The 56,088-nt window shown below is 29.5% G+C and carries 50 protein-coding genes and 1 other RNA gene (1 of these 51 only partly in view); 22 read left to right on the forward strand and 29 right to left on the reverse strand.

The genetic code is table 11. The features are described from left to right. From bshC to JEY78_RS07735, 3 genes are all read right to left on the reverse strand, one after another. Positions 1-1,061, reverse strand: the 5' portion of a protein-coding gene (gene bshC / locus JEY78_RS07725; RefSeq protein ID WP_291849085.1) for a bacillithiol biosynthesis cysteine-adding enzyme BshC. 538 nt of this gene lie to the left of the window's left edge; 1,061 of the gene's 1,599 nt are visible here — the first part of the coding sequence; its start codon is at positions 1,059-1,061; its stop codon lies off the left edge, out of view. Positions 1,062-1,067: 6 nt separating this feature from the next. After that, positions 1,068-1,709, reverse strand: a complete 642-nt coding sequence (locus tag JEY78_RS07730; RefSeq protein ID WP_291849088.1) for a class I SAM-dependent methyltransferase — start codon at positions 1,707-1,709, stop codon at positions 1,068-1,070. A gap of 75 nt (positions 1,710-1,784) precedes the next feature. Beyond that, positions 1,785-2,489: a diphthine--ammonia ligase gene (locus tag JEY78_RS07735; protein WP_291849091.1), complete on the reverse strand. Its 705-nt coding sequence runs from the start codon at positions 2,487-2,489 to the stop codon at positions 1,785-1,787. A 98-nt stretch (positions 2,490-2,587) separates the two neighbouring features. Here JEY78_RS07735 and JEY78_RS07740 point away from each other — a divergent pair, with 98 nt between their 5' ends. After that, on the forward strand, positions 2,588-5,047 hold the full coding sequence (locus JEY78_RS07740) for a M14 metallopeptidase family protein (protein WP_291849094.1): 2,460 nt from the start codon (positions 2,588-2,590) through the stop codon (positions 5,045-5,047). 45 nt (positions 5,048-5,092) lie between these two features. Here the strand turns inward: JEY78_RS07740 and rimO are convergent, their stop codons facing one another. Beyond that, positions 5,093-6,403 (reverse strand): 30S ribosomal protein S12 methylthiotransferase RimO, encoded by a 1,311-nt coding sequence (gene rimO / locus JEY78_RS07745; RefSeq protein WP_291849097.1) that lies wholly within the window; start codon positions 6,401-6,403, stop codon positions 5,093-5,095. Between the two features lie 97 nt (positions 6,404-6,500). Between rimO and JEY78_RS07750 the strand changes: the two genes are divergently transcribed. Then, on the forward strand, positions 6,501-7,562 hold the full coding sequence (locus tag JEY78_RS07750; RefSeq protein WP_291849100.1) for a serine hydrolase: 1,062 nt from the start codon (positions 6,501-6,503) through the stop codon (positions 7,560-7,562). A 4-nt stretch (positions 7,563-7,566) separates the two neighbouring features. On the opposite strand, the gene JEY78_RS07755 is transcribed toward JEY78_RS07750, so the two are convergent. The 6 genes from JEY78_RS07755 to JEY78_RS07780 form a co-directional block, all read right to left on the reverse strand. Then, a complete protein-coding gene (locus tag JEY78_RS07755) occupies positions 7,567-9,216 on the reverse strand; it encodes an amidase family protein (protein ID WP_291849103.1) in 1,650 nt (549 codons plus the stop codon). 81 nt (positions 9,217-9,297) lie between these two features. Then, positions 9,298-10,251 (reverse strand): signal recognition particle-docking protein FtsY, encoded by a 954-nt coding sequence (ftsY, locus tag JEY78_RS07760; protein WP_291849107.1) that lies wholly within the window; start codon positions 10,249-10,251, stop codon positions 9,298-9,300. Positions 10,252-10,336: 85 nt separating this feature from the next. Then, positions 10,337-10,489, reverse strand: coding sequence for a DUF4295 domain-containing protein (locus JEY78_RS07765; protein ID WP_291849110.1), 153 nt, complete (start codon positions 10,487-10,489; stop codon positions 10,337-10,339). Between the two features lie 9 nt (positions 10,490-10,498). Further along, on the reverse strand, positions 10,499-10,684 hold the full coding sequence (gene rpmG, locus JEY78_RS07770) for a 50S ribosomal protein L33 (RefSeq protein WP_090221834.1): 186 nt from the start codon (positions 10,682-10,684) through the stop codon (positions 10,499-10,501). A gap of 10 nt (positions 10,685-10,694) precedes the next feature. Continuing rightward, on the reverse strand, positions 10,695-10,934 hold the full coding sequence (rpmB, locus tag JEY78_RS07775; RefSeq protein ID WP_291849117.1) for a 50S ribosomal protein L28: 240 nt from the start codon (positions 10,932-10,934) through the stop codon (positions 10,695-10,697). A gap of 80 nt (positions 10,935-11,014) precedes the next feature. Further along, on the reverse strand, positions 11,015-12,259 hold the full coding sequence (locus tag JEY78_RS07780; protein WP_291849120.1) for a competence/damage-inducible protein A: 1,245 nt from the start codon (positions 12,257-12,259) through the stop codon (positions 11,015-11,017). A gap of 99 nt (positions 12,260-12,358) precedes the next feature. Here JEY78_RS07780 and JEY78_RS07785 point away from each other — a divergent pair, with 99 nt between their 5' ends. After that, positions 12,359-12,772, forward strand: a complete 414-nt coding sequence (locus JEY78_RS07785; protein WP_291849123.1) for a hypothetical protein — start codon at positions 12,359-12,361, stop codon at positions 12,770-12,772. Positions 12,773-12,808: 36 nt separating this feature from the next. Here JEY78_RS07785 and JEY78_RS07790 read toward each other — a convergent pair whose 3' ends face one another. Continuing rightward, a complete protein-coding gene (locus JEY78_RS07790; protein ID WP_291849126.1) occupies positions 12,809-13,420 on the reverse strand; it encodes a fumarylacetoacetate hydrolase family protein in 612 nt (203 codons plus the stop codon). 18 nt (positions 13,421-13,438) lie between these two features. Then, entirely contained in the window at positions 13,439-14,278 is an 840-nt protein-coding gene (locus JEY78_RS07795; RefSeq protein ID WP_291849128.1) for a 1,4-dihydroxy-2-naphthoyl-CoA synthase, read from the reverse strand. Between the two features lie 237 nt (positions 14,279-14,515). Between JEY78_RS07795 and JEY78_RS07800 the strand changes: the two genes are divergently transcribed. Next, positions 14,516-15,718 carry an alpha/beta hydrolase-fold protein gene (locus tag JEY78_RS07800; RefSeq protein WP_291849131.1) on the forward strand — a complete coding sequence of 401 codons (1,203 nt, stop codon included), beginning with the start codon at positions 14,516-14,518 and terminating at the stop codon, positions 15,716-15,718. A 21-nt stretch (positions 15,719-15,739) separates the two neighbouring features. Further along, on the forward strand, positions 15,740-16,897 hold the full coding sequence (locus JEY78_RS07805; protein ID WP_291849134.1) for a C1 family peptidase: 1,158 nt from the start codon (positions 15,740-15,742) through the stop codon (positions 16,895-16,897). Between the two features lie 141 nt (positions 16,898-17,038). Here the strand turns inward: JEY78_RS07805 and JEY78_RS07810 are convergent, their stop codons facing one another. Further along, the gene (locus JEY78_RS07810; RefSeq protein WP_291849137.1) at positions 17,039-17,461 is read right to left on the reverse strand and encodes a DNA-binding protein; all 423 of its coding nucleotides are present in this window, start codon (positions 17,459-17,461) and stop codon (positions 17,039-17,041) included. Between the two features lie 3 nt (positions 17,462-17,464). Further along, positions 17,465-19,132: a 2-succinyl-5-enolpyruvyl-6-hydroxy-3-cyclohexene-1-carboxylic-acid synthase gene (gene menD, locus JEY78_RS07815; RefSeq protein ID WP_291849140.1), complete on the reverse strand. Its 1,668-nt coding sequence runs from the start codon at positions 19,130-19,132 to the stop codon at positions 17,465-17,467. Positions 19,133-19,279: 147 nt separating this feature from the next. Between menD and JEY78_RS07820 the strand changes: the two genes are divergently transcribed. Then, positions 19,280-20,407 carry a helix-turn-helix domain-containing protein gene (locus JEY78_RS07820; protein ID WP_291849143.1) on the forward strand — a complete coding sequence of 376 codons (1,128 nt, stop codon included), beginning with the start codon at positions 19,280-19,282 and terminating at the stop codon, positions 20,405-20,407. A gap of 196 nt (positions 20,408-20,603) precedes the next feature. Here the strand turns inward: JEY78_RS07820 and JEY78_RS07825 are convergent, their stop codons facing one another. Further along, entirely contained in the window at positions 20,604-21,611 is a 1,008-nt protein-coding gene (locus JEY78_RS07825; protein WP_291849146.1) for a chorismate-binding protein, read from the reverse strand. 94 nt (positions 21,612-21,705) lie between these two features. Beyond that, positions 21,706-22,122 (reverse strand): PaaI family thioesterase, encoded by a 417-nt coding sequence (locus tag JEY78_RS07830; RefSeq protein WP_291849149.1) that lies wholly within the window; start codon positions 22,120-22,122, stop codon positions 21,706-21,708. Between the two features lie 76 nt (positions 22,123-22,198). Between JEY78_RS07830 and JEY78_RS07835 the strand changes: the two genes are divergently transcribed. Both JEY78_RS07835 and JEY78_RS07840 read left to right on the forward strand, forming a co-directional pair. Next, the gene (locus tag JEY78_RS07835; RefSeq protein WP_291849152.1) at positions 22,199-22,699 is read left to right on the forward strand and encodes a hypothetical protein; all 501 of its coding nucleotides are present in this window, start codon (positions 22,199-22,201) and stop codon (positions 22,697-22,699) included. Positions 22,700-22,713: 14 nt separating this feature from the next. Further along, the gene (locus JEY78_RS07840) at positions 22,714-23,181 is read left to right on the forward strand and encodes a GNAT family N-acetyltransferase (protein ID WP_291849155.1); all 468 of its coding nucleotides are present in this window, start codon (positions 22,714-22,716) and stop codon (positions 23,179-23,181) included. A 30-nt stretch (positions 23,182-23,211) separates the two neighbouring features. Here the strand turns inward: JEY78_RS07840 and JEY78_RS07845 are convergent, their stop codons facing one another. Next, entirely contained in the window at positions 23,212-24,276 is a 1,065-nt protein-coding gene (locus tag JEY78_RS07845; RefSeq protein WP_291849158.1) for a hypothetical protein, read from the reverse strand. An 88-nt stretch (positions 24,277-24,364) separates the two neighbouring features. Between JEY78_RS07845 and JEY78_RS07850 the strand changes: the two genes are divergently transcribed. The 5 genes from JEY78_RS07850 to uvrB all read left to right on the forward strand — a co-directional run bounded on the left by JEY78_RS07850 (position 24,365) and on the right by uvrB (position 37,063). Then, complete coding sequence (locus JEY78_RS07850; protein ID WP_291849161.1) at positions 24,365-25,267, forward strand: ABC transporter ATP-binding protein; 903 nt, start codon at positions 24,365-24,367, stop codon at positions 25,265-25,267. Then, positions 25,267-26,094 carry an ABC transporter permease gene (locus JEY78_RS07855; RefSeq protein WP_291849164.1) on the forward strand — a complete coding sequence of 276 codons (828 nt, stop codon included), beginning with the start codon at positions 25,267-25,269 and terminating at the stop codon, positions 26,092-26,094. The genes JEY78_RS07850 and JEY78_RS07855 overlap by 1 nt, the downstream gene beginning before the upstream one ends. Positions 26,095-26,159: 65 nt before the next feature. Then, on the forward strand, positions 26,160-29,522 hold the full coding sequence (locus tag JEY78_RS07860; protein WP_291849167.1) for a T9SS type B sorting domain-containing protein: 3,363 nt from the start codon (positions 26,160-26,162) through the stop codon (positions 29,520-29,522). 66 nt (positions 29,523-29,588) lie between these two features. Next, the gene (locus JEY78_RS07865) at positions 29,589-34,928 is read left to right on the forward strand and encodes a T9SS type B sorting domain-containing protein (RefSeq protein WP_291849169.1); all 5,340 of its coding nucleotides are present in this window, start codon (positions 29,589-29,591) and stop codon (positions 34,926-34,928) included. Between the two features lie 146 nt (positions 34,929-35,074). Next, on the forward strand, positions 35,075-37,063 hold the full coding sequence (gene uvrB / locus JEY78_RS07870) for an excinuclease ABC subunit UvrB (protein ID WP_291849172.1): 1,989 nt from the start codon (positions 35,075-35,077) through the stop codon (positions 37,061-37,063). 85 nt (positions 37,064-37,148) lie between these two features. Here uvrB and fsa read toward each other — a convergent pair whose 3' ends face one another. The 3 genes from fsa to ffs form a co-directional block, all read right to left on the reverse strand. After that, a complete protein-coding gene (gene fsa, locus JEY78_RS07875; RefSeq protein WP_291849175.1) occupies positions 37,149-37,802 on the reverse strand; it encodes a fructose-6-phosphate aldolase in 654 nt (217 codons plus the stop codon). Between the two features lie 58 nt (positions 37,803-37,860). Continuing rightward, positions 37,861-38,664 (reverse strand): SDR family oxidoreductase, encoded by an 804-nt coding sequence (locus JEY78_RS07880; protein WP_291849178.1) that lies wholly within the window; start codon positions 38,662-38,664, stop codon positions 37,861-37,863. A 65-nt stretch (positions 38,665-38,729) separates the two neighbouring features. Then, positions 38,730-38,828: signal recognition particle sRNA small type (ffs, locus tag JEY78_RS07885), an RNA gene on the reverse strand. Positions 38,829-39,005: 177 nt separating this feature from the next. Between ffs and JEY78_RS07890 the strand changes: the two genes are divergently transcribed. The 4 genes from JEY78_RS07890 (at position 39,006) to JEY78_RS07905 (ending at position 44,134) form a co-directional block, all read left to right on the forward strand. Further along, positions 39,006-39,533, forward strand: a complete 528-nt coding sequence (locus JEY78_RS07890; protein ID WP_291849181.1) for a DUF4199 domain-containing protein — start codon at positions 39,006-39,008, stop codon at positions 39,531-39,533. A gap of 11 nt (positions 39,534-39,544) precedes the next feature. After that, positions 39,545-40,492: a glycosyltransferase family 2 protein gene (locus JEY78_RS07895; RefSeq protein ID WP_291849184.1), complete on the forward strand. Its 948-nt coding sequence runs from the start codon at positions 39,545-39,547 to the stop codon at positions 40,490-40,492. An 80-nt stretch (positions 40,493-40,572) separates the two neighbouring features. Beyond that, on the forward strand, positions 40,573-42,285 hold the full coding sequence (locus tag JEY78_RS07900) for a phospho-sugar mutase (RefSeq protein ID WP_291849187.1): 1,713 nt from the start codon (positions 40,573-40,575) through the stop codon (positions 42,283-42,285). A 25-nt stretch (positions 42,286-42,310) separates the two neighbouring features. After that, the gene (locus tag JEY78_RS07905) at positions 42,311-44,134 is read left to right on the forward strand and encodes an ABC transporter ATP-binding protein (RefSeq protein ID WP_291849190.1); all 1,824 of its coding nucleotides are present in this window, start codon (positions 42,311-42,313) and stop codon (positions 44,132-44,134) included. 63 nt (positions 44,135-44,197) lie between these two features. Here the strand turns inward: JEY78_RS07905 and JEY78_RS07910 are convergent, their stop codons facing one another. From JEY78_RS07910 to JEY78_RS07930, 5 genes are all read right to left on the reverse strand, one after another. Beyond that, the gene (locus JEY78_RS07910) at positions 44,198-45,619 is read right to left on the reverse strand and encodes an HD domain-containing protein (protein ID WP_291849193.1); all 1,422 of its coding nucleotides are present in this window, start codon (positions 45,617-45,619) and stop codon (positions 44,198-44,200) included. 160 nt (positions 45,620-45,779) lie between these two features. Next, complete coding sequence (locus JEY78_RS07915) at positions 45,780-46,343, reverse strand: L-threonylcarbamoyladenylate synthase (RefSeq protein ID WP_291849195.1); 564 nt, start codon at positions 46,341-46,343, stop codon at positions 45,780-45,782. A 3-nt stretch (positions 46,344-46,346) separates the two neighbouring features. Beyond that, a complete protein-coding gene (locus tag JEY78_RS07920; RefSeq protein WP_291849198.1) occupies positions 46,347-47,204 on the reverse strand; it encodes a glycosyltransferase in 858 nt (285 codons plus the stop codon). An 84-nt stretch (positions 47,205-47,288) separates the two neighbouring features. Further along, positions 47,289-48,326, reverse strand: coding sequence for a UDP-N-acetylglucosamine 2-epimerase (locus tag JEY78_RS07925; protein ID WP_291849201.1), 1,038 nt, complete (start codon positions 48,324-48,326; stop codon positions 47,289-47,291). A 38-nt stretch (positions 48,327-48,364) separates the two neighbouring features. After that, positions 48,365-49,180, reverse strand: coding sequence for a 2,3,4,5-tetrahydropyridine-2,6-dicarboxylate N-succinyltransferase (locus JEY78_RS07930; RefSeq protein WP_291849204.1), 816 nt, complete (start codon positions 49,178-49,180; stop codon positions 48,365-48,367). Between the two features lie 98 nt (positions 49,181-49,278). On the opposite strand from JEY78_RS07930, the gene ruvX reads away from it, so the two are divergent. After that, complete coding sequence (ruvX, locus tag JEY78_RS07935) at positions 49,279-49,689, forward strand: Holliday junction resolvase RuvX (RefSeq protein ID WP_291849243.1); 411 nt, start codon at positions 49,279-49,281, stop codon at positions 49,687-49,689. A 9-nt stretch (positions 49,690-49,698) separates the two neighbouring features. On the opposite strand, the gene JEY78_RS07940 is transcribed toward ruvX, so the two are convergent. The 3 genes from JEY78_RS07940 to JEY78_RS07950 are packed head-to-tail and all read right to left on the reverse strand — an operon-like array spanning position 49,699 to position 52,824. Further along, positions 49,699-50,601: a sialate O-acetylesterase gene (locus JEY78_RS07940; protein ID WP_291849207.1), complete on the reverse strand. Its 903-nt coding sequence runs from the start codon at positions 50,599-50,601 to the stop codon at positions 49,699-49,701. A 60-nt stretch (positions 50,602-50,661) separates the two neighbouring features. Beyond that, positions 50,662-51,780 carry a DUF6544 family protein gene (locus JEY78_RS07945; protein WP_291849210.1) on the reverse strand — a complete coding sequence of 373 codons (1,119 nt, stop codon included), beginning with the start codon at positions 51,778-51,780 and terminating at the stop codon, positions 50,662-50,664. Positions 51,781-51,792: 12 nt separating this feature from the next. Continuing rightward, a complete protein-coding gene (locus tag JEY78_RS07950) occupies positions 51,793-52,824 on the reverse strand; it encodes a hypothetical protein (RefSeq protein ID WP_291849213.1) in 1,032 nt (343 codons plus the stop codon). Between the two features lie 490 nt (positions 52,825-53,314). Between JEY78_RS07950 and def the strand changes: the two genes are divergently transcribed. Genes def through JEY78_RS07970 form a run of 4 tightly spaced genes read left to right on the forward strand, consistent with a single transcriptional unit; the run spans position 53,315 to position 55,900 of the window. Continuing rightward, positions 53,315-53,902, forward strand: coding sequence for a peptide deformylase (gene def / locus JEY78_RS07955; protein ID WP_291849215.1), 588 nt, complete (start codon positions 53,315-53,317; stop codon positions 53,900-53,902). 4 nt (positions 53,903-53,906) lie between these two features. Continuing rightward, entirely contained in the window at positions 53,907-54,326 is a 420-nt protein-coding gene (locus JEY78_RS07960) for a DUF5606 domain-containing protein (protein ID WP_291849217.1), read from the forward strand. A 1-nt stretch (position 54,327) separates the two neighbouring features. Continuing rightward, on the forward strand, positions 54,328-55,107 hold the full coding sequence (gene mazG / locus JEY78_RS07965; protein ID WP_291849219.1) for a nucleoside triphosphate pyrophosphohydrolase: 780 nt from the start codon (positions 54,328-54,330) through the stop codon (positions 55,105-55,107). A gap of 58 nt (positions 55,108-55,165) precedes the next feature. Continuing rightward, positions 55,166-55,900: a (S)-benzoin forming benzil reductase gene (locus JEY78_RS07970; protein ID WP_291849221.1), complete on the forward strand. Its 735-nt coding sequence runs from the start codon at positions 55,166-55,168 to the stop codon at positions 55,898-55,900. Here JEY78_RS07970 and JEY78_RS07975 read toward each other — a convergent pair. After that, positions 55,891-56,088 (reverse strand): hypothetical protein (locus JEY78_RS07975; protein ID WP_291849223.1); only part of this gene is annotated, 198 nt, incomplete at its 5' end. The two genes, JEY78_RS07970 and JEY78_RS07975, sit on opposite strands and share 10 nt — an antisense overlap.

A 56,088-nucleotide genomic window follows, 5' to 3' on the forward strand; every position in this document is an offset into this window, starting at 1 on the left:
AACCAATACGCTAACTCTCCTCCTCCACCTATATAACATAAATTTGGCAAAATAGTTTCCTGATACACTGGTCTCATGATAACATTTGGACTAAATTTTTCAGGATTATTTTCCAATTCCATTACAATTTCATCTTTAGTAAAAGTGATATCTGTGCTATTAATTTTAAAGCTATTATCTTCAAAAATAATGCGTTCACGCAAGTTATTTGTTAAATAAAATAGATTTATTTCTCTTGGATTTACTTGAATTTTATAATTTTCACCAAGTTTTGCACTTGTTGCAGTAACTTTATTAAATGAAGTTGCATTCAACAATTCATCTTTTACAATAGGTGTAAATTGTTTTTTCAAACTTTTGTCGTCACCATCAATAATTACCAACCCAAATTCACCAAAAAGTTTATTTACCAAATAGCGTGTAGCATCAGTTAAATTTTCATGATTTAGATAAGCTTCTTCAAATAAACTTTTTAAATAATTAGCATTTCTTGTGGAACCTAAATGTTTTGAAAATTCACTAAAAACTTCATCAAATCCATTTGTTTTTAAACGCCCTACTGCTCCACTACTTTCTCTGTTCCAAACAACTTTTTTGCCTTTAAAATTAAAATAGTTAATCTCATCAAAATCGTGATCTTCCGTTGCCATCCAATACACAGGTACAAAATTATTTTCTGGAAATTCTTTCGTTAATTGTTTGGTTAAATTTATGGTTGAAACTATTTTATACAAAAAATACAACGGTCCTGTAAAAATATTTAACTGATGACCTGTAGTAATTGTATAGGAATTCTGTTGATTTAACGCATTTATATTTGAATTCGTTAATTCGCTAATTGAAAATTTTGAATATTGATTTTTAAGCGCCTTTACTAAAGTACTTCGGCTCAAATCTGAATCAACATTAGAGTTTTCTCTTAATTTAAGTTGATTTTTAAACCCTTCTAGGTCTGGATAATTCCCATAAAAACTTGATAACTCAGACTTTTTATCTAAATAATCATTCATCAATTTTGAAAAATAACCTGTTTTTTGAAATGGAATTGAATGTACTTTCATTAATTTTTATGCTGTTCGTTTAAATAATGAATATACATATTCTCTTGTATTTCCTGACGGTTGAGTGTATGTATAATTAAATGATTTTAATAACTGAAAATTGTTACCTAACTTATTTTGAAACATTTCTACATTGTAATTTACCACATTTAATCCACAGCACTTTTTAGCCCCTTCTAAATTAAATTGGGCCAAAATTACAAAACCATCAACTTTAACCGCTTTATTTATTAGGTTGAAATATGCTTTTTGTTGATTTTCTTCTGTAAAAAAATGAAGCACTGCCCTATCATGCCACAAATCAATATTTTTCAAATTCAATAATTCTGTTGGCTTTGTTAAATCATCAACAATAAATTGAACCTTTGCATCTTTATTTGCAGTTAAACTATTTTTTAAATCTGTTAGTGCAGAAGCTGCAATATCATTTACAATTATATTAGTATATCCATTTTCTAACAATCTATTAATTAACGTTGTAGCTCCTGCTCCTGCATTAAAAATTAATGCATCATTTGGTAAATTGCATTCATTAATTAATTCTAAAGATTGCATTGGATTTTCTTCATACCAACCTAAATTTTCAGTAGGTGTTTTTAAATATGCATTGTTCCAATGCGCTTCAAAATTGTAAGAATCATCATTCATTTTTGAGTTGTTTTTTTTATAAATGTAGTCAATTTAGGCTGTTTGTCGAAATCTGGTAAAATATCTAACAAATATTTAACGAATATTTTTCGGTATTAAATCGATGTACCAAAAACTGGTATCCCAATTTGTATTTTCATCTTTAGAATACTCTTTTTTAGTCTTTTCACCAATTACAAATTCAATTGGATACTTAAAAATTGGACCGTCATATACAAAAGTATGAAATTCTCCATTTTCACCACAAACATCCACATTTTCAGGTAAATCATTTATAAAATCTTCATCTAGTTCTCTTCCTACAAATGTTTCATCTAAATAATTTAAATTTACACTTACCGTAATTGCTTTAAAGCCCAATTTAATAAATTCAGTCATCAATGCTTTAGAATCTCTTTTCCAAAGTGGAAAAACTCCTTTTAAATTCACTTCTGCTAATTTTTGTTCTCTATAATTTTTTAAATCTTCTAAAAAAATATCACCAAACACCGAATATTCATATCCTTCAGAAACTAATTGATTCATACTTTTTTTCATAATTTCACCGTATAAATCCATAGAAACTTCTTCTGGAAAATAAATTTTTTCTAAAGGTAAACCAATACTTTTTGCTTGCTGATTTAGTAATTCTTCCTGAACGCCGTGCATAGAAACTCTTTCAAAACTTTTGTTTACAGAAGTTACCAATTTTTGAATTGAATAATTTTTATCGTTTAAAATAGTGAACAATGCTAATGCAGAATCTTTTCCTGTGCTCCAATTAAAGAATGCTTTTTTCAAAATATATTTTTTTTGCAAAAATAGGCTATAATAACTTTTTGAAATTAATTTCTATGATTTTATTTAAGTACTTTTGACTTTCAAAATTTTATTTTTCTATGAAAAAACTACTTATTTCAATTATTTTTCTTTTAACAATAGGAATTTCAGCAACTAAAGCACAACAAATTGTTTCTCCATCAGAATTTTTAGGCTATGAATTAGGATCTCGTTTTACTAACCACCTTAAAATTGTTGATTATTTCTCTTATATAAGTGCTAATTCTAGCAATGTAATTGTTGAAAAATATGGGATGACAAATGAAAACAGGCCGTTGTTTATCTCTTATATTTCTTCTGAAGAAAACATAAAAAACTTAGAACAAATTAGACAAGATAATTTAAGTAGAACCAAAATTTCAAATGGAAATATACCAACTAAAATATCAATAGTTTGGCTCAGTTATAATGTTCATGGAAACGAAGCTTCCAGCACAGAAGCCTCAATGGCAACGCTATATAAACTAATTACAGAAAATAAAGATTGGTTGCAAAATACTGTAGTAATTATTGATCCTTGCTTAAATCCTGATGGAAGAGATCGCTATGTTAATTGGTTTAATCAAGTTAAAAATACGCCCTACACTGCAAATCCTGATGCTATTGAACATAACGAGCCTTGGCCTGGCGGAAGACCAAACCATTATTTATTTGATTTAAATAGAGATTGGGCTTGGGCAACACAAGTAGAAACACAACAACGAATAAAAATTTATAATAAATGGATGCCACAAATTCATGTAGATTTTCACGAACAATTTGTGAATAATCCTTATTATTTTGCACCAGCTGCAGAACCTTCACATGAAATAATTACCAATTGGCAAAGAGAATTTCAAAGTGAAATTGGGAAAAATCACGCAAAATATTTTGATAAAAATGGGTGGCGTTATTTTACCAAAGAAGCGTTTGATTTATTGTACCCTAGTTATGGCGATAGTTATCCAATGTTTATGGGTGCTATTGGAATGACCTACGAACAAGCAGGACACGGAAAAGCTGGTTTAGGAATACTTATAGAAAATAATTCAGAACTAACTTTAAAAGATAGAATTGAACACCATACTACAACTGGTTTATCTACTATCGAAATGGCCGCTAAAAATACTTCTAAATTGATTGCTGAATTTGAAAAGTTTTTTGATAATTCAAAAATGGAAGTTAAAAATTACATTTTAAAAGGTGATTTTTCTAAGATCTCAAGTTTAACCAAATTATTAGACCAACACGAAATTAATTATTTTTCGGCGAAAGAAAATACTGTAAAAGCATATGATTATTATTCTAAAAACACTAAAAATATACAAATTACCAAAAACGATTTAATTGTTCCTACAAACCAACCAAAAGGTAAAATGATGAAGGTTTTATTTGAACCAGAAACTAAACTAATGGATTCATTAACCTATGATATTACCGCTTGGAGCTTACCTTTTGCTTATGGATTACAAGGTTTTTCTACCAATAGTGAATTAACAACTTCAAAATTTTTAAGTGAAGAAAATAAAAAAACAAATACTGTTGAAAATGCCTATGCCTATATACATAAATGGAATGCCATTTCTGATGCCGCTTTTTTAGGAACATTAATAACTCATAAAATAAATGTCCGTTATAGTAATGCTGATTTTTCAATTGAAGGAAATAATTACACCAAAGGAAGTTTAGTTATTCTAAAAAATGACAATGAACATCTTGATAATTTTAATAAGCTAATTAACACAATTTCAACAAATTTAAATGAAACTATAACAGCAGTTTCCTCAGGTTTTGTTGAATCTGGTTTTGATTTTGGCTCTTCAAATTACACATTTATAAAACCAAAAAATGTGGTGTTATTATCTGGTGAAACCATTTCTCCTTATAGTTTTGGAGAAGTTTGGCACTTTTTTGAAACACAGTTAAAATATCCGGTTACTGTTTTAAATAGTTCCTCTATTGGTAGCGTTAATTTATTAAAATATAACGTGCTTATTTTACCTGAAGGTTATGCTGCAAAAAATGAAGAACTAGAAAGCATCACTGAATTTACTAAAAATGGTGGAAACGTAATTGCTATTGGTAGTGCTCTTAACAATTTTTCAGACAAAAAAGACTTTTTATTAAAAATGAAAAAGGACACAATTACTGATAAAAAAACACCAAATTTAGTTCCGTTTAAACAGCAAGAAAGAAACTACTTAAACAACATTATTACGGGTAGTATTTTCAAAAGTATAATTGATACTACTCACCCATTAGCCTTTGGCTACGATTCTTTTTATTATAGTTTAAAATTAAGTGGAACCTCCTATAAATTATTTAATGAAGGTATAAATGTTGGCTATTTCCCGGAAAATGCAACTAACATTTCTGGTTTTGCGGGTTCTAAAGCGCTAAAAGATATTTCTAATTCTTTATTATTTGGAATTGAAAATAAAGGAAAAGGACAACTTATTTATATGGTTGACAATCCATTATTTAGATCGTTTTGGGAAAATGGAAAACTATTTTTTGCAAATGCAGTATTTTTAAACTAAACAAAAAAAGCGAGCTAATGCTCGCTTTTTTTGTTTCTATATTTCTTAAACCGGCTCGCCGTATAAGTCAAATTCCGTAGCTTCTGTAATTTTTATATTGGCAAATTTACCAACTTGCACATAATGTTTTGTGGCATCAATTAAAACTTCATTATCAACATCAGGTGAATCAAATTCGGTTCTTCCAACAAACATATTTCCATCTTTTCTATCGATAATTACTTTAAATGTTTTTCCAATTTTCTCCTGATTTAAATCCCAAGAAATTTGACTTTGTAATTCCATAATATCATTTACACGTTGTTGTTTTATCTCTTCCGGAACATCATCTTCTAAATTTGCTGCGTGTGTATTTTCTTCATGTGAATACGCAAAAGCACCCAAACGTTCAAATCGCATTTCTTGTACCCAATCTTTTAATTCTTGAAAATTCTCTTCAGTCTCACCAGGATAACCAACAATTAAAGTGGTTCTAATAGCCATATTTGGAACCGACTTTCTGAATTCTGCAATTAAATTAGTTGTTTTTTCATGTGACGTTCCTCTTCGCATAGACTTCAAAATGTCATCATTTATATGCTGTAAAGGAATATCTAAATAATTACACACTTTTGGTTCATTATGAATTACTTCCAACACATCTAAAGGAAAACCTGTTGGAAATGCATAATGTAAACGAATCCATTCAATTCCATCAATTTTAACCAATTCTTTTAACAAATCTGCCAATGCACGTTTTTTATAAATATCTAAACCGTAATAGGTTAAATCTTGCGCAATTAAAATAAGTTCTTTAATTCCTTTTTTTGCCAATTTAGTAGCTTCAATCACCAAATTTTCTATTGGTGTTGAAACATTTCCACCACGCATTAAAGGAATGGCACAAAAAGAACAAGGTCTGTCACAACCTTCAGCAATTTTTAAATATGCATAATGGGTTGGTGTTGTTGTTAAACGCTCTCCTATTAATTCGTGCTTGTAATCTGCATCTAAAACTTTTAATAAATTAGGCAAATCGTGCGTTCCAAAATACTCATCAACATTTGGAATTTCTTTTTGCAAATCCGGCTTGTAACGCTCACTTAAACAACCACTTACATAAACCCTATCTACTTCTCCTAATTCCTTTTTATTTACATAATGTAAAATAGTATTGATAGATTCTTCCTTAGCATCTCCAATAAAACCACACGTATTTATTACAACAATGTTTCCGTCATCATTTTCATCTTCGTGAACCACATTTTTGTTATTAGCTTTTAATTGTCCCATTAAAACTTCACTATCGTAAACGTTTTTAGAACATCCTAATGTTACTACGTTAATTTTATTTTCTTTCTTAGATTTTGTACGCACAAATTTTGTATTTTGAATTATATTTTTGCAAAAGTAATCAAACCTTTTTAAATAAGTTTAGTCTAATTATAAACACCAATATTTTAACTATTTATCTATGAAGAAAAACATGACAATTTTAATCCTAATTATTGTTTTTTTATCCTGTTCTACAAGTGATGAATCGTCAGAAGCAAACCAATCACTTTATTTTCCGCCAATTTCAGGAAGCACTTGGGAAACAATTTCACCTTCTGAATTAAATTGGAATGAAGCTGAAATTGAACCATTACTCAACTATTTGGAAGATAAAAACACAAAATCGTTTATAATTTTATACAATGGACGGATTGTTATTGAAAAATATTTTGGTGATCATTCCGTATCAAAACCGTGGTATTGGGCAAGTGCAGGAAAAACGTTAACCTCAATTATGACAGGTATTGCAGAAGAAAAAGGTCTGTTAAATATTAATAATAAAGTTTCAAACTATTTAGGAACTGGATGGACAAGTGCGCCAATTGCAAAAGAAAATTTAATCACTTGCAAACATTTATTAACTATGACATCTGGTTTAGATGATAACTTAGGTGATAATGTTGACACAACAAATTTACAGTACTTGGCAGATGCTGGAGAAAGATGGGCTTACCATAATGTGTATGTAAAATTACAAGCTATTATTGAAGTAACTTCACAACAAACATTCTCCACTTTTTTTAATACAAACTTGAGAGATAACATTGGAATGACAGGAACTTGGTTGCAAACTGGTGATTTTAGTGTTTATTATAGTACTGCAAGAAGTATGGCCAGATTTGGATTATTAGCTTTGAATAATGGAACTTGGAACAATACAAAAATTGTAAACGAAAACTTTTTTTTAAATTCTGTGAATACATCACAAAATATAAATCTGGCATACGGATATTTATGGTGGTTAAACGGAAAATCAAGTTACCATTTACCACAGTCTCAATTTGAATTTCAAGGAAAATTAATTCCAAACGCACCAAATGATATGTACGCAGCTTTAGGAAAAAATGACCAAAAAATATACGTGGCACCAAGTAAAAAGCTGGTAATTATTAGAATGGGTGATAGTGCTGATGAGACAAATTTTGCCCTTTCTAATTTTGATAATGACCTTTGGGCTAAAATTAATTTAGTTATAAATTAACCAACTATTTATAATTTTTAGGTTGTTTTCTAACTTTTGAAAGTTGCTCAAACGCATAACCCATTTGCAATAATTTTTGCTCTTGAAAAGGTTTGGCAATAAATGTTAAACTTATTGGTTCACCTGATTTTTCATACCCCATTGGAACAGCTAAACAAGGATATTTGGCTACAGCGGCAAAACCTGCATGATAATTATTAATAGACAACACCGCATCTAAATTTAAAGAATCCATTGGTTCATTAAAAAATTGTTTGCCAGTTGCATTTAAATTACTTTTTATAACTTCAAGTTCAGCGATTGTTGTAGAATCTTGCACAATTCCTTCAAATAATTGTTGCCCATAAGGAGCTCTTTGTAATGAATCTTTTAAATTAATTTGAATAATATCTTCAATAGATTTTATTTTTAAATTTTTATCGGCACATGCACTTAAATATTTTGGCAAGTCATATTTCATATCAATATTTAACAAGGTTAAAAAACCATCTAATTGCAATTTAAGTGGTTCAAAATCAACTATTACGGCTCCAGCCTTTTGTAATAAATCAACATTTTTTTTGTAAATAGAATCAGACATAAGATCTTTTATCACTCCTAGCCTTCTCCCTTTAATAGTGGCTGATTTTAAATCTTTTATATAATCTACTGTAACATCAACATTTAACGTTGTAACATCTTCATTATCAACACCTGTCATGGCTGCTAAAAAAATAGCATTATCAATCACACTTTTTGTCATTGGTCCAGGCGTATCCAATGTACTAGATATAGGTACAATTCCTGTTCTGCTTAACAAACCAATAGTAGGTTTTAAACCAACAACAGAGTTTTTGCTTGAAGGTGATAATATTGAACCAGATGTTTCTGTTCCAACTGCAGCTACTGCATAATTTGCAGCAACACTTACACCACTTCCAGAACTAGATCCACCAGTTTCAAACAATTTTCTTCCATATGGATTTAATGTTTGTCCACCAACAGCACTATACCCAAGCGGACAACCGTCACAAAAATAATAGGCCCATTCACTTAAGTTTGCTTTACCCAAAATTAAAGCGCCGTTATCCTTTAACTTTTTTACAATAAAAGCATCATCCGTAGTACTATTTTCTTTTAATGCAAAAGCACCAGCGGTAGTAGGCATTCCAATAGTATTTATGTTATCTTTCAATAAAATTGGCAAACCGTATAATGTGTATTTTATGTCCTTAGGTTTGTTTTTATCTTTAGTTCGTGCTTCAGCAACAATGTTCGGATTTAATGAGATAATACTATGCAATACTAAATCATTTGAACTTTCAAACTTTCTAATTCTGTATAAATAGAAAAGTACAATTTTTTCGTAGGATAAAATACCATTCGAAACTGATTCCTGAATGGACGGTATATCTTTTTCAATAATATAAGGAAGTAAATTCTGATATTCTTTTTCAGAAAAATAAGCCAAATCATTTTCAAAAGGTTTAAAAACAGCATTCATATCTAAATATTTAGACTGAATCAATTTAAATTTCATTCTTTCTATTTCATGATTTTGTTGTTTAGCAATTTCAGAGGACTCATCAACTTTGTTAAAAATAACAGGTAGTTCTCTTTGTTTACATGAAATTGATAAAAATAAGATCGCCACAATTAAAAATATATGTTTCATTTTAAATAATTTAACATTAAAGATAAAAAAAAGACCTTTAATGTTTTACAAAAAAGGTCTTTTTAAAATTTTAATTTATTATTAGTTGAAAAAAGAATCTACAAATTCAATTTTATTAAATACTTGTAAATCATCAATTTTTTCACCAACTCCAATATATTTTACTGGAATTTGAAACTGGTCTGAAATACCAATAACAACACCACCTTTTGCGGTTCCATCTAATTTTGTAACTGCTAATGAAGTAACCTCTGTTGCTTTTGTAAACTGTTTAGCTTGTTCAAAAGCATTTTGACCAGTTGATCCATCTAATACCAATAAAACTTCATGTGGAGCATCTTCAACAACCTTTTGCATTACACGTTTAATTTTTGTTAACTCATTCATTAAATTAACTTTATTGTGTAGTCTTCCAGCGGTGTCAATTATAACAACATCAGAATTTTGCGCAACTGCTGATTTTAAAGTATCAAAAGCCACAGAAGCAGGATCACTTCCCATTTCTTGACGAACAATAGGAACTCCTACTCTATCTGCCCAAACTTGTAATTGATCAATTGCAGCTGCTCTAAAAGTATCAGCAGCTCCTAAAACTACTTTTTTACCATTTTTATTAAACTGAGCTGCTAATTTTCCAATAGTGGTAGTTTTTCCTACACCATTTACACCAACAACCATAATAATATACGGTTTTTTATTAGCTGGAATTACAAAATCTGTCTCATTCCCAACATTTGTTTCTGCTAATAATCCAGCAATTTCTTCCCGAAGAATTTTATTTAGCTCGTCTGTTCCTAAATATTTATCTTTAGCAACACGAGCTTCAATTCTTTCAATAATTTTTAAGGTTGTATTTACGCCAACATCCGATGAAATTAAAATTTCCTCTAAATTATCTAATACATCATCATCAACTTTTGTTTTACCAGCAACCGCTTTTGATAATTTAGAAAAAAAAGAAGTTTTACTTTTTTCTAAACCTTTATCTAAAGATTCTTTTTTCTCTTTAGAAAATATTTTTTTGAATAAACTCATTCTTTACAATTTATGGTATAAATATAAAAAAGAAAAGCTACTCTCTATTATGAAAGTAGCCTTAATATTTTAAAATGAACAATTTTTATTTTTTGCTCAAAAATTCATTTACGTTTGCAGGATCTAAGATTGTCTCAACAAATGAATACGCCCCTGTTTTAGGAGATTTCACCATTTTAATAGCTTTAGTTAATCTTTTTGCTCCAGTCTGTAATGATGCTACTGCTTTCTTTGCCATAATCCTATATTATTTAATTTCTTTATGAACTGTCATTTTCTTCATGATAGGATTGAATTTTTTAATTTCCATTCTATCAGGAGTATTTTTTTTATTCTTAGTTGTAATATATCTTGAAGTTCCTGGTAAGCCAGAAGCTTTATGCTCAGTACACTCTAATATTACCTGAATTCTATTTCCTTTAGTCTTTGCCATTTCCTAATAATTATTTTTTATAAAAACCATTATCTACTGCTTTTTTCATAACAGCTGTGATTCCTAATTTATTAATATTCTTTAAAGCAGATGTGGAAATCTTTAACGTTACCCATTTATCTTCTTCAGGAATATAAAAACGCTTTTTAATTAAATTAGCGTCAAATTTTCTTTTAGTTCTATTCATGGCGTGTGAAACATTGTTTCCAACCATTGCTTTTTTTCCAGTAAGTTCACAAACTCTTGACATATTTCTGTACCTTTATTTAGTGTTTTCTCAAACGAGATGCAAAATTAGAATATTCCTTCTAAATACACAAACTTATTTTACTAGTTTTTTAAAATTTCTTTTCTAATCATTTCAAAAGCTTTATTTGTTGCTCTTTCAATTACCTTTTCGCGTGGCTTTCCAAAAAAATATTCTTCAGAATAAACTGCTGAAGGTGTTGCTATTGCAATAAAAACTGTACCTACTGTTGTATCGGTAATATCTGTTGTTGGACCTGCATTTCCTGTGGTTGCAATTGCATAGGTAGTTTGGTACTTTTGTTGAATTCCTTGGGCCATTGCTTCTGCTACTTGACAACTAACTACCGAAAACTCATCGATTAAACGCTTATCAACTCCTAATTCATTTATTTTTACACTTGCATTATACGCAATTATTCCACCAATAAAATATTTAGAAGCTCCTGGAATCCCAGTTATTCTTTTGCAAATTGATCCTCCTGTACAACTTTCGGCAATTGCTATTGTTTGTTTTTTCTCTTGTAACAATTTACCAATGGAAACTTCAATAGTTTCATCTTCATCAAAACCAACTATAATATCGGAAATTATAGTTGTTAATTTCCCTACTTCATTTTTTACCGCATTATCCAAAACTTCTTTACAATTTCCTTTTGCAGATAATCGCAATCGAACATTTCCAAAAGATGGCAAATAGGCTAATTTTATAAATTTCGGCAAATTATTTTCCCAATCCTCAATTCTTTCAGCAACCATGCTTTCTCCCATTCCATAGGTTAAAATAGTTTTATGTACTATAAACGGTAATTTAAAAGTTTGCTGAATTTTAGGTAATACACTTAAACTCATTAGAGTTTTCATTTCAAATGGCACACCAGGCAAAGAAATTACAACTTTATGATTGCTTTCAAACCACATTCCAGGTGCTGTTCCAACAGTATTAAATAAAGGTGTGCATTTTGATGGAACCAACCCTTGATTTTTATTTACCTCTGTAAACGGATAATTTATTTTAGCGAACATGGTACGTATCTGTTCTACAATTTCAATATTTAATACTAATTTATCGTTAAAGTATTCTGCCAATGTTAATTTTGTGATATCATCCTTTGTTGGCCCTAAACCTCCTGTTAGTATAACAATATCTACTTTAGATTGTGCATTTTCAATAGCTTCTAAAATATGGTTTTTATCATCTTGAATTGATGTAATTTGATATATTGAAACGCCTATTTTATTTAATTCAGTTGCTATAAATTTTGAATTTGAGTCTAAAATTTGCCCAATTAAAATCTCATCACCAATTGTTATTATTTCTGCTAACATTTATTTTATAATATTTTATGATAAAAGTACAAATTACTACGCAACCTTTTACTACAATTTACATCTTGTAAATAAGAAAAAGCTAAAACCCTTTACGCTATGATAACTACTAACGAAATGAGCGATAAAGAACTTTTAAAACAAATTGAAAATTGTTCTTTAGATCCAAATTTATTCACCCACGAAGTTTTATTAAGAATGTCGTGGATTTTAATTAAAAAATATGGTTTGGAAATCGCTATTAATAAAAATTGTGAGATTAAAGAAAATTATTTTAAAAATGCTTTAAACAGCAATAAATTTAATTATACCTTAACAAAAGCATATACTGAAATTACAAATCATTTTATGGTAAATTCCTCTGCTAAAACTTTTGAAAAATTATTGAAAGAATTTCCAAGATTACAATATAACTTTAAAGATTTGGTAAAAACTCATTTTGGATACAACATTTTAAAAGAGCACAGAAAAGAAGAACCAAACATACCGAGACCTATATTATTTACTTTTTAATGAAAAAACTCCAAATATAGAATTTGGAGTTTTTTTTTATTTTACTTTTATTTCAAAAGCCTTTTGACCGTTAATTGTTCCTATTAGAATATCATTTTCAGACACTTTACCAACACCTTCTGGCGTTCCAGTAAAAATAACATCTCCTTTTTTTAAGGTAAAAAACTGAGAAACATAAGAAATTAACTCATCAACTTTCCAAAGCATCATTTTTGAATTTCCCTTTTGAACAATTTCTTCATTTTTTTGAAGTGTAAAATTCAAATCTAATAAATTACCTAATTCCTCTTTTGGAAAAAATTCACCAATAACAGCACTTCCGTCAAAGGCTTTGGCTTTTTCCCAAGGCAACCCTTTATCTTTTAAGTTATTTTGTAAATCACGAGCTGTAAAATCGATTCCTAATCCAATTTCATCATAATATTTATGTGCAAATTTTTCCTCAATATATTTACCAACTTTATTAATTTTAACCAAAACCTCCACTTCATAATGAATGTCATTTGAAAATGGCGGTATAAAAAAAGGTTGATTTTTTGCTAAAATTGCAGAATCTGGCTTTAAAAATATAACCGGTTCTTTTGGTTTTTCGTTTTGTAATTCTTCTATGTGTTTGGTATAATTTCTACCAATGCAAATTATTTTCATCGTACCGTTTTTAATATTTTAAGGAATCCATTTTTTTTCGAAATTTGGCTTACGTTTTTCTAAAAAAGCATTTCTACCTTCTTTAGCTTCATCCGTCATATATGCTAAACGGGTTGCTTCGCCGGCAAAAACTTGTTGTCCAACCATTCCATCATCCGTTAAATTCATAGCGAACTTTAACATTTTTATAGACGTTGGAGATTTTGCTAAAATTTCTTGCGCCCATTCATAAGCTGTATTTTCTAATTCATCATGCGGAATTACAGCATTTACCATTCCCATTTCAAAAGCTTCTTGAGCAGAATAATTTCTTCCTAAGAAAAATATTTCACGTGCTTTTTTCTGTCCAACCATTTTAGCTAAATACGCAGAGCCATAACCACCATCAAAACTAGTGACATCTGCATCGGTTTGTTTAAAAATTGCGTGTTCTTTACTTGCCAAAGTTAAATCGCAAACCACGTGTAAACTATGTCCGCCACCAACAGCCCAACCTGGAACAACCGCAATTACGGCTTTTGGCATAAAACGAATTAAACGTTGCACTTCTAAAATATTCAATCTATGGTAACCATCTTCACCCACATAACCTTGATGTCCGCGTGCTTTTTGGTCTCCACCGCTACAAAAAGAATACACACCATCTTTTGTTGAAGGTCCTTCTGCAGACAATAAAACAACTCCTATAGAAGTATCTTCACCAGCATCATAAAAAGCATCATATAATTCTTTGGTAGTTTTGGGTCTAAATGCATTTCTAACATTTGGTCTATTAAAAGCAATTCTGGCAACACCATTACATTTTTTGTAGGTGATATCTTCAAATTCCTTTACTGTTTTCCAGTTTATTTGATTCATTTCATTTAAATTAGTTTGGTAAAAATAATGGATTTTAATGGTAAAAAAAACTATCTTTTAAAACTTCCTAATTATACAACTAAAACTAATAAATTATGCTATTAATTAAATTAGTAATTTTGTTACTTAAATAATATTTTACAATTAAATTGCTATTTATTTTTTACAAGAAATATGAACAACATCATGAATTTAGACTTAATTTAGATAGGTGATTGTTTACTAAAAATTATAATTATGAAAAAAATACTTTTTCTTTCTTTCTTTTTAAGTTTCACTATTTTGTCTTTCTCACAGGACATTCAACTTAAAAAATTCAATTCAAAAATGCTAAATAACGAGCGTTATTTAAAAATTTATGTACCACCAAGTTACGCTATAGATTCTACTAAATTATACCCTGTAGCAATTATTTTAGATGCTGAATATTTGTTTGATGTTTATGTTGGAAATGCTATTTTATTTGCAAATAAAGATGAAGCTCCTGAACAAATTATAGTTGGAATTAATCAAAATTATTACGATGAAAGGTATAAAGATTGTTCCTACCTAAAAGAAAATAGCTTGCCTACAGAAGAAGGTGCTAATTTTTACAGATTTATAAGTGGAGAACTTTTTCAATATTTAGAAGAAAATTATAGAGTTTCGCCTTTTAAAACAATTGTTGGTACTACTTTAACTGCCAATTTTACAAATTATTTTTTAATTGAAGAATTACCAAGTTTTAACGCATTCATTAACATAAATCCATATTATGCTTTGGATATGCCACTATTGATTCACCAAAAAGCACAAAGTTTAAAAACTGAAAATATTTATTATTACCTATCAAATGGTAAAAATAATTCGGAAAAAATACAAACAACTATTAATGAAACAAAATCGTTATTAGACAGTGTACAAAACCCAAAATTTAAATATAAATATGAAGCATTTAACAACAATGCAACCGCAACAATTGGACAATCTATAGCAAGTGCATTAGCAAGTATTTTTGAACTATACTCTCCAATCTCATCCGATGAATTTGAAAAAAACGTGAAACATTTATCTCCTGCAGATGCCATTGCTTATTTAGAAAATAAATATGTTGAAATTGAGTATTTATTTGGAAGTAATTTAAAATTACGACAAAAAGATATTTTTGCAATAGAAGCAATAATTTTGGATAAGGAAAATGGCGACTATTTAAAAAACTTTGGTGAAATGATTAATAAACTATACAAAGATTCACCAATTGGCGATTATTATATTGGCCGATATTATGAAACCGGAAAAAAGTACAAATTAGCCCTTAAATATTATAAAACAGGTTATATGAAATTACCTGAAGGAGATCCAAATGCCGATGGATATTATGAAAATATTGAACGTGTTTTAAATAAAAGAGATGGCATTATTGATGATTCCGAAACTGAAAACGATGAACAAAAACAATAAATTTAAATTAAATAACTACAAATGAGACAACTAATATTAATTTTCATTTCCATTTTATTAACAGCAACTATATATTCACAAGAAGACGCTGTAGTTAAAGTAAATATTCCTACGCAACAAAAATACCAATTCACTCCTGTTATTGATATTGAAGCTTCGGCAATAAAAAATCAAGGAAATACTGGAACATGTTGGAGTTTTTCTGCTTCCTCTTTTATTGAATCAGAAATTTTAAAAAATACGGGACAAATGATTGACATTTCAGAAATGTACAATGTACGTGAAACATATCCTGCTAAAGCTTGGAATTATGTAATGCGTCAAGGTAAAATTCAATTTAGTGAAGGCGGTTTGGCTCATGATGTTTTAAATTCTATAAAATTAAATGGGTTAGTTCCTGAAAGTGCTTTCAGCGGATTAATGACAGCTTCAACTTCCTATGACCATTCTAAAATTGTTCCAGAAATTCAAGTAATTTTAGATGATTACATTAAAAATGATAAAAACTCTAAATACCCATATTGGAAAAAATCTGTTGATTCAATATTAGACTTACAACTTGGAAAAATACCTGAAACTTTCAGTTATAATGGGCGTACGTATACTCCAAAAACATTTTTAGAAATGACAAAATTTGAAACTTCTAATTATGTTACGCTAACTTCATTTTTAAACGAACCTTTTAATTCTCAGTTTGTATTAAATATTCCTGATAATTTTTCTAATGGCCTTTTTTATAACATCACTTTAAATCAGTTGGTAGATGTAGTTGATAATGCGCTAAAAAACGGTTATACCTTAGCCTTGGATTGTGATGTTTCTGAAAAAACATTTTCCTCTAAATGCGGTGTTGCAATTGTTCCAAAAAAATTAGATGATCAAGAGAAATGTTTAACTTATATTGTTGAAGAAAGCGAAATTTCTCCAGAATTTAGACAACAAGAATTTGAAAACTTCAACACAACAGATGATCATTTAATGCATATTGTTGGATTGGTAAAAGACCAAAATAATAATGAGTATTATAAAGTGAAAAACTCTTGGGGAACCGCTAGTGACAGAATTGGAAACGACGGATATGTTTATATGAGTAAACCTTTTTTTAGATTAAAAACTATATCTGTGATGGTGAATAAAAAAGCTTTAAGTGAACCTTTAAAAAAAGATTTAAAAATTTAATAAGCGAGGGTTGTCTGAAAAGACTAAATTTTGATAACCTGAACTTTTTTCAGGTTATCAAAATTAATTGAGAATCTGCATAATGAGATGCTGAAACAATTTCAGAATGATTATTCTCAAAATTTTTTAAACAGTTTTTATTTATTGTAAAGAAGTAGAACGAATTCCTTCATCTTCAATAGTAATTAGCTTTTGCTTAAACAATCCACCAACAGCACTTTTAAATGCTTTTTTGCTCATATTTAATTGATACTTAATTTCATCAGGTGAACTTTTATCATTTAATGCAATAAAACCTTCTTGTTTTTTTAAGGCATTTAAAATAATAATTTCATTTTTAACTATTGTTTGTTTAAATCCAACTGCTTGCAGACTTACATCAATTTTTTCATCATCACGAATTTTCTTAACATAACCTACTAGATTTTGTCCTTCTTCAATTTTTTGAAAGAGTTCATTTTTATAAAGTAACCCTTCATAAGCTCCTTCTACCAAAACTGTAAATCCAATACCAGTATTACGTACCACTAATAAATCTACTTTATCTCCTACTTTTAAATCCATTTTTTATTCTTTTAAATTATTGAAATATGCTTTTAATATTTTATCATTTTCTTCTCTTGGAGTAAAAATCTCCAACAATTTAGGCTGTTCTGAATCTTCGTAAAAATTAGTTAACTCCCTTTTTAAACTATCAGAATTACATGCTGAAAAATACTCTAATTTATACATTTTACACAAATGTTCAGCTGTTAAATTATGTGGAGTTTCAAAATAATCTAAAGCATTTGATTTTTGCGGACCAGGAATAAATCTAAATATACCTCCGCCTCCATTATTTACAACTATTATTCTAAAATTAGTTGGTATGTAATTATTCCACAATGCGTTACTATCATAAAAAAAACTAATATCCCCCGTAATAAAAACATTATTTCCTTCAATTGTGTTTGCGGCTCCAATGGCTGTACTTGTGCTGCCATCAATACCGCTGGTTCCTCTATTACAAAACACATTTATAGATTTGTTGACATCAAATAATTGAGAATAACGAATTACAGAACTATTACTTAATTGCAATTGTGTGTTATTGGGAATTGATTTTAACAACGCATCAAAAACCTTTAAATCTGAATATTCACAATTTTCAACAAAGTTTTTATGCTTTAATAATCTACCTGCTTTTTTTGAAAGCCAAAACTGTTGGTAATTACTTTCAACAGTGGTTACTTTTATAATAAATTGACTAAAAAAGTAATTTGGACTTACTTTAAAATGATGTTTTAAACATAAAAAAGTATCGAAAGCTCTTTTTGTATCAATATGCCAATGTTGCTTTGGTTGATATTTTCGTAAATGTTGTTTTATTTTTTTTGATACAATTAATCCGCCCAAACTTAAAAGAATATCTGGTTGAAAAAACTCCAGTTCATTATCTTCTAAAGGAAAAATCAATTTATCAATACTATTTATAAATTTTGGATGCGAAACGTTTGCTGTGTTTTCAATTAAAACTAACACTGATGGATCGTTCACAAAATATTCTAACTGCCTTTGCAATGCTTCATTTGGAAAATATTCACCTACTAAAATCATTTTTTTTGAAGAAGCATTCCAACTTCTTGCAAAAACTTCCAGTAAACTGTCATCAATATGTTCTTGTTTTTCTGCTTCAATTACAGCATCAACAACTAATAAGTTTTCAGAAGTTTCGTACAAAGGTTCATCAAAAGGCACATTAATATGAACTGGTCCTTTTTCAAATTTTACTTTAAAAATTGCATTATTAATTATATTTTTTACAGCATTTAAATCTGTGTAATTTTCTTCCAAATTAACCGAAGCCAAAATATGATTTTGGAACACATTCTCTTGACGAATTGTTTGTCCGTCTCCAATATCAATTAAATGCTTTGGTCTATCTGCAGAAATAACTAACAACGGAATATTACTGTAAAAAGCTTCTGAAATTGCCGGATAATAATTTAACAATGCAGATCCAGAAGTGCAAACAATAGCAACTGGTTTTCTTAATTGTTGCGCCATTCCAACAGCAAAAAAAGCTGCACAACGCTCATCTACAATACTATATGTTTTGATGGATGGATGATTTGAAAAACCAATTGTAAGTGGCGCATTTCTAGATCCAGGAGAAATTATCACATGTTCAATTGCATTTGCTATGCAAGAAGCTATAACAATTTGAGCGAGTTCATTTTTTGGAAATTGAGGCATTTAACACTAAAATTAATTTGCAAAGTTACATAAACTATATTTAGAATTTTATCCCTTTTTTAATAAGATGCATTGTTGATAATTATCATACAATTTTTTACAAAAAAAAAGTATTTTCGTTACATATCGTACAATAAATCAACTATTTTGATTAAAATAATAGCCATATTATCTACTTTATTTATTAATTTATTTAGTGCAATTACACTACTTGCAACATCAAACAAAAAATATAAAAATCGTTTTTTTTTAGGACTTTTCTTTTTAAACAGTTTTGTTTTATTTGTTGGCCATTTTTTATCATTTAATGAATATTGGAAAGCTTTTAAATATTTAGATTTTATTTTTTTAGCCTCACTATTAGCTTTTTACCCATTATACTATCTCTATATTAATAGTGCATTTAATTTTAAAATTGTACCTGTAAATTGGGTTTATCATTTTGCTCCTGCACTCTTAATTGGGTTTTTAATGTTGGTTGCTTCCAATATTTCAAGTTGGGACAGTTACGAAATCTATATGAATAACAATTTATATAATAGTGAGTTAACAGATTTAAACTCAAAAATTTTAGCATATTTGTATAAAAGTGCTAGAGGATTTCACTTGTTTCAAATAGTTGTTTATATTTTTTTAACAATCCGATTTATTTTAAAAGCGAGATCTAGTATGAATGATTCGTTTTCCAACTTAGATACGTATCAAATTCGATTTTTTTATATTGCTACTATTTCTTTTATTTTATTTATGTCCATTCCTGGTTTTTATGTAACACTTATAGGAAGAACACCGCTAAACACAAATGGAATGTTACTATTATTTATGTGTTTATTATTTACGTTGTTATTCTTAATTTTAACAATCATCGGATTAGTTCAAGTTCCAACCACTGAAAATATTGAAATTAATTCATTGGAAAATATTGAGATTCAGAATAATGAATTAGAAGAAATTGAAAAAAATTTAAAAACCTTTTTCTCAAAAGAAAAACCTTGGTTAGATCCGCATTTAAATATTTGGGATGTAGCCAAAAAAATTGGAACGAATAGATCTTACATATCAAAAGTAATAAACGATAATATTGGTTGTAATTTTAACCAATTTGTGAATGAATATAGAATTAAAGAAGCTAAAGAATTATTAAATAAAAGTCCTGAAATTCCTATTGCTGAAATCAGTGATCTCGCCGGTTTTGGATCTCCAAATTCCTTTATAAGAATATTTAAAAATTCTGAAAATTGTACACCTTCAAAATTTAAAAAATACAATTCATAATTTTACGATTTAACACTTAATTTTTACGATTTAAAAACTTCTAATATTTTAATTACGCTAATTTTAACCAAAGATTACACCGAGGTTTAAGTAGCGTTTTTGGGAATGAATTGCTAGAATCTGTTTTAACATATAATCCTCACAATATATGTAAAAATTAAATTGCTATTAAAACTTAAAACTTGGTGTTTCTTTTTTATAAAATAGTCTTCATTATTTGAGCTTTTGAAACAGTTTCTTCAAACTCTTTTTCAGGAATACTTCCTACAGTAATTCCTCCACCAATAAATAGTTCTGCTTTATTATTTATAATGTGCATACATCTTAAATTTACAAATAGCTGTGTACTATTGTTTATATTTAATTCACCAAAATATCCAGAATAATAAGTTCTAGCATAATTTTCATTGTCTAAAATAAATTGAAGTGCTGTACTTTTTGGCAAACCACAAATTGCAGGTGTTGGATGTAAAGCCGTAACCAAATCTTCTAACATATTTAAATATAATAATTCGCCAACAATATCTGTTCGTAAATGCACTAAACTACCAGCTTTTATAGTATATGGGCCAATAATTTCTTTCACATTCAATTTTTCCTTAATGCTGTCAATTATAAAATCAGTTACAAATTGTTGTTCTTGTTTTTCTTTTTTTTCCCAAATAACATCAGTTGTGCCTAAAAATGGTTGTGTTCCTGCCAAAGCCATTGTTTTAAAGCTATTATTTTTTACATTCAACAATCTTTCTGGTGTAGCGCCCATCCAAAGCCCAACTTTTGGATGAAACCAAACATATACAAATGCGTTTAAATAATTTTTCAACATTTTTTTAAAGCTATTCACCAAATTAAAATGCGAAATTTCTATAGTTTCTTTTCTTGAAAGGACCACCTTTTGAGCCTTTCCTTCATTTATAAAATTCAACCCTTTTGTAACAAGGGCAATATGAGCTTCTTTATAGTTTTCAAAATTAACATCACTAGAGATTTTTACAAAATTATCTCTAATAGAAAGTTCATTGTACTGTGTAATTTTTGTGTGAAATGTGCTTGATTCATTAAGTGGAAATAAAACTTTAACCCCATTATTATTAAAAGGCATAAAAATAAATCCTTGCTCGTTATAATCTTTTAACTTTATAAGTTTATTGTTGTTTTGAACCAATAAAGAAATTAATTCTTCATTTGGTTTTCTATAAGCCACAAAAGGTTTTTGATCCTTATATATTTCGATTATTTTGTTAAAAAAGGATGTGATTTCAGTTTGCAATTGTACTAATTTTTAATGTTTTATAAATTTATTTGGCTAAAATATAATTTGTTAATTTACATAACGAAATTAATCGTCCTCTATCATCAATAATTTTAATTTCAACTAAATGAATGGTTTTTCCTTTGTGAATTATTTTCCCTGTTGCTGTAATATTTCCATGTTTTACACTTCTTAAATGATTGGCAGAAAATTCAATTCCACGAACACTAAATTTTTCTAAATCTATTGCTAGCATAGATGTTGGACTTCCAACCGTTTCTGCCAAAGCCATTGTTGCGCCTCCGTTTAAAATCCCATCTGGTTGGTAAACACGCTGATTTACAGGCATTGTAGCCACTAAATAATCTTCACCCAAATCTGTATATGTAATTTGTAACGTTTCATTTAAGGTGTTCTTACACATATTATTAAGCGCTTGTAATTTGGTTTCCTTTTCAGTCATATAAAAATTCTTGGATTGTAAAAATAAGAATTATAACTTTATATAGTACATTTGCAAATCATATATATACAAAACAATGGCTTATAAAATTAGAGTAATATTAGATGTGGAAAAAGATGTATTTAGAGATATCCTTGTAAATGAGGCAACTAATTTAGAGGATTTACACTTTTTTATTGCGAAATCTTTTGGCTTTAACGGGCAAGAAATGGCTTCTTTTTACAGAAGCAATAATGAATGGGAACAAGGTGATGAAATTCCTTTGTTTGACATGTCTGAAGATGATACGGATGTTTCAATGAACAATTGTCTATTAAACAGTGTTTTAACTAAAGTTGGACATAAATTAATTTATGTATATGATTTCTTTTCTATGTGGACATTTTTTGTTGAACTTTCTGAAATTACCACCAAAAAGGAAAAAGATTTGCCTAAAATAACCCTATCATTTGGTTTTCCTCCTGAAAAAGCTCCTGAAAAAGAATTTAAAGCAGAAAAAATGTACGACGACTTTGATAACTTTTTAGATAGCGATGATTTAGAAAATATTGATGATATTGATTTTGATAATTATTAAATAAAAATTCAATCATGAATTTACCAATAATAGTTAGAAAAGCTACAAAAAGTGATGTTCCACAAATTGTAAAATTATTGGCAACAGATAAACTTGGCCGTTTAAGAGAAAGTTTCAGAGATCCACTTCCAGCCTTCTATTATGAAGCATTTAATACTATTAATTCTGATTTAAATCAAGAATTAATGGTTTTAGAAAGTGAAAATGATACAGCTATTTTAGCTTCTTTTCAACTTACATTTATTCCTTATTTAAGTTATAATGGGCGCTTGCGTGCGCAAATTGAAAACGTAATGGTAAGAGATGATTTAAGAGGGAAAGGCTTAGGTAAACAAATTTTTAAATGGGTTATTGAAAGAGCAAAAGAACGCAATGCGCATGTTTTGCAACTCACTAGTGACAAACTGAGGCCAAAAGCTATTAAATTTTATAAAAACTTAGGTTTTGTTGCTTCACATGAAGGAATGAAACTTCATTTTTAATAAGGTGATTTTCAAAAAAAACCACCTTATTTATCTTATAATATAAGTATTCACATTTTCATAATTTCTAACTACAAAGGCAAAAGCTACTTTTAAAATTTGTCCCATTGAGTTACATTTTTTAAAATTTTTGTCATTGGTGTATTTCACTAAATCCATTTTTAACTGATGAATTTTTTCAGGAGTTGAAATTTTATCATCTAGCATACATTCCAATAAATCATTAATTCTTTCTTGTGAACCTCTAATTCTTCTTGCAATAGCAGAACGCTCCTCTTTTTTATACTGTTCAATGGATTCTTTTTGTAAATTTTCTTCAACCATTTTCACAAATGGATAATTTTCTTTAAAAAACTGAGGAAAATAAACTTTTAAGTTTCCTTCAAAACTTTGTTGATCAAAATCCATGGCTCTAATTCTGTATTCAACTTGATCAAAATCATACGAAGCCACAATCACATAATTATAGGAACGCATATCACCCAATAAACGAATCATACAACGTTCATTAAACTTCACAAATTCCTTTGAAAGTCTTTTTTTCCCTCTTACAGAAACTGACTTTAAATTTTCAGCTAAAAACTGATCACCAGGAATACCCAATACATGTTCTTCAATTAAAGTGTCTTTATACACCAAAAAGTTAATATTATTTGGAGATAAAATATGCTCTAATTCCAATCCATAAACTCTGGACGCATCAGCTTTTTTAATATATAAATACGTATGATTATCGTTTAAAATATTTCTAATTTTAATTCTAAATGGTTTTGAATTCCCAAAAGTGCAGTAATCAATACCATCTACGGTTAAAAATGGCAAAGAATCTTCACTTCCATCACCATGCAAAATTAAATACATGCGCTTTAAACTAATATCAATCTCATCACGCTCATGTTCAGCGTAATAAACTCGAATCCACAGGGTATCATCTCCATTTTTATCGTACACAACAATTGCTCCTGAAAAACGTAATAAATCATCATAAAAAACAGGAATTTTAATATTTCTATTGTATTCCGATAAATAATTATATAACTTTTTATTAATAGGGAATGCTGGTTTTTTCTTAGAAATTAATTTTTGTTCTTCCATATAAAATTCTAGTAAGCCTCAAATTTAGTATATTGCTGTAACAATTTTAAATAAAATTCGTCTTAATTTTATACTAAACAATAATCTATTGGAAACAATCTTATCAATAAATAATCTCAATAAAAAATTTGGAAATATTCATGCCGTTAATAATTTATCCTTTGAAATTAAAAAAGGAAATGTATACGGTATTTTAGGTCCAAATGGAAGTGGGAAATCAACAACGCTAGGAATTATACTAAATGTGGTTAATAAAACCTCTGGAGATTTTAGTTGGTTTAACGGCAATTTATCTACACATAATGCTTTAAAAAAAGTAGGTGCCATTATTGAACGACCTAATTTTTATCCATACATGACAGCCATTCAAAATCTAGAATTGGTATGCAAAATAAAAGGAATTACGTTTGATAAAATTGAGGAAAAATTAAAACTAGTAAACTTATTTAAGCGAAAAGATAGCAAATTCAGTACCTATTCATTAGGAATGAAACAACGTTTAGCCATTGCTTCTGCGCTTTTAAATGATCCTGAAATTTTAATTTTAGACGAACCAACCAACGGGTTAGATCCGCAAGGAATTCACGAAATAAGAGAAATTATAAAAACAATTGCTATAAATGGTACAACTATTTTATTAGCCTCCCATTTATTAGATGAAGTTGAAAAAGTATGCACGCACGTGGTTGTAATTAGAGAAGGAATAAAATTATATGCTGGCAGTGTTGATGAAATGACGGCCTCTTACGGTTTATTTGAATTAAAAATTGATGGTGAAATCCCCAAGCTATTAGCATTACTTTCAACTTTTGAAGGAATTAGCACCGTAAAAACTGAAGATGACAAAATAATTGCAACCTTAAGCAAACCTATTGATGCTTCAGAAATTAACAGCTTTTTATTTAAAAACGGTATTGTTTTATCACATTTAGTAAAACGAAAACCAAGTTTAGAACAACAATTTTTATCACTAACAAATAACAAATCGTAATGTTTAGGCTCTTAAATATTGAAATCCATAAATTAAAATACAGTAAAGCTAGTAGAGTTTTAATCATTATTTATTTTGCATTATTAACTTCCATCGCATTAATTGCGGCTATAAAGTTTGATATTGGTCCAATTAAATTTCATTTAGCAGAACAAGGTATTTTTAATTTCCCATACATTTGGCATTTAAATACATTTTTAGCATCGTGGTTTAAATTCTTTTTATTGCTGGTTATTGTTTCAATGATGGCTAACGAATACAGCAATAAAACACTGAAACAGAACTTAATAGACGGCTTAAGCAAAAAGGAATTTATTTTATCTAAGTTTTATACAGTCATTTTATTTTCACTGATTTCTACAATCTTTGTATTTATAGTTTCACTAATATTGGGGTACATTTATTCCGATTTTAACGAATTTTCTATTGTCACTACAGATTTAGAATATTTACTTGCATTTTTTGTAAAACTTTTAGGCTTCTTTTCATTGGGTCTTTTTCTTGGAATTTTAGTGAAACGTTCTGCTTTTGCAGTTGGCGCTATGTTTGTTTGGTTTATTTTTGAAAGCTTTGTAAAAGGTATGCTTTATTGGAAAATAAAACCACAAGCAGAAGATATTATGCGCATTTTTCCTTTAGAAGCCATGAGCAATTTAATAAAAGAACCTTTTACACGGTTTAGTGCTGTGCAAAGTGTTGCAAAACAAGTTGGTGAAGATTTATCTAAAGACTTTTCTGTACAACCTCTTGATGTTTTAATTGTATTATTGTGGACTGGTACTTTTATTTACTTGTCCTTTTTGCTTCTTAAAAAAAGAGATTTGTAATTATAATTCATAAACCTTTAAACATATATTTATATATTTGAATTCTTATAGAATTTAAATACAATATGAAAAAATTAGTTTTCCTTTATTTATTATTTTGTTCAATAAATATCTTTTCTCAAGGCGAAGCTAATTTTTGGTATTTTGGCAAAAATGCTGGTATTAATTTTAATTCTGGTACTCCAGTACCCATCACCGGAAAATTAAATACAAATGAAGGTTGCTCATCATTTTCCGACAAAAATGGAAACCTACTTTTTTATTCAGATGGTATTACTGTTTGGAATAGAAATAATAATAGTATGCCAAATGGTGTTAATTTAAAAGGAGATCCTTCAAGTACACAATCAGCAATAATAGTCCCACATCCAGGAAAAACTAATATTTATTATCTTTTTACCGTTGGCGCTAATAATTATGATCAAGACGGAAATTTAATAAGTGCAACAGAAGGTCTACAATGTTATACTATTGATATGACTGCCAATGGTGGATTAGGAGATGTTATTGGCTCTGCAATAGATTTGTCAAATGGTCAAAATGCAAATTGGACAGAAAAAATCACCTCTGTAAAAGGTGCTGATTGTAATTCATATTGGGTAATTTCTCTCGTGAAAAACACTTTTATAACCTATAAAATTGATAATACTGGTTTAATTACAGCACCAGTAATATCAACTGTTAATTATACTTCCCAAGACCCTAGAGGTTATTTAAAAGTATCGCCAAGTGGAAAAAAATTAGCAAGTGCAACTTTTGGTGTCAATGGAAATTTTTTACTATATAGTTTTAACGATACTACAGGAACTGTTAGTAATGACGGTATTTCCTTAATTTCTAATGTAGCTATAGATGGTCAAGTTTATGGAGTAGAATTTTCGCCTTTATCAACAAAACTATATTGTTCCACCTTTAATTTTAATTCAAATAAAATCTATCAATTTAATTTAGAAGCTTCTAATATAGTAGCTTCAAAAACTTTAATAAACTCTCAATTTGGATACAGAGGAGCCTTACAATTAGCTCCAAATGGGAAAATTTATGCAACTGTCCCAGCAGATTATAATACAGGAACAAGTTATATAGATGCTATTAATTTCCCAGAAAAACTAGGATTAAATTGTAACTACCAAGAGAAAGCATTAGACCTTGGAACTAACGGTTTTGCTATGCAAGGTCTACCCCCATTTATTTCTTCTATATTATTACCAATTGAAATTACTGATGGAATCACAACCGAAAACTTAAATAAAACAGTGGCAAAAAGATGTTTAGGTGAAAGTTATAAACTTGCTTCTGAAAACATTGCTGGAAATGTTAACTATAAATGGATATTTAAAGGAAATGTAATAAGTAACAATGCTACTTTAGATATGACCAATTTAAGTAATTCTATGGCAGGAGTTTATTATTTAGAGGCTGAAACAATTGATAATTGTGGTTTTAAAATTTTATATAAAGGTGAAGTAACTATTGAAGTGTATGCAAAACCTATTCTAAATACAGCAACCTCTATTTTAAAATGTGATTCTGATGGAATTAATGACGGTTTTTATAGTGTTGATTTTAATACAATTACTACAGCACAAATTTTAAATGGACAAAGTTCTACTAATTTTGAAGTATTGTACTTTAATAATCAAATAGATGCTGATTTAAACCAAAATGCATTACCAAATCCATATACAAATAAAACGGCTTATGGTACAGAAATTATTTATGCAAGAATACAAAATGTAAATAGCCCCTTATGCTACCAAACAACATCTTTTGTTTTACAAATATTTGAAACATCATATCCGCCAAGCACTATTACAAATTTATCTCTATGCGATTCAAGTATTTCAGGCACAGACATTGATGGTATTGAAATTTTTGACTTAACATCTAAAAACTTAGAAATATTAAACGGACAGGATGCTTCAAAATTTACCATAGCTTATTTTACCGATGCTGCATATACAAATAAAATACCAAATCCTACATCTTTTAAAAATTCAATAAGAGATCTTCAACCAATTTACGTTAAAATAAATAACAAACTAAATTTAAACTGTATTACAACAACATCATTTAATATTGTAGTTCATGTGTTACCAAGCATACAATCAAATTTTACTATTAAACAATGTGATGAAGATGGTATTCCAGATGGTTATACAGATTTTAATTTAAATGAAGCAAATAATTACCTTTCAAATGGTATTTCAAATCTAAAAATAACATATTATTTAACTTATAATGATGCTTTATTAGATTCAAATGCTGTAATTGCTGCTCCTTTTTCAAACGCAATACAAAATAAAGTACTTGCTAGAATTGAAAACTCAAACGGTTGTTTTAGAGTTGCTCAATTAAATTTATTGGTTTCATCTACTTCTTTCCCTGAAAATTACCTTAAAAAGGTAATTCAATGTGATGATGATGCTACTTTTGATGGTAAAAATTTATTCGACCTTGCTTATCATTCTTCGGAAATTATAAATTTATTTCCAACTGGTCAAAATTTAGAAGTATCCTATTACAGAAACTTGAAAGACGCTCAATTAGAGCAAAATAAAATACCTACTTCACAACCTTATTTAAACGAGATACCTTATAATCAAACACTCTATGTACGAGTTGAAAGTGAAGATAATGGAGAATGTTTTGGATTAGGTCCCTATTTAAATTTAACTGTAAATCCTAGACCAGATTTTAATATTCCTGAAACAGCGATTTATTGTAAAAATTTACCTCCAATTACGGTGCTTATTTTTAATGCAAATGGATTATATACGTATGAATGGAAAAATGAAAACGGACAAGTAATTAGCAATTCGCCAAAAGCTTCAATAAATAAGGAAGGAACATATACAGTAATTGCAACTTCAAATGAAGGATGTGCTTCATTTCCACAAACTATTGAAGTTTCAGCGTCTGAAATTGCTGCAATTTCCTATAATGATATTAAAATAATTGATGATTCTGATAACAATAGTATAACTATTTCAACTGAAAATTTAGGGATTGGTGACTATGAGTTTTCACTAGACAATATGTATGGAAACTACCAAACTGAACCCTATTTTGAAAATGTAGAAGCAGGAATACATACTGTTTTTGTAAAAGATAATTTCAATTGTGGTATTGCACAAATTGAAGTTTCAGTCATTGGATATCCAAAATTTTTTACGCCTAATAATGACGGTATAAATGATACTTGGAGAATTTTAGGAGTTTCGGATACATTTTATGTAAACTCTACTATTTACATTTTTAATAGATATGGTAAATTAATTACCCAAATCAATCCAAAAAGTGAAGGCTGGAATGGTATTTACAATGGGCAATATTTACCTGCAACAGATTATTGGTTTTCCGTAGAACTTATTGACAATAACGGAGAAATTAGAATTAGAAAAGGTCATTTTAGTTTAATTAGATAACTTTTAACTAATTACAATCTTTTAATAACCAGATATTTACTATCTTTATAGAAACCTCTCTACATTATGAAAAGAGTTGTGTTTTTATTGTTAGTTCTGTTTCCTATAGTATCATTCTCTCAAAAAGAAGCTGCAATTTGGTACTTTGGTCAATACGCTGGGTTAGATTTCAATTCCGGCGCACCTGTTGTTTTAACTAATGGGCAATTAAATACTTTTGAAGGTTGTGCTACCATAAGTGATTATTTAGGAAACTTGCTATTTTATACCGATGGTGTAACCGTATGGAATAAAAACCATTTGGTGATGCCTAATGGCACTGGATTATTAGGAAATGCATCCAGTACACAATCTGCAATAATAGTTCCTAAACCCGGCAATTTAAATCAATATTATATTTTTACTGTTGATGATAGAAATACCACATCACCTTTATCAACTAATGGAATTCGATTTTCAACGATAGATTTAACTTTGAACGGCGGATTGGGAGATGTGATTCCTGCACAAAAAAATTTAACACTAGTTGCGCAAGCTTACGAAAAAATAACTGCTGTTAAACACGCTGACAGTAATTCGTTTTGGGTAATTTCATTTATACAAAATAGATTTTTAGCTTGGCGAGTTGATGCTGCCGGAGTTAACACAACTCCAATAATATCTAACGTTAGTAATGCTCTGGATTCTAGAGGTTACCTTAAAGTATCTCCTGATGGTAAAAAAATTGCTTGTGCAAATTTTGGGACAGGATCTTCTCTGATGATTTATGATTTTAATCCTGCAACTGGAATTGTATCAAATGAAATTCAATTAAGCTTTGATACTACAAATGATATACCATATGGTGTTGAATTTTCAATGCAAAGTCAAAAATTATATGTTACTACTAGTCAACTCTCTGGAAACATTCACAGTCCACCAGGGAAATTATATCAATATAATATGGCTAGCGCAAATATTTCTGCTTCTCGAATTCTTATACATTCATCAAATGTAAATACACGTGGAGGGCTACAATTAGCTATTGACGGAAAAATATACAGAGCACTTTCAATAACTACTACAAGCCAAATTGGAACAGCTTATTTAGGAGTTATAAATAACCCCGAAAGTGACGGAATTGCTTGTAATTATGTGCATAATGCCATTGACGTAAGTAATGGAAATCCAAACAGAAAAGTTGTTGAAGGATTACCTCCTTTTATTCAATCATTCTTTTTATCATCAATTTCATCAAAAAAGTATTGTTTTGGTGATGCTACAGAATTCACCATTAATTCAACAGCTCCACCAACTAGTGTTTTATGGAATTTTGGCGATCCAGCTTCTGGAATTAATAATACATCAACCATTATTAACCCAACTCATATTTTTTCATCGCCAGGAAACTACACTATTAATGCTGCCATTACAGTTGGAACTAGTACCAGTATTATTTCAACAGATATTACCATTTTAAATGCTCCAATTGTCACATCACCTGTATCTTTATTGCAATGTGATGATGACCTAGATGGTTTTGTTAACTTTAATTTACAAGATGCCAATTCTTTAATTTCAACAGAAAGTCCAGCACCTGTAATTACCTATTTTTTAACCGAAAATAATGCATTAAATACCATAAATCCGATTACTAATTCAACTGCATTTAATAATGCTACTAGCAATTTAGTTTGGGCTAGAGTGGAAAATTCTGCAGGTTGTTTTACCACTGCTCAAGTTAATTTACAAGTTGCAACTACAGAAATCCCAAGTAGTTTAATGGTTAATTTCTATCAATGTGATGACACCTTGGATGGAAATGATGAAAATGGATTTTCTAATTTCAACTTTAGTTCCGCAACTAATCAAGTTTTGAATGCTTTGCTACCAGAAACAAATTTTGTAGTTACCTATTATGAAACATTCCTAAACGCAGTTGCACAAACAAATCCAATTGACCCAACTAATTATAGAAATATAACACCCACCAATCAGCAAATTGTAGTGAGAGTTGACAATTTGTCAAATCAATGCTTTGGAATTGGATATCATGTGACATTAAATGTAAATAGTGTTCCAAAATTTGATTTACAAAATTCAGTAGATTTTTGCTTCCTTTCTGGAAACCATTCTATTGAAATAGAAAATCCAGTAGATAATTATCAGTACTCTTGGAAAAATGAAGCAGGAACTGTTGTTGGAAATACACCTTCAATAATTGTGAATTCTGCGGGTTTGTATACTGTAACTGCAACAGATACGAATGGAAATAATTGTTCTAAAACGAAATCGATTCAAGTAAACAGTTTAACTATCAATCCATTAGCTAGTTTTACCATAAATAATGTTCAAATTAATGAAATTTCAACAAATAATAATACAATTACTGTTTTAACAAGCAACTTACCTCCTAGTAATTATCAATTTGCATTAGATACTGGGAATTATCAAAATAATAATGTTTTTTTAAATGTTTCTGACGGTGTTCATTTGGTTAAAATTCGTGATATAGATAATTGTTTAGAAGCAGAAGTATATGCCCCATTAATTGAAATAGTTGCTACTAACTTTTGTTTTGGTGATGCTACAGACATTTATTTAACCTCATCACCACTTACTCCAACTAATTTGATTTGGAATTTTGGTGATCCTGCATCAGGAATTAACAATACTTCTAATGCTTTAAACCCAACACATATGTATTCCAATTCAGGTAATTTTACAATTACTGCAACAGTTACATTTGGAATAAATACTTCAATAATTATAAAAGAAATTACGATTCAAGAATACCCAATAGTAAATTCTCCAATATTATTAATACAGTGTGATGATGATATTGATGGCTTTGTAAACTTCAATTTACAAGATGCCAATTCTTTAATTTCAACAGAAAGCCCGGCGCCTGCAATTACCTATTTTTTAAATGAAAATAATGCAGTAAATAACATAAATCCCATTACAAATACAACTACTTTTAATAATGCTACTAGCAATTTAGTTTGGGCTAGAGTGGAAAATTCTGCAGGTTGTTTTGCCACTGCTCAAGTTAATTTACAAGTAGCAACTACTGAAATTCCTAGTGGATTAATGCTTAATTTCTACCTATGTGATGATATTTTGGATGGTGATGATAAAAATGGAATTTCTAATTTTAATTTTAGTACTGCAACTAATCAAGTGCTAAATGCTTTATTGCCCGATACTAATTTTAGGGTTAGCTATTATGAGAATATTTCAAATGCCATTGCAAAGTTAAACCCAATTGACCCAACTAATTATAGAAATATTTCTCCAACAACTCAGCAAATTGTTGTCAGAGTTGATAATTTAGACAATCAATGTTTTGGCGTTGGATATCATATTACATTACACGTAAATGCCATTCCTCAATTTAATTTACAAAATTCGGTCGATTTTTGCTTCCTTTCTGGAAACCACTCTATTGGAGTAGAAAATCCAGTGAATAACTATCAGTACACATGGAAAAATCAGGCTGGAGCTGTTGTTGGGAATACACCTTCAATTATTGTAAATTCTTCGGGTTTGTATAGTGTAACTGCCACCGATACGAATGGAAATAATTGTTCTAAAACGAAATCGATTCAAGTAAATAGCATTCCTATGAGTCCGTTAGCAAATTTCACAATTAATAATATTCAAATTAATGAAGTAGCAACTAACAACAATACAATTACCGTTTTAACAAACAATTTACCTCCTAGCAATTATCAATTTGCGTTAGATTCTGGGAATTATCAAAACAGTAACATTTTTTTAAATGTTTCTGAAGATTATCATAAAGTTCATATACGAGATATTAATAATTGTTTAGAAGCAAGTTTAGTTGCACCAATTATTAAAATTTATGCAACTAATTTCTGTTTTGGAAATGAAACTCAATTTTCACTAACGCCAACTTTACCTCCTGCTTCAGATACAAATTGGAATTTTAATGATCCCAATTTAAATAATACTTCAACGATATTCAATCCGACGCATATTTTTTCTCATTCTGGAAACTACGTGGTTTCAGCATCTGTTACGTTTGGTTTAGATACTTTTATTTACACAAAAAAAATCACTATAAATCCTTTACCTCAAGTTAATAGTCCTATAACACTTTTTATGTGCGATGATAACTTAAATGGTATAGAAAATTTTAATTTAACGAATGCAGATAGCTTAATTTCAACTGAAAATCCAGCACCTACAATTACCTATTTCTTAAGTGAAACTGATGCTATAAATAATACAAGTCCAATTTCAAATACGACTTCATTTTCAAACAGTACTTCTCCAATAGTTTGGGCTAGAGTTTTAAATGCTTCCAATTGTTTTTCAATTGCTCAAGTAAATTTAGTAGTTGAATCTATAGAAATTCCTGCTGATTTAATGTTGACTTTTAATGAATGTGATGATATTGCAGATGGAAATGACACTAACGGTATTAGCATTTTCAATTTTAGTGCTGCAACTCAGCAAATTCTTTCAAACTTCACACCTAATTTAAATTTAGAGATTACTTATTATCAAAATTTAGCAGATGCTTTATCCAAAATAAACGAAATAGACCCAACCAATTATAGAAATATTTCTGCTCCATTTAATCAAAAAATTGCAATCCGAGTTGAAAATACAACAAATGGATGTTTCGGAATTGGATATCATCTCAATTTGGAAGTAGATAGTGTCCCAAAATTTGATCTAAAAACTACTGTTGAGTTTTGCTTTTTATCTGACAGTCATGAAATTGGCATAGAAAATCCGCTGACAGATTACAATTATATTTGGGAAAATGAAAATGGTAAAACTATTGGTAACACTCCAACAATTACAATTAATTTTGAAGGAGAATATTTTGTTAATGCCATTGATGTTCAAGGAAATAATTGTATTAAAACAAAAAGCATTCTTGTAAAAAGTATGCCAATTAACAACTTACTAAACTTTAACTCAACCAATATTTTAGTAACCGATAATTCAAATAACAATACCATTACAATAAATACTGATAATTTACCAATAAGCTCGTATGAATTTGCCATTGATGATGGTAATTTTTCTGAAATTAGTTTTTATGAGTATGTACCTGCAGGCAGACATTTTGTAAAAATTAGAGATGTTGTCAACTGCTTAGAGGCTATTATTGAAATTTCTTTAATTGGCATTCCAAACTTTTTTACCCCTAATAATGATGGTTATAATGATACTTGGCATGTAACAGGAATAGATTTTCAGCCAACATCAAATGTATATATTTTTGATAGATTTGGTAAATTAATAGCTATACTTGATCCTCTTGGGCCTGGTTGGAATGGCTACTATAAAGGAAATCCTTTACCTTCAACTGACTATTGGTATAGAGTTGAATTAGAAGATAGAAGACTTTTAAAAGGACATTTTAGCTTAATTAGAAGATAAATTAGAAGTATTTAAACCCGCTTTTTTGCTTTCTATAAATTACAATTGATTTTACTTAAAAAATTGTTTCAATTTTAAGTTGCTATATTTACCACAATCATAAATTTTAAATTATCTACTTATAGAATTTAGTTTATTTTTGCAGTATGCAATTTAAATTAGAATCAAATTTTAAACCAACTGGAGACCAACCACAAGCAATTGAACAACTTGTAACAGGTATAAATTCCAGTGAAAAATTCCAAACATTGTTGGGTGTTACTGGTTCTGGTAAAACATTTACAGTTGCAAATTTAATTGAAAGAACTCAAAAACCAACGCTTGTACTCGCTCACAATAAAACATTAGCGGCACAATTATACTCAGAATTTAAACAATTTTTCCCTACAAATTCCGTAGAATATTTTGTTTCATATTACGATTATTATCAACCGGAAGCGTACATTCCAGTTACAGGGACGTATATTGAAAAGGATTTATCTATCAACGAAGATATTGAAAAACTAAGAATTAGTGCATCTTCTGCGCTACTTTCAGGAAGAAGAGATGTAATTGTTGTTGCTTCTGTTTCTTGTATTTACGGTATTGGAAATCCTGTTGAATTCAAAAAGAACGTTATAAATATTGAAGTTGATCAACAAATACCACGCACTAAATTTTTACACTTATTAGTTACTAGTTTATATTCCAGAACGGAAACAGAAATTAGCAGCGGAACTTTTAAGGTGAAAGGAGATACCATTACCGTATATCCATCATACGGAGAACACGCGTACAGAATCCATTTTTTTGGCGATGAAATTGAAGAAATTGAAAGTTTTGATGTTACCAATAATCAAGTAGTTGAAAAATTTGAACAATTAACCATTTATCCAGCAAATTTATTTGTTACATCTCCAGATGTTTTGCAAAATGCCATACATGCAATTCAGGAAGATTTAATGAAACAATTCAACTATTTTAATGAAATAGGAAAACATTTAGAAGCAAAACGTTTAAAAGAACGTACCGAATTTGATTTGGAAATGATACGTGAATTGGGCTATTGTAGCGGAATTGAAAATTATTCGAGATATTTAGATGGAAGAGATCCAGGCACAAGACCATTCTGCTTATTAGATTATTTTCCAGATGATTATTTAATGGTAATTGATGAAAGTCATGTTACTATTCCGCAAGTTCATGCAATGTATGGCGGCGACCGATCTAGAAAAGAAAATTTAGTGGAGTTCGGTTTTAGATTACCTGCTGCAATGGATAATAGACCTTTAAAATTTGATGAATTTGAAGCCATTCAAAATCAGGTAATATTTGTGAGTGCAACACCCGCAGATTATGAATTACAAAAAACGGAAGGTGTTTTTATTGAACAAGTTATTAGACCAACTGGCTTACTAGATCCTGAAATTGAAGTAAGACCAAGTATTAACCAGATAGATGATTTAATTGAAGAAATACAAATTAGGGTTGAAAAAGATGAACGTACTTTGGTGACAACACTCACCAAACGAATGGCGGAAGAATTAACCAAATATTTAGGTCGAATTTCTATTCGTTGTCGTTATATTCATTCGGATGTTGATACGTTAGAACGTGTAGAAATTATGGCAGATTTACGAAAAGGTTTATTTGATGTTTTAATTGGAGTGAACTTATTAAGAGAAGGATTAGATTTACCAGAAGTTAGTTTAGTTGCTATTTTAGATGCCGATAAAGAAGGTTTTTTACGTTCGCACAGATCGTTAACGCAAACCATTGGTAGAGCTGCAAGAAACGTTGAAGGAAAAGCAATTTTGTACGCTGATAAAATTACAAACAGCATGCAATTAACCATGGATGAAACAACGAGAAGGCGTGAAAAACAAATTGCATACAATACTGCGAACAACATTACACCCACTCAAATTAAAAAATCTATTGAAAATACGCTAGGAAAAAATACTGTTACCTCTTATCATTATGATAATACTGCACAAATGGCAGCGGAAGAAAACTTATCGTATTTGCCTAAAACAGAAATTGAAAAACGCATAAAAGAAAAGCGGAAACAAATGGAAGAAGCTGCCAAAGCCTTAGATTTTATTATAGCAGCAAAACTGCGTGATGAAATAAAAGTTTTAAAAGAAAATCTATAATTAGTATTAAAATAAAAAAAGAGTTGTAATTATTACAACTCTTTTTTTATTAGTTAAAAACCACAGATGGTGATTTCCTAATATATTAGTTTCCTTTTTTATAATCAGCTAAAAATTGCGCTAAACCACTATCCGTTAACGGGTGTTTTAACAATCCTTTTATTGAAGATAACGGACCTGTCATCACATCTGCCCCAATTTTAGCACAATCAATTACGTGCATTGTATGGCGCACAGAAGCTGCTAAAATTTGAGTTTGAAATCCGTAATTATCATAAATCAATCTAATTTCAGAAATTAAATGCAATCCATCTGTTGAAATATCATCTAAACGACCAATAAACGGAGAAACATACGTTGCTCCTGCCTTTGCAGCCAATAATGCTTGACCAGCTGAAAAAACCAATGTTACATTGGTTCTAATTCCTTTATCAGAAAAATATTTACATGCTTTTATTCCGTCTGCAATCATTGGTAATTTTACCACAATTTGAGGATGTAACGCAGCTAAAGCTTCTCCTTCCTTAACCATTCCTTCAAAATCTGTTGCAATTACTTCAGCACTAACATCACCTTCCACAATGCTACAAATGTTTACATAATGTTTTAAAATATTGTCTGCACCTGTAATTCCTTCTTTAGCCATTAATGATGGGTTTGTAGTAACTCCATCTAAAACACCTAATGCTTGTGCTTCTTTAATTTGCTCTAAATTAGCTGTGTCAATAAAAAATTTCATTTAGTTGTATATTTAATTAATATTGAATTGTTTATTCTTTGCAAAAGTAATTAAATGATTATAATTTATAATGATTCATTAATAACTTTTCATACATTTTATCGGGTAAAATTCGTTTTAAAACAATAGAAAACTTTTGCATAAAATCTCCTACTTTATAATGTATTTTTGGATGAGGCGTATTTATTATTTTATATATAACTTCTGCCATTTCAATAGGATCACTTCCTGCATCTACATGAGAATTCATTAAATCTAAATTTTCCTGATACACTTTTTTATAAGGTGAATTTTCAAAAACGGGTGTATGATATCTTCCTGAAGCAATATTGGTTGCGAAATCACCTGGAGCAACATTAGTAACTTGTATCCCAAAATTTTTCACTTCCATTCTAACAGCCTCTGTAACCAATTCCAACGCTCCTTTTGTTGCCGAATAAATTCCTCTAAAAGGCAATCCCATATAGCCTGCAATAGAAGAAATATTAATAATTAAGCCGCTTTGTTGTTTACGCATGTGTGGTAAAACTGCTTTCATAACATCAATAGCACCAAAAAGATTGGTGTCAAATACCTTTCGCATTTCTTCTGTTGGCGTATCTTCAATGGGACCAGTAATTCCCATTCCGGCATTGTTTATTAAAATATCTAGTTTTCCTTCTACTTTAATAACTTCATTTACAGCATTTAAAATACTTTTTTCAGAATTGACATCTAAAGCCACTAATTTAAAAGGATGATTTAAACATTTTTCAGGATTTCGGCTTGTTCCATAAACTATAAAACCTTTTTCGGATAAATATTCTCCAATAGATTTTCCAATTCCTGAAGAACCGCCAGTAATTAAAACAACTTTAGACATTATATAATTTTTAGGATGTAAAGTTAAAAAGATATAGCGAAGTACCACTAAATATAAGGCATAAAAAAAGGCAAGCTACCTACATCACACCGCTACGACCTAATACCTTTGCTGCGTTCCCGCCCTGGAGGATTCAAAGGGAGCTGGTTGTGTAGGACTTGCCCGGCGCAAAAATACAATCATTTTTTAGTTTACACAATCATTTTTTTTATATTTTTATGTAACATTTTTAATGTTCTGTTTACTAATAAATTAGTTTAAACAATCAATAAATATTAATTATTACATAATATACTTAATAGGTATTAGTATATTTGTTCATCAAAAAAAATCAATTAATCATGGAAAACCAAAAATCATCATCAAAACAAGTAATGTTAAACTATGGTTTAATACTTGGAGTAGTATCAATCATTCTTTCTGTTGGAATATATGCAATGGGTAAAATTTACGATCAAGGTATGGGAGTAATGCTTGCCAGCTTTGTTATAATGGCTGTTGTAATTTTTATGGCACTTAAGAATTTTAAAGCGGGAAACAATAACTTATTAAGCTTAGGAGATGCTTTAAAAATTGGACTTGGAATTGCTTTAGTTGGAGCTATTATTACTGTAATTTACAACCAAATTTTCATCAACTTTATTGAACCAGATTTTATGGAAAATATGATGAAAGTTGGAGAGCAAAAAATGCTTGAACAATACCCTAATATGACAGATGAGCAATTAGAAGGAGCTAAACAAATGCAAGAAAAATTCTCTAGCCCACTAATTGGAGCTGCAATGGGAATTGTTGGTAGCTTATTTTTTGGATTTATTATTTCTTTAATTGAAGGTCTTATATTAAAAAGAACTGAAGAAATAGACTAAATTTATTATAAATGGATATATCAGTAGTTATTCCACTACTTAACGAAGAAGATTCTTTAACCGAATTACACGATTGGATTGCAAAAGTTATGCAATCCAATCGTTATTCTTATGAAATACTTTTTATTGATGATGGCAGTACAGATACTTCTTGGGAAGTTATTGAAAACCTATCACAAAAAAATCCGAATGTAAAAGGTATTAAATTTCAAAAAAACTACGGAAAATCACAAGCGTTAAATGCCGGATTTAAAGAAGTTAAAGGAAATGTAATTATTACCATGGATGCCGATTTGCAGGATAGTCCAGATGAAATTCCTGAATTGTACAACTTAATTATTAAAGAGGATTTCGATTTAATTTCTGGATGGAAGAAAAAACGGTACGATTCTAAAATCAGAAAAAATATTCCTTCCAAATTATTTAATGCAGCAGCACGCAAAACATCTGGATTAAAATTACACGACTTTAATTGTGGTTTAAAAGCCTACAAAAAAGATGTTGTAAAATCTGTTGATGTAAATGGTGAAATGCACAGATACATTCCTGTACTGGCAAAAAATGCTGGTTTTAATAAAATTGGTGAAAAAGTTGTAGAACATCAGGCAAGAAAATATGGTGTTACCAAATTTGGGATTGACAGATTTATCAATGGCTTTTTAGATTTAATAACCATTTGGTTTTTATCAAAATTTGGAAAAAGACCTATGCATTTATTTGGACTTTTAGGAACATTAATGTTTTTTATTGGGCTTTGTTTCTCTTTTTATTTAGGTATAGACAAATTATTTTTTAATCCAACAGGCAGATTAATTACTGAACGGCCTCAATTTTATTTAGCACTGGTTACAATGATAATTGGTACTCAATTCTTTTTAGCTGGTTTTTTAGGTGAAATAATTTTAAGAACAAAAACCGACACCAAAAGATATACCATTTCAAACCAAGTAAACTTATAACGTTTTAGTAAATAGTGTTATTATTTTACAACGATTAATACTATTTTTGTACTACAAAAGATTCTAATAAATTACAAATTATGACAATTTTAGAAAAAGCACAACAATGGCTAACTAGCACATTTGATAAAGAAACACAACAAGAAATTCAACACTTAATAAATACAGACCAAAACCAATTGGCTGACAGATTTTATCAAGATTTAGAATTTGGAACTGGTGGAATGCGTGGAATCATGGGCGCAGGAACAAACAGAATTAATAAATATACGTTAGGTAGAGCTACACAAGGTTTGGCTAATTATTTAATTCAAACGTTTCCAAGTAAACAATTAAAAGTTGCTATTGCTTTTGACTGTCGTCATAACAGTAAATCTTTTGCCAAAATTGTTGCCGATGTATTATCAGCAAATGGTATAAAAGTATTTTTATTTGAAGATTTACGTCCTACTCCAGAGCTTTCGTTTTCAGTAAAACATTTAGGTTGCGATGCAGGAATTGTTTTAACTGCGTCACATAATCCACCTGAATATAATGGGTACAAAGTATATTGGAATGATGGTGGACAAATTGTTCCGCCGCAAGATGGTGAAATTATTAATGAAGTAATAAATTTAGATTTTGCGAATATTAAATTCAACGCAAATGAAAATTTAATTGAATATATTGGAAAAAATGTAGATGATGCCTTTATTGATGCTTCTGTAAAAAATGGAACCTTCAACACAAAAGGAAGAGAAGATTTAAAAATAGTTTTCACATCATTACATGGAACTTCAATTACTGCAATTCCGGAAGCATTTAAAAGAGCTGGTTATTCAAATGTTCATATTGTTGAAGAACAAAGAGTTCCAAACGGAGATTTTCCAACAGTAAAATCACCCAATCCAGAAGAACCTGCAGCCTTAAAAATGGCGACTGATTTAGCAAATAAAGTTGGAGCTGATATTTTAATTGGTACAGATCCAGATTGTGATAGATTAGGTATAGCTGTTAGAGATTTAGAAGGAAACATGAAATTATTAAACGGGAATCAAACCATGTGTTTAATGACTGATTTCTTAATTAAAAAATGGAAAGAAGCAGGTAAATTAAACGGAAAGCAATTTGTTGGTTCTACTATTGTTTCAACAAACTTGGTAAATGAAATTGCTGATAGTTACGGCGTTGAAACTAAAGTTGGTTTAACCGGTTTTAAATGGATTGCTAAAATGGTACGTGAAGCTGAAGGTACACAAGATTTTATTGGAGGTGGTGAAGAAAGTTTTGGATATATGGTTGGCGACTTTGTAAGAGATAAAGATGCAGTTACAGCTACTTTATTAGCTTGTGAAATTGCTGCAGATGCAAAATCCAAAGGAAGTTCTATGTATCAAAAATTATTGCAAATTTATGTAAATAATAATTTTTACAAAGAACATTTAATTGCCATCGTTAAAAAAGGGATGGATGGTGCTGAGCAAATTAAACAAATGATGGTTGATTTACGCGAAAATCCAGTAACAGAAATTGCTGGTTCTAAAGTAAAATATCTCTTTGATTATCAAGCCTCTACTTGCATAGAATTACAATCTGGTAAAGTTCATTCCATTGAAATTCCAAAATCAAACGTTTTAATTTACGAAACCGAAGATGGAACAAAAGTTGCTGCAAGACCAAGTGGAACTGAACCTAAAATAAAATTTTATTTTAGTACTAAAGCTAGTTTAAATACTATAGAAAACGCTAAAAAAGTAGAAGGAGAATTAGATGCTAAAATTCAACAAATTATTGTTGAAATGAAATTAAACTAATTCAACATAACTTATAAAATAATTGATGAAATATTTCAAACAAATATTAGTGTATGCAAAACCGTATAAAATATACGGTTTTTTTAACATTATTAGCAACATTTTATATGCACTTTTTGGAACATTAGCATTTGTGAGTTTAATGCCCATGTTAAAAGTTTTATTTAAAAGTGCTGAACAAATTCATACCAAACCAACTTATACTGGCATTACAAAATTGGGTGATTATCTTGAAAAATCAATCAATTATTTTATTACTCAAAAAGTAAATAATGAAGGCGAATTAAAAGCTTTGTTATTTATGATTGTTATTATCATTAGTACATTTTTATTGAAAAATATTTTTGGCTATTTAGCCATGTATTTCATTACATTTTTAAGAAATGGCGTTTTAAAAGATGTTAGAAATGAATTATATGAAAAAACAGTTGACCTACCACTCGCCTATTTTTCTGAAAAAAGGAAAGGAGATATTATTGCCCGTATTTCAACAGATGTTTTAGAAATTCAACATTCGTTTTTATCTATTTTAGAATTGGTGGTTCGTGAACCCTTAACGATTGTTTTTACAGTAATTGCAATGCTTGCTATTAGTCCACAATTAACACTTTTTGTGTTTTTATTTATTCCAATTGCAGGATTTGTAATTTCATTGGTTGGAAAGAAATTAAAAAAACAATCCGACAGTGTGCAATTGGAACAAGGTCATTTTTTATCTATTTTAGAAGAAACATTAGGTGGATTAAGAGTGATTAAAGGATTTAATGCGGAAGGATATTTCAATAAAAAATTCAGACAATCTACCTCTCGTTTTTATGATTTTTCAAATACGTTGTTGAATCGTCAAAATTTAGCATCTCCTTTAAGTGAATTTTTAGGAATTGGAGTCATTGCCATTTTATTATGGTATGGAGGCTCCTTAGTTTTAGTTGATAAAACCTTGGCTCCAGATGCATTTATTGTATATATGACATTGGCTTACAATATTTTAACACCTGCAAAAGCAATTTCAAAAGCAGTTTATGGCGTTAAAAAAGGGGATGCCGCAGCAGAACGTGTATTGGAAATTTTACATACAAAATCTCCTTTAGCCGACAAACCTAATGCGACGGTTAAACCAACTTTTGATTCAGCGATTTCATTGAAAAATGTTTCGTTTAAATATCAAGATGATTATGTATTGCATGATTTTTCATTAGAAATTCCGAAAGGAAAAACGGTGGCTTTTGTTGGGCAATCTGGAAGTGGAAAATCTACTATTGCTAATTTATTAACTCGTTTTTACGATGTAAATGAAGGTAGTATTTTAATTGATGGTGAAAATATTAAAGACATCACAAAAAAATCTTTACGGAATTTACAAGGCTTGGTTTCTCAAGATTCCATTTTGTTTAATGATACTGTTAAAAACAATATTTTATTAGGACTTGAAAATAAATCTGATGATGAAATTATAGCAGCAGCAAAAATTGCCAATGCGCACGAGTTTATTAAAGATTTACCAAATGGTTACGATTTTAATATTGGTGACAGTGGAAATAAATTATCTGGCGGACAAAAACAACGTTTAAGTATTGCACGTGCAGTTCTTAAAAACCCACCTATTATGATTTTGGATGAAGCAACCTCAGCATTGGATACAGAATCTGAAAGATTGGTACAAGATGCGTTGGAAAAAATGATGCAAAACAGAACTTCCGTTGTTATTGCACACAGGCTTTCTACTATTCAAAAAGCGGATATTATTATAGTATTACAAAAAGGAAAAATTGTAGAACAAGGAACTCATAATGAGCTAATTGCAAATAATAATATTTATAAAAAATTAGTTGAAATGCAAACGCTTTAAAACTAAAAAAAACGTCAACCTAAATAATTTTAAGTTGACGTTTTCTTTTTACTTTTTAGAAATTTACACTTTCAAACCAAGCTTTTCGGCTCTTTTCAACATAAATTCATAGGCAGCATCATACTCATTTGGGATTTCTCCTTCTAAAATAGCTTCTTTAATTGCATCTTTAATTTGACCAATTTCGCGGCAAGGTTTCAAATTAAATGTTTCCATAATTAATTCACCTGAAATTGGTGGTTGAAAATTACGAACGTGATCGCGCTCCTCAACTTCTTTAATTTTATTTCGTACAATATCAAAGTTTTTGTGATACTTTTTAAATCTACTTGGGTTTTTTGTAGTTATATCTGCTTCACACAAAGTCATTAAACTTTCCACATCATCACCTGCATCAAAAATTAAACGACGAACTGCTGAATCCGTAACTTCTGTCGCTAACACAATTGGACGAGAACTTAGCAATACCATTTTTTGAACAAACTTCATTTTGTTGTTCATTGGTAATCGCATTCTTTTAAATAGCTTATACACCATTTTAGAACCTACAAATTCGTGTCCGTGAAATGTCCATCCTAACGTTTTATGAAACTTTTTTGTGGGTGCTTTTCCAATATCGTGTAATAATGCAGCCCAACGCAGCCAAAGATCATTGGTGTTTTTTGAAATGTTGTCAACCACTTCAAACGTATGATAAAAATTATCTTTATGTTTCTGACCTTCCACCTCTTCTACTCCTTTTAAGGCTGTTAACTCCGGTAAAAAACGATCTAATAAATTGGTGTCATACAATAAAATAAACCCAACAGAAGGAACATCAGCAAGCATAATTTTATTCAATTCATCAACAATACGTTCACGAGTAATTATATCAATTCGTTCAGCATTTCTTGAAATAGCTTCTAACGATGCTGTTTCAATTGTAAACCCTAATTGCGTTGCAAAACGAATAGCTCTCATCATTCGTAAAGGATCATCGGAATAGGTAATATCTGGATTTAAAGGTGTTCTAATTATTTTACTTTCTAAATCTTTAATTCCGTTAAATGGATCTAATAAGGTTCCGAAATCGGCTTTATTTAAACTTAAAGCCAAGGCATTTATGGTAAAATCTCTTCTGTTTTGGTCATCTTCTAATGTTCCATCTTCAACTACAGGATTTCTGCTATCTTCATTATACGATTCTTTACGAGCACCCACAAATTCAATTTCAATATCATCAAAACGCAACATAGCAGTTCCGTAGGTTTTAAACACCTGAACTTTTGGTTTGTTAGGTAATAATTTTGCAACTTCATTGGCTAAATCAATACCACTTCCAACAGCAACAATATCAATATCTTTAGGTGTTCCTCTTTCTAAAAAAAAATCGCGTACAAAACCTCCAATTACATAGGTTTCTAATTGTAAATTGGATGCTGCTTTTGAAATATATTCAAAAATTGGATGAATTAATGCTTCTTTGTAAGTATTGTTTATTGACATATTTTCTAATAACAAAGTCCTTAAAAATATCAAAACGTCATTCTGAACTTGTTTCAGAATCTCATCACACAAATTTCAAATTATGATGTGAACCTGAAACAAGTTCAGGTTGACGAAAATTTAATTTTCAAGTAAACTCCTTTTGCATTTAAATTTATAACTATTTTCGAAGCACTATAATTTCACCATTTTCTGCCACTTTAAGTATGGTAGAAGACTTGTCATTTCTTTCTTCGCGGTGCAAATTTACAACATAGTCTACGCTCTCCAAAATTGGTTGTGCTATTTCTTTAAAACTTTTAGGCGTTTCGCTTCCACTAATATTTGCTGATGTAGATACAATTGGCTTTCCAAATAGAGAAATTAGTTGTTTACAGAAGTCATTTTGAACAATTCTAATAGCAACTGTATTATCTTGCGCAACTACATTTTTTGCCAAACCAATTGGATTGTTATAAATAATAGTGGTTGGATTTGTTGTTTTAGACAATAACTCAATTATTTCTTTAGAAATTAAAGGAATATATTGTTGCAACATTTCAATGTCATCAACTAAAATAATAAGGCTTTTGGTTTCTTCTCGTTGCTTTATTTGAAACACTTTTTTAACTGCTGCTGCGGAGGTTGCATCGCAACCTATTCCCCATACGGTATCAGTTGGATACAATAACATCTTATTTTCTTGAAGAATTTTAAGGCTCTTTTTTAATTCATTTTCAACCATCTTTTAATCAATTCGATTTTTATTATATAATCCCAACGTTTTTTTAAAATCTTTAAAATAAATATCAAGTGAAGAATTAACTTTATTATAAGCGCTTAACCATCTCCACGTTTTATACAGTTTTAAGTTGTTTATTAATTCGTTCTTTTTAGAACTAACTATATTAAAATCATCCAAAACTTTAGCTCCAATATTATTATAACCCGTAAATAAATTTACTTTATTTGAATTATGAATCACACAGAGCCACAATCGTTTATTTGTTACTCTAATAATATTTTTTTCATACTTCCAGGATCCATGTCTGCTTCTAAACCAAACACTTTTTAAATTTTCCTTTTTTTCAATTAAAGATATAAACGGATTGTAAAGTTGTTTTTTTAATCCAAAACGGACAGTTGAACCTGTTTGTAAGGTATAACCATCAATTAGGTCTATTGCAAAATGATCTTGACTATCAAAATAACTTTGAATGGTATTTACATAGTTTATATGTAAACTATCATCATTATCTAAACGTGAAGTAATACAGTATTCTTTAGAATCTAATAATTTTATGTTCTTTACAATTTCTGGTAAAAAATTGGTCATTCCATCTATAAAAAAAGGAACAAAATTATCGAAAGATTTTTGAAACTCCTCCACCTTTTGTTTATAACTTTCTGGTGTATTTATATCAAAAAAAACAAGCCATTTAAAGTTTTTATTTGTTTGATTTTTTACCGAGCTAAAACAATAGTTTTCAAATAAGTCGAAACGCTCTTGTAGCCAGGAATCGGACAATACTTTTTCGTTATTTTTAGTTGTAGTCCAATCGTCTTTCCTAAGGTTAAACCTTGTAATTATATAATGTTGAAACATTTTATTATCGAAATCAGATACATAAAATCAAGCTAAACTTATTGAAATATTCAAACCTAATTTACTGTAAATTATTATTATTTGTTAAAATTTAAAGTAATTCAATTTTTTCCTCATTTGGTATTTGCGAAAAAGATTTAAAGGTTTTTTCTTTAAATAAGATCTGTCTTTTTCTAAAAATGCTAAAGTTGTATCAATAATTCTTTTACTAGATTTCCCATCATTGTATGGATGCGTAAATTCGATATAATTCTCAATTTCTTTCATTACATCTTTAGGGTAAGAAAATGCTCTTTCAAGGCTTTCTTCAATCTGGCTAACCTCTTCAATATTCATTAAATGAGGCATTGGTTTATTGTTTCTAAAAGTAACAACCGGTTTACGCTGCAAAATAAATTCAGGAATTGCAGAAGTTGTATCAGAAAACATGATGTCAGCTATTTTAAAAATAGGAATGATGTCTGTTGTATCAAAATATTTCAAATTTTCATTTTCTAAACTTTTGAATTTCTCAACAATAACAGGGTCCATTTTAGGGTGTAAAATCACTAAAAACTGCCATTTCCCAATTAATGACAATCGCTTAATTTCTTCAAAAACTTCAGGAATATTGGCTAAACTGTATTTAGTAGTAAAAGTAGAAGAAATAAGTACGGTTGGCTTAGCATTAATTCTTTCTAACGTATTAGTTTCACTAAAAAGTGGATCAACTTTGGACCAACCTGTTTCAACTACTTCAAAATAGCCGTGCTTCTTTTTTAACATATTAAAAGGACCTGTAGTTGAAGGTCCTTGTGTACAATACAAATCGAAAAAACCTCGTATTCTAAAATGACCTTTCTTAAAACTCCATTTATTCACCAAAAATCCGTGAAATATTTGAACTTTAATTCCTGGAAAAAAATGAGGAACAGCATCAGTTGCTACCAAAACTATTTCAGGATTATAATCCATTACCTCCTGCACCGTGTTTAACAATGTTTCTTCTATTGTTAAATATGTTTTAGCGCTTTCTAATTCAGAAAACCATTTTACATCGTGACCTCTTTTAATAATTTCCTTTTGAAGAGGTTTACCAATTGGAACACTATATCCGTGTGAAATATGAATTAAAAAACGCATTATAAACTTGTAATAAAATTATATGCAAATATACAAAATTAAACTGCTACATTGTTTTCACGCAACGCATCATTTAATGATGTTTTTTTATCAGTACTTTCTTTACGTTTTCCAATAATCATAGCGCAAGGAACATAAAATTCACCTGCTGGAAATACTTTTTTATAACTTCCCGGAATTACAACTGAACGTGAAGGAACAAATCCTTTATATTCTACTGGAGAATCTCCTGTTACATCAATAATTTTAGTACTCATTGTTAACACCACATTTGCTCCTAAAACTGCCTCTTTTTCAACACGAACTCCTTCCACAACTATACAACGAGAACCTACAAAAACGTTATCTTCTATAATAACTGGTGCGGTTTGTAATGGTTCTAAAACACCACCAATTCCAACACCTCCACTTAAATGAACATTTTTACCAATTTGTGCACAACTACCAACAGTTGCCCAAGTATCTACCATAGTTCCTTCATCTACATACGCACCAATATTTACATAACTTGGCATTAAAATAGTTCCTGCAGAAATATATGATCCGTGACGTGCAACTGCGTGAGGAACTACTCTCACTCCTTTTTCTTTATAACCTCTTTTTAACGGAATTTTATCATGATATTCAAAAATACCAACTTCAATCGTTTCCATTTGTTGAATAGGAAAATAAAGCACCACCGCTTTTTTCACCCATTCATTCACTTGCCATCCGTTTTCAATAGGGTGTGCAACACGTAATGTTCCACTATCTAATAAATTTACTACTTCTCGTATAGCATTCTGCGTTGTTGTTTCTTTTAATAATTCTCTTTTTTCCCAGGCGTTTTCAATAATTTTTCTTAGTGCTTCCATTCATTTAATATTCTATGAATCGCAAATATAAAATATATAAAAGATTTTCTAATTCAAAATAGCTAAATTTGCACAACTTTAAAAATTCTGTTAATATTTTGGCTCGTATTTTAGCTTTTGATTATGGTGAAAAAAGAACTGGAATTGCTATAACTGATGAACTTCAGATTATTGCTTCTGGACTGACAACTGTTGATACTAAAAAAATATTTTCATTTTTAACAGATTATTTAAAAAATGAAAATGTAGAATTATTTATTGTTGGCGAACCTAAACAAATGAATAATAAAGCGAGTGAAAGCGAACAATTTATTAAGGTTTTTGTTGAAAAATTAAGCACTACTTTCCCTAAAATTCCGATTAAAAGAATTGATGAACGCTTTACCTCAAAAATGGCATTTCAAAGTATGATTGATAGTGGTTTAAAAAAGAAACAGCGCCAAAATAAAGAGCTAATTGATGAAATTAGCGCTACTTTAATTTTGCAATCTTATTTACACAATCAATAAAAAAATTAATTACTTAGCGTTTAATTTATAAATAGCATCCGCAAATTTTTCACCTAAATCTATATAGCCATTACTGTCGTAATGCCAAGTGTCGGAATATTTATAATATCTTGTATTTCTAATAATGGAAGCATTTCCATCCGTTTTTGCAAATTTTTCTTGTGCATATTGCACCAATTCGCCGTAATCCCAAACTTTCCCATCGGCATCATTCCAAGAATCTGAAATTTTTCCAATAACAACTGGTAAATCATCTACTCTTAAACTAGCTCTTATTAAATCCATTAACCTTTTTAAGTTGAAATAATATTTATTTGCGACTTCTTCAGTAAAATCGGCATCACTTTCACCTTGCATCCAAATGATACCAGAAGGAATTAAAACATCTGCTTTTCCATTTCCATCTATATCTCCATTACTAAAAGCTCCGTTCAAAGTAATTAAAAAATGATCATATTGATTTATTCCTTTAAAATCTGGCTCCCAACTACCAAATTGTCTAGCCGCTAAACTATCTATTGATGAACCTCCTTTGGCATATTTTATAAATGCAATTTTATCGTTCGGATATAATTCTTGCAACCTTTTAGCTAACGATAATTCAATTCCAAATCTTTCAGAATACTGATTTTTTATACCATCCGAAGAAAAGCCAACGCCATGACCTGGTTTTAAAACTTCCCATTTTCCCAAACCTCCATTTTGCTGATGATCTCCTGCTGGATTTCCTTCATAAATAAACACATTTTTAAATGGCTTATTTAAATCCTTTGGTAAATCTTTAGTATAACCATAGCCTTCCATATTAGACTGACCTCCTAAATAAAAAACCCGAATACTATCTTTTTGTTGGCTGAATAACAATAATGGAAAAATTGTAAATAGTAATAAGATTGATTGATAATGTTTCATAGCTAAATGGCGACTTAAATAATTTAAAGTATTGAAATTACTGCGGATAAAATTACTACATTAATATGTATTAATAATTGTACCAGCTGGAATATTATAATATATTTCAGTTATTTTTAGTTGAAGCCATGTAAAATCTCCATCCTCTAATTTCCAAGTTACATGGATTTCTTCAGGGATTTTAATTTTATTAAAAACCTTATTTTTAATGACCTCAACCTCCCATTCTTTTGGTTGTACATCATTTAAATCTTTATATCTCAAAGTACTAAACTTTTTGAATTCGCCATTTTCACTAAAGAAAAATGTTCCTGAAGTTGTTATATTATTCATTGAAATAGTAGCCTTTGCACTTCCATCATCAATATATTCCCACGAAATGTATGAACTTAAAGCTGCAGAAGGAAACCAAACAATTTCAGCTAAAAATCTTTGAAGCGTTGCTTCGTTCACTTTTTTATTATTTTTCACATTCACAATTGGTATAATTGAACCCATTTTTATCATCATTTCTCCATTTCCATTTTCTAACTTATCTCTTCCTTTCATACTTATAATGGAATTGATATTCATAGCTACAGACCAGTTAAAAGCTGCTGGATATGTTGTAAAATATTGCTGAGCAGTAGCTTTGTACCATTTTTTTTGTTGTGGTTTTAGTTTCATTAAAATTTTCTGTTTTAAATACACACTTTTAATTTTGAATGTGTTATTTACGCCACAATTTCTTAACCAATTTTGAACAGGAATTGGTACATCTTCTATGGAATTTACACGCATTAATTCCTTTTTTTTATTTAATTCTACTTTAGAAAGCATCTGTACAACTTCTTCTTTCACCTGCTTTGAAAAACTAAAATTTCCATAAGCAAACATACAAGCAAGCCATATAATTAAGTTTAGCATAGTGCCAAATTTGGCTTCTTTCCAAAATACAATTATAATTATTTGAGAAATTAAAACAGAAAGGAATCCAAATAACCACCAATAATTGCTTTTAAACAGCAATAAAAAGGTGGTTATTAAGAAAAATATAGCGGCTATCAGCCAGTATATACCGTAAATTTTTGATATTGAACTGCTTAATAAATTGAGTTCAATAATTTTAAAGGCTTTTAAAAAACCCAACACATGAATTAATGCGTGTGTTACAAGCAAAATAGCAACTAAAATTCTCATTACTATTAACTTTTACATGTTCTCCGTTACACGTTGGTAATACCAATTTGCATCAGGATTTCTTATCCCATTTTTTGTGTAATATCCTGTAATTACATTGTTATCTGGAGAAATGGTGTAATGATACATATATCCTTGATCTATAGTTTTACCATTTAAAACAGATGGAAATACTTTAAAATTCATTTGTCTACCTTCAAATTGTCCTTCACCTTTATAGGATTTCCAAATTTTTGTATTGATATCTATCCAAGAAATAACAATCGTAAATTTATTTCCCTCTTGCCAAATATTTAACCGATCATCTTGATCTCTTGCGCCCCGATGCGCCCAACTTCCATAAACATTAATTGGTAATGTTTCTTGTGCCGTTGTTTTTATAGTTGAACTGTTAGAATTAATTTTAGTTCCATTCCATTTTTTTGTTGGTGTAGCATTGTTATACCCATATTTTCCAGTAAATGCTGAAAAATCGGAATTAAAAATAAATTCAAACTTTCCACTTTTTTTACTTCCGCTATTGCTCCAAGTACCCACAAGTCTATTTCCGTTTAAAATTGCTTCAATCTTTCCATTACCACCCTCGTAGGTTCCGGCAACTCTGTTTCCATTTTGTTGCAAGGTCATTTGAGCGTAGTCTGTTTTATAAACGCCGGAAACATTGTGTAAAATGGTTTCAACTTCTGGACTAACAACCTTTACTGTATTTGAAGATTTAATTTTAGTTCCATTCCATTTTTTTGTTGGAGTAGCATTGTTATACCCATATTTTCCAATATAAGATGTAAAGTCGGAATTAAAAATAAATTCAAACTTTCCACTTTTTTTACTTCCGCTATTGCTCCAAGTTCCAACAAGTAAATTTCCGTTTAAAATTGCGTCAATTTTTCCATTACCGCTTTCGTAAGTTCCGGTAACTCTGTTTCCATTTTGTTGCAATGTCATTTCTTTGTAGTCTGTTTTATAAACGCCAGCAACATTTTGTGAAAACCCTACAAAACTAACAAAAAATGTAACTAGCAAAATAATTAGATTCTTTTTCATCTTCTAAAAATTAATGCGTTTTAAAAATGCTTACTCTATCGATTTTCAGCTTTTTCTCGGCTACTCATTTATTAATGTCGAATTTCGCTTTCACATGTTCGACGTTGGGTGTTCAACCCATTTAAAACTTGCTCCCAATTTATAATTATATAAAATGAAAGGGGAATCCGCTCTAATTTAAAACAAAAAATAAGGGTTGAAAAATATAAAACAAGGTTGTTTTACTCTTTAAATTTAAGAAAAAAACGTGATAAAACATTGAAATTTAAAAGATTTCAACTTCAAATTGATAATTACATTATTGTAGTTATTTTTAAAAAGAGTTTATTTATAAAAATTATTTATATCATAAAAAACGGCAAAGTTTTCATTAAATCTGAAAAAAACTAAATACAATTTATTTATAATATTAACGGTTTTGTAAATTACAATTCCCAACATTTTATTATTCATTTAATCTTTTGTATTTTTGCAAACCAAAAAAAAGAATATGATTTTACCTATTGTGGCGTACGGCGATCCTGTTTTAAGAAAAGTAGGAGTAGAAATTGACAAAAACTACCCTAATTTAGCAGAACTTATTGAGAACATGAGAGAGACTATGGTGAATGCACAAGGTGTTGGTTTAGCTGCACCGCAAATTGACAAGTCTATACGTTTATTTCTTGTAAATACAACACCATTTGGCGAAGATGAAGATTTAGAAGAAACTGAACGCGCATTTTTATCTAATTTTAATAAAGTGTTTATTAACGCTAAAATTTTAAAAGAAGAGGGAGAAGAATGGGCATTTAATGAAGGTTGTTTAAGTATTCCTGATATTAGGGAAGACGTATTTAGACAAGAAAAAATTACCATTGAGTATTTAGACGAAAATTTTGAAAAACACACCGACGTAATTGGTGGTTTAGCAGCTAGAGTTGTACAACATGAATACGATCATATTGAAGGAATTTTATTTACTGATAAAATATCTTCCTTAAAAAAACGATTAATTAAAAAGAAATTAGAAAATATTTCAAAAGGAAAAGTAAACGCTGATTACAGAATGAAATTTTTTTCACCAAAAAGAAAATAACTATATGGAATTAAAAAATATTGTTGCCATTAATGGTAAACCAGGATTGTTTGAGATTAAAGCACAATCTAAAGGAGGAATTATTGTAGAATCATTACTTGATGGTAAAAAAACACCAGTAACTGCTACACATAATATTAGTGCTTTAAACGAAATTGCAATTTACACGTACGAAGAGGAAATTCCATTACGTATAGTTTTTAAAGCAATTGCAGAAAAAGAAGGTGGAAAAGAAGGATTAAGTCCTAAAGAAAGCGGAAAAGTATTAACGTCTTATTTTAGAGAAGTTTTACCAAACTTTGATGAAGAACGTGTGTACACTTCTAACATCAAAAAAGTATTAACTTGGTATAATTTATTAGCCTCAAAAAACTTCGATTTTGCTTCAATAGTAGAAGTGGAAGAAGAAACAACCGAAGAATAATATGCACACAAGAGAACAGCAACTTCAGGCATTTGGTCGTTTATTAGACATTATGGATGAGTTGCGTTCTAAATGTCCTTGGGATCAAAAACAAACATTTCAATCGCTTCGACATTTAACTATTGAAGAAACCTATGAATTAGGTGACGCCATTCTTAATAACGATTTACAAGAAATTAAAAAAGAATTAGGCGATGTTTTATTACACATTGTTTTTTACGCTAAAATAGGTTCTGAAACGGACGCTTTTGATATTGCAGATGTTGCAGAATCTATTTCAGAAAAATTAATTTACCGCCATCCACATATTTATGGAGATGTTGAAGTAGAAAACGAAGAGGACGTAAAACAAAACTGGGAAAAGCTAAAACTAAAAGAAGGTAAAACCTCGGTTTTAGAAGGTGTTCCGCCATCGTTACCTGCCATGGTAAAGGCCAATAGAATTCAAGATAAAGTTGCTGGAGTTGGTTTTGACTGGGAAAAACCGGAACAAGTTTGGGAAAAAGTTCAGGAAGAATTGAATGAATTAAATGCTGAAATTGAAAAAGGAAATACCGATAACATAGAAGCCGAATTTGGTGATGTATTATTTTCACTCATCAATTATGCGCGGTTTATTAAGGTAAATCCAGAAAATGCTTTAGAACGCACCAATAAAAAATTCATCAACAGATTTCAACACCTTGAAACAGCAGCAAAAAAAATGGATAAATCACTACATGATATGTCTTTAGCTGAAATGGATGTGTTTTGGAATGCAGCTAAAAAACTATACAAATAGAAATTACTTTAACTTCTATCAATTAATTTTTTTACCTTAGTATATTAAACTTATTATAATGGAGAAAATTGTAATTATAACTGGCGGCAGTAAAGGAATAGGACACGGAATTGCAGAAGTATATCATAAAAACGGGTATAGAGTTATTTCAATTTCAAGAACTACTTTAAAAAAAGAGTATGCTGTTGAACAGTATCCATGTGATTTAACAGATCTACAACAATTAGAAAAAACAATTACCGAAATATTTTCTCATTTAGACAAGACTAATACTTCCATTTTAACATTATTTAATAATGCCGGTAGTTTAGGAACTGTAAATACGCTTGAAAATATTTCAGCTGAAAATATTAGCAATACCATTCAAATAAATTTAACTGCACCTTTAGTAGTAAGTTCATTATTTATAAAATTTACGAAAGGGTGGGATTGTAAAAAGCGAATTATAAATATCTCTTCAGGTGCTGCCATAAATCCTTACGGAAGTTGGGCCATGTATTGTTCCACAAAAGCTGGATTGGATATGCTTACAAAAGTAGTGGCCAAAGAACAGAAAAAAATTAAAAACGGTGTTAAAATAACTTCTGTGTATCCGGGTGTGGTTGACACTGATATGCAAGAAGAAGTTAGAAACACCTCCAAAGAAAATTTTAAATCAGTTCAACGATTTATTGATTTTTACGAAAAAGGGGCGCTCGCTACACCAAAACAAGTTGCAGAACAAATTTATGAGCTTGATATGAATGGTAAGTTAAAAAACGGAAAAATTATTGATGTAAGAAATTACAAATAATAAAAAAGGCGTACACCTTTTTTTAATAGTTGTACACCTTTTTTCAATAGTTGCGCAACTATTGAAATTTGTTGCGCAACTTTTAAAATTTGTTGTGCAACTTTTAAAAGTATGAGTCGTCCTAAAATAGGTTGACGATTATTAAAAAAATTAATGAAAACCTGTGAAGATATCTTCACAGGTTTTTT

The sequence above is a fragment of the Lutibacter sp. genome, from assembly GCF_016342705.1.
GTDB lineage: Bacteria > Bacteroidota > Bacteroidia > Flavobacteriales > Flavobacteriaceae > Lutibacter.

Excerpts from the sequence above, each read along its gene's own strand:
- JEY78_RS07860 (WP_291849167.1), top strand. The coding sequence starts at position 26,160 with ATGAAAAAATTAGTTTTCCTTTATTTATTATTTTGTTCAATAAATATC.
- rpmB (WP_291849117.1), bottom strand. The coding sequence starts at position 10,934 with ATGTCAAGAGTTTGTGAACTTACTGGAAAAAAAGCAATGGTTGGAAAC.
- JEY78_RS07970 (WP_291849221.1), top strand. The coding sequence starts at position 55,166 with ATGGAGAAAATTGTAATTATAACTGGCGGCAGTAAAGGAATAGGACAC.
- JEY78_RS07755 (WP_291849103.1), bottom strand. The coding sequence starts at position 9,216 with ATGAAACATATATTTTTAATTGTGGCGATCTTATTTTTATCAATTTCA.
- JEY78_RS07840 (WP_291849155.1), top strand. The coding sequence starts at position 22,714 with ATGAATTTACCAATAATAGTTAGAAAAGCTACAAAAAGTGATGTTCCA.
- JEY78_RS07740 (WP_291849094.1), top strand. The coding sequence starts at position 2,588 with ATGAAAAAACTACTTATTTCAATTATTTTTCTTTTAACAATAGGAATT.
- menD (WP_291849140.1), bottom strand. The coding sequence starts at position 19,132 with ATGCCTCAATTTCCAAAAAATGAACTCGCTCAAATTGTTATAGCTTCT.
- JEY78_RS07790 (WP_291849126.1), bottom strand. The coding sequence starts at position 13,420 with ATGAAAATAATTTGCATTGGTAGAAATTATACCAAACACATAGAAGAA.
- JEY78_RS07940 (WP_291849207.1), bottom strand. The coding sequence starts at position 50,601 with ATGAAACATTATCAATCAATCTTATTACTATTTACAATTTTTCCATTA.
- JEY78_RS07925 (WP_291849201.1), bottom strand. The coding sequence starts at position 48,326 with ATGCGTTTTTTAATTCATATTTCACACGGATATAGTGTTCCAATTGGT.
- JEY78_RS07960 (WP_291849217.1), top strand. The coding sequence starts at position 53,907 with ATGGAATTAAAAAATATTGTTGCCATTAATGGTAAACCAGGATTGTTT.
- rpmG (WP_090221834.1), bottom strand. The coding sequence starts at position 10,684 with ATGGCAAAGACTAAAGGAAATAGAATTCAGGTAATATTAGAGTGTACT.
- JEY78_RS07750 (WP_291849100.1), top strand. The coding sequence starts at position 6,501 with ATGAAGAAAAACATGACAATTTTAATCCTAATTATTGTTTTTTTATCC.
- JEY78_RS07810 (WP_291849137.1), bottom strand. The coding sequence starts at position 17,461 with ATGGATTTAAAAGTAGGAGATAAAGTAGATTTATTAGTGGTACGTAAT.
- JEY78_RS07855 (WP_291849164.1), top strand. The coding sequence starts at position 25,267 with ATGTTTAGGCTCTTAAATATTGAAATCCATAAATTAAAATACAGTAAA.
- JEY78_RS07945 (WP_291849210.1), bottom strand. The coding sequence starts at position 51,780 with ATGAGAATTTTAGTTGCTATTTTGCTTGTAACACACGCATTAATTCAT.
- JEY78_RS07795 (WP_291849128.1), bottom strand. The coding sequence starts at position 14,278 with ATGAATCAAATAAACTGGAAAACAGTAAAGGAATTTGAAGATATCACC.
- fsa (WP_291849175.1), bottom strand. The coding sequence starts at position 37,802 with ATGAAATTTTTTATTGACACAGCTAATTTAGAGCAAATTAAAGAAGCA.
- JEY78_RS07895 (WP_291849184.1), top strand. The coding sequence starts at position 39,545 with ATGGATATATCAGTAGTTATTCCACTACTTAACGAAGAAGATTCTTTA.
- JEY78_RS07950 (WP_291849213.1), bottom strand. The coding sequence starts at position 52,824 with ATGAAAAAGAATCTAATTATTTTGCTAGTTACATTTTTTGTTAGTTTT.
- JEY78_RS07845 (WP_291849158.1), bottom strand. The coding sequence starts at position 24,276 with ATGGAAGAACAAAAATTAATTTCTAAGAAAAAACCAGCATTCCCTATT.
- ftsY (WP_291849107.1), bottom strand. The coding sequence starts at position 10,251 with ATGAGTTTATTCAAAAAAATATTTTCTAAAGAGAAAAAAGAATCTTTA.
- JEY78_RS07800 (WP_291849131.1), top strand. The coding sequence starts at position 14,516 with ATGAAAAAAATACTTTTTCTTTCTTTCTTTTTAAGTTTCACTATTTTG.
- JEY78_RS07890 (WP_291849181.1), top strand. The coding sequence starts at position 39,006 with ATGGAAAACCAAAAATCATCATCAAAACAAGTAATGTTAAACTATGGT.
- def (WP_291849215.1), top strand. The coding sequence starts at position 53,315 with ATGATTTTACCTATTGTGGCGTACGGCGATCCTGTTTTAAGAAAAGTA.
- JEY78_RS07780 (WP_291849120.1), bottom strand. The coding sequence starts at position 12,259 with ATGTTAGCAGAAATAATAACAATTGGTGATGAGATTTTAATTGGGCAA.
- JEY78_RS07915 (WP_291849195.1), bottom strand. The coding sequence starts at position 46,343 with ATGGTTGAAAATGAATTAAAAAAGAGCCTTAAAATTCTTCAAGAAAAT.
- JEY78_RS07910 (WP_291849193.1), bottom strand. The coding sequence starts at position 45,619 with ATGTCAATAAACAATACTTACAAAGAAGCATTAATTCATCCAATTTTT.
- JEY78_RS07830 (WP_291849149.1), bottom strand. The coding sequence starts at position 22,122 with ATGACTGAAAAGGAAACCAAATTACAAGCGCTTAATAATATGTGTAAG.
- JEY78_RS07930 (WP_291849204.1), bottom strand. The coding sequence starts at position 49,180 with ATGGAAGCACTAAGAAAAATTATTGAAAACGCCTGGGAAAAAAGAGAA.
- JEY78_RS07920 (WP_291849198.1), bottom strand. The coding sequence starts at position 47,204 with ATGTTTCAACATTATATAATTACAAGGTTTAACCTTAGGAAAGACGAT.
- JEY78_RS07900 (WP_291849187.1), top strand. The coding sequence starts at position 40,573 with ATGACAATTTTAGAAAAAGCACAACAATGGCTAACTAGCACATTTGAT.
- JEY78_RS07765 (WP_291849110.1), bottom strand. The coding sequence starts at position 10,489 with ATGGCAAAGAAAGCAGTAGCATCATTACAGACTGGAGCAAAAAGATTA.
- JEY78_RS07730 (WP_291849088.1), bottom strand. The coding sequence starts at position 1,709 with ATGAATGATGATTCTTACAATTTTGAAGCGCATTGGAACAATGCATAT.
- uvrB (WP_291849172.1), top strand. The coding sequence starts at position 35,075 with ATGCAATTTAAATTAGAATCAAATTTTAAACCAACTGGAGACCAACCA.
- JEY78_RS07905 (WP_291849190.1), top strand. The coding sequence starts at position 42,311 with ATGAAATATTTCAAACAAATATTAGTGTATGCAAAACCGTATAAAATA.
- JEY78_RS07805 (WP_291849134.1), top strand. The coding sequence starts at position 15,740 with ATGAGACAACTAATATTAATTTTCATTTCCATTTTATTAACAGCAACT.
- JEY78_RS07880 (WP_291849178.1), bottom strand. The coding sequence starts at position 38,664 with ATGTCTAAAGTTGTTTTAATTACTGGCGGTTCTTCAGGAATTGGAAAA.
- mazG (WP_291849219.1), top strand. The coding sequence starts at position 54,328 with ATGCACACAAGAGAACAGCAACTTCAGGCATTTGGTCGTTTATTAGAC.
- JEY78_RS07865 (WP_291849169.1), top strand. The coding sequence starts at position 29,589 with ATGAAAAGAGTTGTGTTTTTATTGTTAGTTCTGTTTCCTATAGTATCA.
- JEY78_RS07835 (WP_291849152.1), top strand. The coding sequence starts at position 22,199 with ATGGCTTATAAAATTAGAGTAATATTAGATGTGGAAAAAGATGTATTT.
- JEY78_RS07785 (WP_291849123.1), top strand. The coding sequence starts at position 12,359 with ATGATAACTACTAACGAAATGAGCGATAAAGAACTTTTAAAACAAATT.